The organism is Shewanella yunxiaonensis, from assembly GCF_018223345.1.
GTDB lineage: Bacteria > Pseudomonadota > Gammaproteobacteria > Enterobacterales > Shewanellaceae > Shewanella > Shewanella yunxiaonensis.
The window spans coordinates 3,023,014-3,080,684 of the sequence record NZ_CP073587.1; the positions used below are offsets into that span (position 1 = coordinate 3,023,014).

The 57,671-nt window shown below is 50.2% G+C and carries 51 protein-coding genes (2 of these 51 only partly in view); 24 read left to right on the forward strand and 27 right to left on the reverse strand.

The genetic code is table 11. The features are described 5' to 3' along the window. Positions 1-3,775, reverse strand: the 5' portion of a protein-coding gene (locus KDN34_RS13855) for an ATP-binding protein (protein WP_212594305.1). Its footprint begins 782 nt before the window's first position; only the first 3,775 of its 4,557 coding nucleotides appear in the window; its start codon is at positions 3,773-3,775; the stop codon falls past the left edge of the window. Between the two features lie 125 nt (positions 3,776-3,900). Between KDN34_RS13855 and KDN34_RS13860 the strand changes: the two genes are divergently transcribed. The 11 genes from KDN34_RS13860 to KDN34_RS13910 all read left to right on the forward strand — a co-directional run bounded on the left by KDN34_RS13860 (position 3,901) and on the right by KDN34_RS13910 (position 15,068). Beyond that, positions 3,901-4,812: a LysR family transcriptional regulator gene (locus KDN34_RS13860; RefSeq protein WP_212594306.1), complete on the forward strand. Its 912-nt coding sequence runs from the start codon at positions 3,901-3,903 to the stop codon at positions 4,810-4,812. 117 nt (positions 4,813-4,929) lie between these two features. After that, a complete protein-coding gene (locus KDN34_RS13865) occupies positions 4,930-6,078 on the forward strand; it encodes a pyroglutamyl-peptidase I family protein (RefSeq protein ID WP_212594307.1) in 1,149 nt (382 codons plus the stop codon). Positions 6,079-6,132: 54 nt separating this feature from the next. Beyond that, entirely contained in the window at positions 6,133-6,675 is a 543-nt protein-coding gene (locus KDN34_RS13870) for a SprT family zinc-dependent metalloprotease (protein ID WP_212594308.1), read from the forward strand. A gap of 138 nt (positions 6,676-6,813) precedes the next feature. Then, positions 6,814-7,527, forward strand: coding sequence for an endonuclease (locus tag KDN34_RS13875; protein ID WP_212596668.1), 714 nt, complete (start codon positions 6,814-6,816; stop codon positions 7,525-7,527). An 18-nt stretch (positions 7,528-7,545) separates the two neighbouring features. After that, entirely contained in the window at positions 7,546-8,277 is a 732-nt protein-coding gene (rsmE, locus tag KDN34_RS13880; protein ID WP_212594309.1) for a 16S rRNA (uracil(1498)-N(3))-methyltransferase, read from the forward strand. A 22-nt stretch (positions 8,278-8,299) separates the two neighbouring features. Further along, positions 8,300-9,247 carry a glutathione synthase gene (gene gshB, locus KDN34_RS13885; protein ID WP_212594310.1) on the forward strand — a complete coding sequence of 316 codons (948 nt, stop codon included), beginning with the start codon at positions 8,300-8,302 and terminating at the stop codon, positions 9,245-9,247. A 15-nt stretch (positions 9,248-9,262) separates the two neighbouring features. Then, positions 9,263-10,612, forward strand: coding sequence for an alkaline phosphatase (locus KDN34_RS13890; RefSeq protein ID WP_212596669.1), 1,350 nt, complete (start codon positions 9,263-9,265; stop codon positions 10,610-10,612). Positions 10,613-10,724: 112 nt separating this feature from the next. Beyond that, on the forward strand, positions 10,725-11,747 hold the full coding sequence (locus KDN34_RS13895; protein WP_212594311.1) for a class I SAM-dependent methyltransferase: 1,023 nt from the start codon (positions 10,725-10,727) through the stop codon (positions 11,745-11,747). A gap of 146 nt (positions 11,748-11,893) precedes the next feature. Further along, complete coding sequence (locus KDN34_RS13900) at positions 11,894-13,564, forward strand: DUF342 domain-containing protein (protein ID WP_212594312.1); 1,671 nt, start codon at positions 11,894-11,896, stop codon at positions 13,562-13,564. Next, entirely contained in the window at positions 13,542-13,916 is a 375-nt protein-coding gene (locus KDN34_RS13905) for a DUF4144 family protein (protein ID WP_212594313.1), read from the forward strand. Before KDN34_RS13900 ends, KDN34_RS13905 begins: the two co-directional genes overlap by 23 nt. Before the next feature lie 66 nt (positions 13,917-13,982). Continuing rightward, on the forward strand, positions 13,983-15,068 hold the full coding sequence (locus KDN34_RS13910) for a site-2 protease family protein (protein WP_212594314.1): 1,086 nt from the start codon (positions 13,983-13,985) through the stop codon (positions 15,066-15,068). A 47-nt stretch (positions 15,069-15,115) separates the two neighbouring features. Here KDN34_RS13910 and KDN34_RS13915 read toward each other — a convergent pair whose 3' ends face one another. After that, positions 15,116-15,961, reverse strand: coding sequence for a pirin family protein (locus KDN34_RS13915; protein WP_212594315.1), 846 nt, complete (start codon positions 15,959-15,961; stop codon positions 15,116-15,118). A gap of 664 nt (positions 15,962-16,625) precedes the next feature. Here KDN34_RS13915 and KDN34_RS13920 point away from each other — a divergent pair. After that, entirely contained in the window at positions 16,626-18,029 is a 1,404-nt protein-coding gene (locus KDN34_RS13920) for an anion permease (protein WP_212594316.1), read from the forward strand. Positions 18,030-18,093: 64 nt separating this feature from the next. Next, positions 18,094-19,602: a fumarate hydratase gene (locus tag KDN34_RS13925; protein ID WP_212594317.1), complete on the forward strand. Its 1,509-nt coding sequence runs from the start codon at positions 18,094-18,096 to the stop codon at positions 19,600-19,602. A gap of 204 nt (positions 19,603-19,806) precedes the next feature. Here KDN34_RS13925 and KDN34_RS13930 read toward each other — a convergent pair whose 3' ends face one another. The 12 genes from KDN34_RS13930 to KDN34_RS13985 all read right to left on the reverse strand — a co-directional run bounded on the left by KDN34_RS13930 (position 19,807) and on the right by KDN34_RS13985 (position 33,241). Then, the gene (locus KDN34_RS13930; protein ID WP_212594318.1) at positions 19,807-20,157 is read right to left on the reverse strand and encodes a GlpM family protein; all 351 of its coding nucleotides are present in this window, start codon (positions 20,155-20,157) and stop codon (positions 19,807-19,809) included. Between the two features lie 448 nt (positions 20,158-20,605). Continuing rightward, the gene (locus KDN34_RS13935; protein ID WP_212594319.1) at positions 20,606-21,013 is read right to left on the reverse strand and encodes a hypothetical protein; all 408 of its coding nucleotides are present in this window, start codon (positions 21,011-21,013) and stop codon (positions 20,606-20,608) included. 257 nt (positions 21,014-21,270) lie between these two features. Beyond that, positions 21,271-23,733: a cation-translocating P-type ATPase gene (locus tag KDN34_RS13940; protein WP_212594320.1), complete on the reverse strand. Its 2,463-nt coding sequence runs from the start codon at positions 23,731-23,733 to the stop codon at positions 21,271-21,273. A 305-nt stretch (positions 23,734-24,038) separates the two neighbouring features. After that, positions 24,039-24,737, reverse strand: a complete 699-nt coding sequence (locus KDN34_RS13945; protein ID WP_228730350.1) for a response regulator — start codon at positions 24,735-24,737, stop codon at positions 24,039-24,041. Further along, entirely contained in the window at positions 24,706-26,370 is a 1,665-nt protein-coding gene (locus KDN34_RS13950; protein WP_212594321.1) for an ATP-binding protein, read from the reverse strand. Before KDN34_RS13950 ends, KDN34_RS13945 begins: the two co-directional genes overlap by 32 nt. A 150-nt stretch (positions 26,371-26,520) precedes the next feature. Further along, a complete protein-coding gene (gene frdD, locus KDN34_RS13955; protein ID WP_212594322.1) occupies positions 26,521-26,886 on the reverse strand; it encodes a fumarate reductase subunit FrdD in 366 nt (121 codons plus the stop codon). Positions 26,887-26,899: 13 nt separating this feature from the next. Next, positions 26,900-27,283: a fumarate reductase subunit FrdC gene (gene frdC, locus KDN34_RS13960; RefSeq protein ID WP_212594323.1), complete on the reverse strand. Its 384-nt coding sequence runs from the start codon at positions 27,281-27,283 to the stop codon at positions 26,900-26,902. Between the two features lies 1 nt (position 27,284). Continuing rightward, positions 27,285-28,019: a succinate dehydrogenase/fumarate reductase iron-sulfur subunit gene (locus KDN34_RS13965; protein WP_212594324.1), complete on the reverse strand. Its 735-nt coding sequence runs from the start codon at positions 28,017-28,019 to the stop codon at positions 27,285-27,287. Beyond that, positions 28,019-29,794 (reverse strand): fumarate reductase (quinol) flavoprotein subunit, encoded by a 1,776-nt coding sequence (gene frdA, locus KDN34_RS13970; protein ID WP_212594325.1) that lies wholly within the window; start codon positions 29,792-29,794, stop codon positions 28,019-28,021. Before frdA ends, KDN34_RS13965 begins: the two co-directional genes overlap by 1 nt. Before the next feature lie 483 nt (positions 29,795-30,277). Beyond that, complete coding sequence (locus KDN34_RS13975) at positions 30,278-30,724, reverse strand: EF-hand domain-containing protein (protein WP_212594326.1); 447 nt, start codon at positions 30,722-30,724, stop codon at positions 30,278-30,280. A gap of 166 nt (positions 30,725-30,890) precedes the next feature. Then, positions 30,891-32,081 carry a class I SAM-dependent methyltransferase gene (locus KDN34_RS13980; protein ID WP_212596671.1) on the reverse strand — a complete coding sequence of 397 codons (1,191 nt, stop codon included), beginning with the start codon at positions 32,079-32,081 and terminating at the stop codon, positions 30,891-30,893. A 122-nt stretch (positions 32,082-32,203) separates the two neighbouring features. Next, positions 32,204-33,241 carry an endonuclease/exonuclease/phosphatase family protein gene (locus tag KDN34_RS13985; RefSeq protein ID WP_212594327.1) on the reverse strand — a complete coding sequence of 346 codons (1,038 nt, stop codon included), beginning with the start codon at positions 33,239-33,241 and terminating at the stop codon, positions 32,204-32,206. A gap of 213 nt (positions 33,242-33,454) precedes the next feature. Between KDN34_RS13985 and KDN34_RS13990 the strand changes: the two genes are divergently transcribed. Next, positions 33,455-33,877 carry a CBS domain-containing protein gene (locus KDN34_RS13990; RefSeq protein WP_212594328.1) on the forward strand — a complete coding sequence of 141 codons (423 nt, stop codon included), beginning with the start codon at positions 33,455-33,457 and terminating at the stop codon, positions 33,875-33,877. Positions 33,878-33,945: 68 nt separating this feature from the next. Here KDN34_RS13990 and KDN34_RS13995 read toward each other — a convergent pair whose 3' ends face one another. From KDN34_RS13995 to KDN34_RS14025, 7 genes are all read right to left on the reverse strand, one after another. After that, on the reverse strand, positions 33,946-34,230 hold the full coding sequence (locus KDN34_RS13995; RefSeq protein WP_212594329.1) for a heavy-metal-associated domain-containing protein: 285 nt from the start codon (positions 34,228-34,230) through the stop codon (positions 33,946-33,948). Beyond that, entirely contained in the window at positions 34,227-34,607 is a 381-nt protein-coding gene (locus KDN34_RS14000) for a mercuric transporter MerT family protein (RefSeq protein ID WP_212594330.1), read from the reverse strand. Before KDN34_RS14000 ends, KDN34_RS13995 begins: the two co-directional genes overlap by 4 nt. Beyond that, positions 34,579-35,718, reverse strand: coding sequence for a transglutaminase-like domain-containing protein (locus KDN34_RS14005; RefSeq protein ID WP_212594331.1), 1,140 nt, complete (start codon positions 35,716-35,718; stop codon positions 34,579-34,581). Before KDN34_RS14005 ends, KDN34_RS14000 begins: the two co-directional genes overlap by 29 nt. Before the next feature lie 274 nt (positions 35,719-35,992). Next, positions 35,993-37,213, reverse strand: coding sequence for a phosphoenolpyruvate carboxylase (locus KDN34_RS14010; RefSeq protein ID WP_212594332.1), 1,221 nt, complete (start codon positions 37,211-37,213; stop codon positions 35,993-35,995). After that, a complete protein-coding gene (locus KDN34_RS14015; protein WP_212594333.1) occupies positions 37,210-37,848 on the reverse strand; it encodes a hypothetical protein in 639 nt (212 codons plus the stop codon). The genes KDN34_RS14010 and KDN34_RS14015 overlap by 4 nt, the downstream gene beginning before the upstream one ends. Beyond that, positions 37,849-41,520 carry an ATP-binding protein gene (locus KDN34_RS14020; RefSeq protein WP_212594334.1) on the reverse strand — a complete coding sequence of 1,224 codons (3,672 nt, stop codon included), beginning with the start codon at positions 41,518-41,520 and terminating at the stop codon, positions 37,849-37,851. A 155-nt stretch (positions 41,521-41,675) separates the two neighbouring features. After that, complete coding sequence (locus KDN34_RS14025) at positions 41,676-41,873, reverse strand: YheV family putative zinc ribbon protein (RefSeq protein ID WP_212594335.1); 198 nt, start codon at positions 41,871-41,873, stop codon at positions 41,676-41,678. Between the two features lie 145 nt (positions 41,874-42,018). On the opposite strand from KDN34_RS14025, the gene KDN34_RS14030 reads away from it, so the two are divergent. The 5 genes from KDN34_RS14030 to KDN34_RS14050 all read left to right on the forward strand — a co-directional run bounded on the left by KDN34_RS14030 (position 42,019) and on the right by KDN34_RS14050 (position 46,668). Then, the gene (locus KDN34_RS14030) at positions 42,019-43,923 is read left to right on the forward strand and encodes an ABC transporter ATP-binding protein (protein ID WP_212594336.1); all 1,905 of its coding nucleotides are present in this window, start codon (positions 42,019-42,021) and stop codon (positions 43,921-43,923) included. 38 nt (positions 43,924-43,961) lie between these two features. Then, positions 43,962-44,444 (forward strand): DUF2390 domain-containing protein, encoded by a 483-nt coding sequence (locus KDN34_RS14035; protein ID WP_212594337.1) that lies wholly within the window; start codon positions 43,962-43,964, stop codon positions 44,442-44,444. A gap of 13 nt (positions 44,445-44,457) precedes the next feature. Beyond that, positions 44,458-45,435 carry a hydrolase gene (locus KDN34_RS14040; protein WP_212594338.1) on the forward strand — a complete coding sequence of 326 codons (978 nt, stop codon included), beginning with the start codon at positions 44,458-44,460 and terminating at the stop codon, positions 45,433-45,435. After that, complete coding sequence (locus KDN34_RS14045) at positions 45,419-45,676, forward strand: YheU family protein (RefSeq protein ID WP_212594339.1); 258 nt, start codon at positions 45,419-45,421, stop codon at positions 45,674-45,676. Before KDN34_RS14040 ends, KDN34_RS14045 begins: the two co-directional genes overlap by 17 nt. Before the next feature lie 104 nt (positions 45,677-45,780). Next, positions 45,781-46,668, forward strand: a complete 888-nt coding sequence (locus KDN34_RS14050) for a phosphoribulokinase (RefSeq protein ID WP_212594340.1) — start codon at positions 45,781-45,783, stop codon at positions 46,666-46,668. Positions 46,669-46,892: 224 nt separating this feature from the next. Here KDN34_RS14050 and KDN34_RS14055 read toward each other — a convergent pair whose 3' ends face one another. Then, entirely contained in the window at positions 46,893-47,672 is a 780-nt protein-coding gene (locus tag KDN34_RS14055) for a tetratricopeptide repeat protein (protein WP_228730351.1), read from the reverse strand. Between the two features lie 369 nt (positions 47,673-48,041). On the opposite strand from KDN34_RS14055, the gene crp reads away from it, so the two are divergent. The 4 genes from crp (at position 48,042) to KDN34_RS14075 (ending at position 51,099) form a co-directional block, all read left to right on the forward strand. Further along, on the forward strand, positions 48,042-48,677 hold the full coding sequence (gene crp, locus KDN34_RS14060) for a cAMP-activated global transcriptional regulator CRP (RefSeq protein ID WP_133039871.1): 636 nt from the start codon (positions 48,042-48,044) through the stop codon (positions 48,675-48,677). Between the two features lie 85 nt (positions 48,678-48,762). Beyond that, positions 48,763-49,107 carry a PepSY domain-containing protein gene (locus KDN34_RS14065; protein WP_212594342.1) on the forward strand — a complete coding sequence of 115 codons (345 nt, stop codon included), beginning with the start codon at positions 48,763-48,765 and terminating at the stop codon, positions 49,105-49,107. After that, complete coding sequence (locus KDN34_RS14070) at positions 49,088-49,765, forward strand: response regulator transcription factor (protein ID WP_212594343.1); 678 nt, start codon at positions 49,088-49,090, stop codon at positions 49,763-49,765. The genes KDN34_RS14065 and KDN34_RS14070 overlap by 20 nt, the downstream gene beginning before the upstream one ends. Next, complete coding sequence (locus tag KDN34_RS14075; protein ID WP_212594344.1) at positions 49,762-51,099, forward strand: ATP-binding protein; 1,338 nt, start codon at positions 49,762-49,764, stop codon at positions 51,097-51,099. The genes KDN34_RS14070 and KDN34_RS14075 overlap by 4 nt, the downstream gene beginning before the upstream one ends. A 14-nt stretch (positions 51,100-51,113) precedes the next feature. Here KDN34_RS14075 and KDN34_RS14080 read toward each other — a convergent pair whose 3' ends face one another. Genes KDN34_RS14080 through KDN34_RS14090 form a run of 3 tightly spaced genes read right to left on the reverse strand, consistent with a single transcriptional unit; the run spans position 51,114 to position 55,307 of the window. Then, on the reverse strand, positions 51,114-52,649 hold the full coding sequence (locus tag KDN34_RS14080; protein WP_212594345.1) for a DHA2 family efflux MFS transporter permease subunit: 1,536 nt from the start codon (positions 52,647-52,649) through the stop codon (positions 51,114-51,116). 5 nt (positions 52,650-52,654) lie between these two features. Beyond that, on the reverse strand, positions 52,655-53,848 hold the full coding sequence (locus tag KDN34_RS14085; RefSeq protein ID WP_212594346.1) for an HlyD family secretion protein: 1,194 nt from the start codon (positions 53,846-53,848) through the stop codon (positions 52,655-52,657). 10 nt (positions 53,849-53,858) lie between these two features. Beyond that, positions 53,859-55,307 carry an efflux transporter outer membrane subunit gene (locus KDN34_RS14090; protein WP_275484225.1) on the reverse strand — a complete coding sequence of 483 codons (1,449 nt, stop codon included), beginning with the start codon at positions 55,305-55,307 and terminating at the stop codon, positions 53,859-53,861. A gap of 101 nt (positions 55,308-55,408) precedes the next feature. On the opposite strand from KDN34_RS14090, the gene KDN34_RS14095 reads away from it, so the two are divergent. Next, positions 55,409-56,011 carry a TetR/AcrR family transcriptional regulator gene (locus KDN34_RS14095; protein WP_212594348.1) on the forward strand — a complete coding sequence of 201 codons (603 nt, stop codon included), beginning with the start codon at positions 55,409-55,411 and terminating at the stop codon, positions 56,009-56,011. A 51-nt stretch (positions 56,012-56,062) separates the two neighbouring features. On the opposite strand, the gene KDN34_RS14100 is transcribed toward KDN34_RS14095, so the two are convergent. Then, the gene (locus KDN34_RS14100) at positions 56,063-56,869 is read right to left on the reverse strand and encodes a DUF1338 domain-containing protein (RefSeq protein ID WP_212594349.1); all 807 of its coding nucleotides are present in this window, start codon (positions 56,867-56,869) and stop codon (positions 56,063-56,065) included. A 90-nt stretch (positions 56,870-56,959) separates the two neighbouring features. Further along, positions 56,960-57,671: the 3' end of a succinylglutamate-semialdehyde dehydrogenase gene (gene astD, locus KDN34_RS14105; RefSeq protein WP_212594350.1), read on the reverse strand. It continues 749 nt past the right edge of the window; only the last 712 of its 1,461 coding nucleotides appear in the window; the start codon falls outside the window, past its right edge; it ends in the stop codon at positions 56,960-56,962.

The window sequence follows — 57,671 nt, forward strand, 5'->3', positions numbered from 1 at the left end:
CAATATCAAATTGCGCACTAACGATATCGATACCAGAGGTCACTTCAGTAACTGGATGCTCTACCTGTAAACGGGTATTCATTTCCATGAAATACACTTCGTTCGCGTCCAGGTTGTAGATGTACTCTACGGTACCCGCGCCGGTGTAATCAGTGGCATTACCTAAAGCCTCAGTGTACTTCATCACTTTTTGCTTCAGTTCATCAGGCAACATGGTAGAACCAGATTCTTCAATCACCTTCTGGTTGTTGCGCTGAACTGAGCAGTCACGAATACCCAACACTTTGGTGTTGCCAAACTTATCACGTAGCAACTGCACTTCAATATGACGCAGAGAAGTAACGTATTTTTCCAGATACAGGTCGCCGTTACCGAAAGCTGCTGCTGCCTCAGTAGACGTTTTCTGGAACAGGCCAATCATGTCCTCTGGACGCCGCACAACCTGAATACCTTTACCACCACCGCCTTGTACCGCTTTCAACAGCACAGGGTAACCGATTTCGTTGGCAACGTTCACCGCCTGCTCAGCATTGGTCAGAATACCGTGAGACCCTGGTACTACCGGCACATTTTGTGACTGAGAGGTCTTAATAGCGTTGGACTTATTACCCATGGTGGTCATGGAGTTAACACTAGGACCAACGAAGTTGACGCCGTTGTTCACACACAACGCCGCAAATTGTGGACTTTCTGAGAGGAACCCGATACCCGGGTGCAACGCATCCACTTTCTCGTAATCAGCAACGCGCAACACTGAGTAGGCGTTGAGATATGATTCATCCGAAGTGTTACCGCCAAGACAAACCAACTTATCGTTTGCAGTCAGCATCTCTGCAGGCACCGCTGTCATATCCGGATCGGAAGCCACCAGCACCACATTGATGTTGTTGTCATGTGCCTTACGGATCAATTTCACAGCGGTACAACCACGAGCATGGATCAAGACCTTATTGATCGGCTTCATCAGCGCACGTGGATCATCCTGCACAATTTCATCGGCAGTGGTTTCATGCGAAGTAGCTACCAATGAAGACAATGCACCAGAAATCACGTCTTCAATGCTTTCTGTTGGCATCGGCATCAAAGGATCAATGCTCTGCAGTTGCTCATCCAGCGTATTACTAAATGGATTAAGCACCAGACCATTCATCGCACCCGGCACTTTAGACAAATAGTTTGACAGTGTTGAAGTCGACGGCAGATAAGCCGGAACCACCATCTGCCCAGCAAACGGCATATTGGTACCAGACATGTAATAGGTCTGTACCAATGGATGAGTCACGAACGATGCCTGAGCACCACCGGTACAGTCACCGAAGCCAAACATCAACACCGGCAGTTCGTTATCACGGATGAAACGGGTCAGACGGTCGTTAACCACAGCCATCGAGAACAGCGCTGAAGCACCTTCTTTAGTCTGCATACCACCTGAACTGATAAAACAAATCACCGGCATATGGCGTTTGGCACATTCAATCAGCAACGCAGAGAATTTCTCAGCGCTGGCCATATCAAAAGCCCCGGCCTGGAACGCGGTATTAGATACGGCTACCCCGACCCGGATTTTCTTGCCATTGTGATTGAAATTGGCCATGCCGGTAATCAATCCGCAAGGACGAATACCTTTATCCAGCGCATCTTCAATGGAAAGACGGAAACCAGGGAAGTTCAATGAATTGGCAGTCATCTTATCGCCATTCAGCTCATCAAACTTGGAGAAGAACTGGTCAATAATATTGCCCCAGGTCATCTTGCCGGCTTTCTTTTCCTCACGCAGCACTTTCTGGATCAACAGATCCTGATAGCCCATGGTGAGACGGTTCCAGAAATCTTTGCGGCGACCAATACGTACCGGGTTAATTGCACCAGTGTACTGGGTATTGTCTTCTTCACTGTCGAAATATTCCGGCAGCAGACGTTCAAAGAAGTACGTCAGGATCACGAACAGACTGTTGTTAAGTTGCGGGAAACCCACACTCTTCCACTGTTCGGTTTTGGTCAGCAATTCTGCACGGTTGGCCTGAGACATAAAGTACTTCAGCCACTTATAGAATTTGCTCTTATCGTTGGCGGTATCTTGAGTCGAGATTGCACGGTCAATCGACTTGTGCAGCAAACCATCGACTGAAGAACGGGACAAACTCTTGTTCATCATCGCTTCTTTTGCGATAGAGGCCAGATTACCAACCACATTATCGTAAAGCGCGTTGAAGATCAGAATGTTGTAACACTGCCAGATAAAGTCTTCACGCAACTCTTCATTGACCACAACATCCAGCAATGTCAGCTGATTCAATTCTGGCCACGGCGTTTGGGTGACTTCGCCGGGCAGGGTTTCCAAATAATGGATCAAGCCTTTGAAGTTGTTGGCAGCGTTACTCTTCCAACGGTGATACAGGCTCCAGCCAATGTTGAACAACAGCGCTTTACGAGCCTTTTTGTAGTTTTCTTTCGGCTCACCCAAAATCAAGCGGGTCAGCATATTACGTTCAGTTGCAACTTCGTCGCGCTTGGCAATAAAGTTGTTCCAGAGTTTCGCCAGTTCTTCGTCATAAACCAGCTTGTCAGGATTGGATAACCAAGACTGGAACACCTTTTCCTGCTCTTTCTGGATACGTGCGCGCAGATCACCTTCCGGAACACTGACCTTAGACAGACGGCCATACTGCTCCATTGAAATGGAGTGGATACGGCTGCGAGCAGTCAGGTAACGCAAATAGCGATAGGCACTGCCAAACAAGTTAAGATGCATCGTCGGGCTGCTCGCCAGTGACATATGCACTGCATCTTCAAGAGCCTGCAGATTTTTGGAAGGATAAAGAAAACGATTAAGACTGCGCTTGTAATGCTCACGCAGATCTTCAGATTCTTTCACGAAAGCAACCGCCGCTCGTTCTACCGCTTCAATACCACTGATAATGGCGCGGCGGAGATTGTGCTGGCGTTCATCGCGATCAGATGGTGAGAAATCAATAATACCGTCAATACATCCCCCGGTATAAAGCTCTTCCGGAGAAACACCGACTGACTTAGCGCATTCCTGCCATGAAAGGTTGTATTTACGTGCAATACTCTGCAGCCCCTGAGGCTGAATAGTATTAAAGATACCGTCACGTACCGACAGCAGGATGTTAGCTGCGGCTAGAGGAATCGCACCACCGGAATATCCCGCGCCGATAACGATACCGACTGTTGGCACGTCCACGTTAGCGCTTTCAGCGATGGCACGAGAGATGGAATGCGCTTGGTTGTGACTGTTAGCGACTTCACCGGCATCGGCCCCTGGGGTATCGATAAAGTAAACGATTGGCAATGACAGTTCGGCAAAGTGGCGAATTGCTTCACAACACATTAAATGGTGCTCAGGCATCCAGGCACCATTAGAGGTCGTGCGTTCTTGAGCAATAAATCCGACACGACGGTTACGACCACCGAAGTTCAATTCAACTTCAGCAGAATAAAAAGGGCCGTTGTGTTTTTCGACGATCATCTTGCCTTTCAGATCGGCGATAATGCGTTTGGCTCCAGGACGATTTTTGTCCAAGGTTGGTTGGATGACTTTGGCAACATAGCCGTCCACATCCAACAGCGCCAACGATTTAAGATTGCTTTGGATGTCTTCGTCATCCAACAGTCCGTTGATTTCATCAGACAGACTTTTTTTACTATGCTCGGGAAATAGAGAGAAGTCCTTGGCCAGGTGTTCTGCATGAAGAAACAATGGATCTGGCGTTAGAGCTTGAGTCGAGTTTTCGGGCTGCTTATTGGTGGTCATCAAAAAGATCCTCTGCTAAGCCTCTAAATTATACGTACAGCCAATAAATATAACTTTGTTATCTACTTCATTGCCATTAAACTGCCTTAGACGCTTTGTTCCATTTTTGAGACAGTCGGAAAAATATGACAGATTTGAATGGGATGCTACTATTTGCTGCAGTGGTCAGAGCAGAAGGATTCTCTCAAGCAGCAAGAGATACTGGCCTGCCTAAATCCACTATTAGCCGTAAAATTGCCCAGCTGGAACAAGAGCTTGGCGTACGACTACTGCAGCGTAATACCCGTTCTATCAGTCTAACGCAGGTTGGCGCATTATTTTACCAACATTGTCAGACGATTTGTAACGAAGTAGAAGCTGCCCAAGCCACGGTTGAAAACACCCATAACGATGTTTCTGGTCTGTTACGGATTGCGATTCCGGTTTCTTTTAGCCAGGAAGTGATTGCGAACCTGTGTAGTGGCTTTATGCGGCTTTACCCTGCAGTGGAACTGGATGTGCAATTTACTGATGCCGATGTTGGACTGGTGGGTGAAGGCTACGATATCGCGATTAAATATGGACCGTTGCAATCATCCGATTTAGTGGCAAGGCTGCTGTTTGAGCGCCAACCTATTTTGGTCGCAAGCCCGGGTTACCTGAAAGCACATGGCACACCTGCAACACCGAAAGATCTGGCACAACACGATGGCATTTTAATGGGAACCTTGCGTTCTGCCCCTATCTGGCCATTAGGCAAAGGGAGTCGTAAATCCATGGCCAGCTTTCGGCGTAAAGCGCGGGTTAACAGCGCCACCATGGTAAAGCAACTAGCGCTTGATGACTTCGGTATCGCCATGGTGTCTCATGCGGTGTGTAAGAATGAGTTAGCGCGTGGAGCTCTTGTTCCAATCCTGCAGGAGTGGCCCATTGAACCTTTTAAGGTCTATGGTGTGTACTCCAGTCGCCGTCAGCTGGCGACTAACATCAGCGTGTTTCTGGATTTCTTTACCAAACGGTTTAACAGTCAAGAGTCACTACAATCGTTAATGATGTAACTCATTATTCAAATTGGAAAATTCCGATGTTTTGTTGGCGCAGCCCCCTGACTGGTGCATACTTAACCGCAATGATTGGATCACTGACTTATAACAATATCGTTCAAAGGAAATGCCATGTTGAAGCCCAGCCACATCGCCGGTCTGCTCACCGCGTTATTGTTGTCCTTACCAGCGGTAGCCGGTGTTGAAGAGGACCGAATCCCTAAAGCCGAACAAGCCATGCCAGAGGTCGTGAGCCGTTATCATGCTTTCGTGAATGACCTGGCAGATAAGTATCATCAGCAAAAAGATGAACTGAAAGTCACGCAGATGGTTGCGCATCAAGGACAACGTCTATGGCAACAAGCGGTGAGAGATGTCACTGCTGGACATTATGATGATCGCTCCTTGTACTGGAGCAGACTGAAGATGCGTTCGTTACTCACCAAAGATCGTCCCGCCTTCAACATTGCTGGTTGGCAGAAAGATATTTTGGTAAAGGCGGTCGAAAAATCCTCTCGAGGATTCAGTGACATCAACTTTGCCGATGACGTTCAGATAAAAATCCTGTTGACCGGATTTGACCCCTTTTTCCTTGACCGCCATATTGAACAAAGCAATCCATCAGGTATGGTTGCATTAGCACTGGATGGTTATCGGTTTAAGGTGAATGGCAAACAAGTACAGGTAGAAACTGTCATGATCCCGGTACGTTTTGCTGATTTTGATGAAGGTATCATCGAATCTTTGCTGACGCCGGTATATCGCGACCATCAAGTCGATATGGTGGTGACCGTCAGCATGGGCCGCAGCGATTTTGATATTGAACGATTCCCCGGCCGTAATCGCTCGGCCAAAGCACCAGACAACCGCAACGTAATGACCGGTGCCGATAAAGAACATCCGCTGGCACCTAAATTAGACGGTAAAACCTTAAACGGGCCAGATTTTGTGGAGTTTTCCTTACCTGTCACCGCGATTCAATCGGTTAGCGGCGACTGGAAAATCAATGACAATCGCACTGTAACTACTCTGCAACGCGGCACGTTTGAAGCTGGCAGTCTGGCAGAATTGCAGAACAGCACTGCGGTTGAAGGTTCAGGCGGTGGCTATCTTTCTAACGAAATTTCCTACCGTGCAATTCTGCTTCGAGATCAGTTAGGTAGCAATATTCCGACCGGACATATTCACACACCGCGCGTTGCTGGCTATGATGCCGCAACTGAACAAAAAATTGTTGCGCAGTTTAAAGCAATGCTGGAAGCTGCCGCAGCAACACTGTAATTGATCTGCGGGGCTAAGGCCCCGCTATATCCTGATAACTTTTACACGCGGAATATGTGGCATTCTTTTTTTAATCACGCAACACCCAAGGTGTCATCACCCACCGTTTCCACCTTAACATCGCTTGAACAACAACTGCTACAAACGGTTGAAGCCCGTTACCAACAAGCAGAACAGCAGCTCAAACAGCATTTCCCACGCCCAGAAATTACCTTTAAATTGCGAGGGAAAGCGGCGGGAACGGCCCATCTGCAACTGAATAAATTGCGCTTTAACCCGGTATTACTTAAGGAAAATGCTGACGCTTTCCTGAGCGAAGTGGTACCCCATGAAATCTGCCATCTGCTGTGTCACCAACTGTATGGACGAGTTCGTCCCCATGGCAAAGAATGGCGGCAACTGATGCAAACCCTCTATCAACTACCAGGTAATGCTACCCACAGTTTTGATACTCGTTCGGTCACATCTAAAGGGAAGGCTTACCGTTGTGCTTGCGGAGAAGTTGAACTCAGCATTCGCCGCCACAATAAAGTGCTGCGGGGTCAGGTGCAATACTGTTGTCGCAGTTGCGGTCAATGGTTACAACCCACCGAATGACACGGCAGTATTTGATAATAAAACAAGCTTCTTTTAGTATCAGCGGCACTATTACAAGCCAGTGGCTGCGACGAGTACCCCTGGCATAAGTTGTATTTTCAGGGGAACAAATTGAGTTCTTTACGCCTCAGGCAACTGATGGCGTCGGTGTTGCTATTGCTTTGGTGGCAACCAGCACTGGCGCAACGCGCAGAAAATTTTCGCGAAGCCAAACAGCAGGCAACCAAACTTTATCAAGGCCTCGCCGTCAACAATACTTTTTACTGTGGATGTCGTATCGACAGCAGCCAGAAGCGCTGGCAACCGGACTGGCACTCCTGTGGTTTTCAACCACGCAAACAACCGGCTCGAGCGTCTCGCATTGAATGGGAGCATATTGTTCCGGCATGGGAATTTGGTCACCAGTTGCAATGCTGGCAACAGGGGGGTCGCAAATACTGCGAAAACACCAGCCAACGCTTTAACCTGATGGAGTCCGATCTGCACAATCTGGTACCGGCGATTGGCGAAGTCAACGGCGATCGCTCTAATTACCGTTTCAGTCAGTGGAATGCACAAGCAGGCCAATATGGTCAGTGCGGGATGGTGGTCGATTTTAAAGGCAAGAAGGTCCAGCCGCCTGAACGTGCCCGCGGCGCTATTGCCCGAGCCTATCTGTATATGCACGACACCTATCAGTTACCGTTAGCATCGGCGCAACAAAAGCTGTTTAACGTGTGGAATCGCAGTTACCCGGTGAGTAACAATGAATGCCAGCGTGATGAAGCCATTGCAAAAGTTCAGGGAAATCACAACATCTATGTCCAATCAGTCTGTTTACGCCGAGGAAATTCCGGCAAAATAGCCCAGTAACCCCAGCAGGAAATCGTTATGAGAGTCCCGAGAATTTACCACAGCGGTGCTATTTCCCCCGGTCATGCTTTACCGCTGGAAGAGGAAGCGGCAGCCCATATCGGTCGCGTATTACGGATGAATCCCGGCGAAGAGGTCTGCCTATTTAATGGCGACGGTATGGATTACCCAGCCCGGATCCAGCAAGCTGATAAAAAGTCGGTCATTGTGGATGTACTATCACAGCAGGCTAATTCATCGGAATCGCCCTTGGATCTGCATCTTGGTCAGGTGATTTCCCGCGGGGATCGTATGGATTTTACCTTGCAGAAATCGGTTGAATTAGGCGTCAATACCATCACCCCATTGTTTTCAGCGCGTTGCGGCGTCAAACTAAATGGCGAAAGGTTGGACAAGAAAATCCAGCAATGGCAGAAAATTGTAATCAGTGCCTGTGAACAGTGTGGCCGCAGTGTCATTCCGCAAGTCCGCCCGGCAATGGAATTGTTGGACTGGTGTGCAGAGAAAGATGGCGCACTGAAACTGAACCTGCATCCGCGGGCCAGTCACGGTATTAATAAACTGCCCTTAACCAACCATAAAATCAGATTGTTGATCGGTCCCGAAGGTGGCTTATCTGATCAAGAGATAAGCATGACTGAACAACACAACTTTACCGAAGTGCTACTGGGGCCCAGAGTGCTGCGTACAGAAACAGCAGCACTGACAGCTATCACCGCACTGCAACTGCACTTCGGTGATTTGGGTTAATCCCGCTTTAAAGGAAAGTAACATGATCAAGCTTGGCATCCTGATGGACCCTATCAAGGACATCAATATCAAGAAAGACACCAGTTTCGCTATGCTTCTGGCAGCACAGAAGCGCGGCTATCAGTTGTATTACATGGAAATGCAGGATCTCGCGATGGAATCCGGGATACCGGTTGCCAGTATGCGCACCGTAGAAGTACGTCAGGATCCCCACAACTGGTACACATTAGGCGACCGTCAGGAACTGCCGTTAAGTGAGCTCGATGTCATTCTGATGCGCAAGGACCCGCCATTTGATACCGAATATATCTATGCCACTTATATGTTGGAACGGGCTGAAGAAGCCGGCGTACTGATCGTTAACAAACCACAAAGCTTGCGGGATGCCAACGAAAAGCTGTTTACGGCTTGGTTCAGTGAATTCACCCCCATCACGCTGGTGACCCGTGACGCAAAACGCATCCGCGAGTTTCATCGCCAACACAGCGATATCATTCTCAAACCGCTGGATGGCATGGGTGGCACGTCCATTTTCCGCGTCAAACAAGATGACCCAAACGTCGGAGTGATCATCGAAACCCTCACGCACTATGGCCACAATTACGCGATGGCGCAGGTGTATATTCCGGAAATTACCAAAGGTGACAAGCGCATTCTGGTGATTGATGGTGAACCGGTGCCGTTCTGTCTTGCTCGAATTCCACAAAAAGGGGAAACCCGCGGCAATCTGGCCGCAGGCGGTGCGGGGGTTGCTCAGCCATTGTCAGATAGTGATTGGAAAATTGCCAAAGCCATTGGTCCGGAACTTAAGAAACGCGGCCTGATTTTCGTCGGTCTGGATGTGATTGGCGATAAGCTCACCGAAATCAACGTCACCAGCCCAACTTGTGTCAGAGAAATTGAAGCGGCATTTGATGTAGATATCACCGGCATGTTAATGGATGCCATTGAACGGCGTGTCAGCCACTAACAGCAAGGATCTATGATGAAGTTTAAGCAACTGTCAGTGTTGGCGCTGGCACTGTTATTACCCTTTGCCACGATGGCCGAGGATATGCTGGCACCGAGCCAGACGCCTTCACGACCGAAAAATATGATCATCATGATTGGTGATGGTATGGGCCCGTCCTACACTACGGCCTATCGTTACTTCAAAGATAATCCAGATACCGAAGAAGTAGAGCAGACTGTATTCGACAGATTGCTGGTCGGTATGGCAAGCACCTATCCCGCCAGAGTCAGTGGTTATGTGACTGATTCTGCTGCTGCGGCTACCGCACTGGCAACAGGTAGTAAGTCATATAATGGGGCGATTTCCGTTGATCTGCAGAAGCAGCCACTGGAAACCATTATGGAGAAAGCGAAGAAGCGCGGTCTCAGTACTGGTGTGGCGGTTACCTGCCAGGTGAACCATGCCACCCCGGCGGCCTTTCTTACCCACAATGAAAGTCGAAAGAACTACGATGAAATTGCCAGCAGTTATATCAATACTGATGCGGATGTGATCCTTGGGGGGGGACAGAAATACTTTACCCCGGCCATGCTGGATGCCTTTAAAACCAAGGGATATCAGGTGTTAAATGATTTCAATCAATTAGCCACTGTTACCCAACCTAAAGTGCTTGGCCTGTTTGCGGACGTGCAACTCCCATGGGTAGTGGATGAACCTGATGCCCATCGTCTCACCGCCATGACCAATAAAGCACTGGAGCTGATGTCACAAAACACGCAAGGCTTTGTGTTGATGATTGAAGGCAGTCAAATTGACTGGGCTGGTCACGATAATGATATCGTTGCGGCTATGGGCGAAATGGACGAATTTGCGCATGCGGTTGAAGCGGTTGAGCAATTTGTCCGAAACCATCCTGATACCCTGATGGTGGTAACTGCCGACCATAACACTGGCGGTCTGTCTATCGGGCGCGATGGGAAATATGCGTGGGATCCTGAGGTGATTCAGGCGGTAAAAGCCAGTCCTGAGACTCTCGCTGCCACCGCAATCGCCAACGATAACTGGCAACAGCCACTGGCTGACGGTTTGGGCTTCGCCTTAACTGATGACCTGCAAGCGCGCTTTGATCATGCCCGCATGCAAGGAAAAGATGTGCTGGCACAAGCACTCAAACATGAGATTGATCTGCGTTCAAATACCGGTTGGACTACCGGTGGTCATACTGGCGTGGATGTGCAGGTGTTTGCGTCTGGCCCAGGCGCCGAGCTGTTCATCGGCAATCAGGATAATACCGATATCGCCAATAAGCTCGCCAGCCTGTTGCCAAAACCCAAAAAATCGACTGCGGCGACAGTGCCGGCCGCGACCCCCGGCAATGGCTAACTGATTTTCCCCCGAAAAGAGCAGCTGCATGGCTGCTCTTTTACACTCACATTCCCTTAGCTCTCCGCCTTTGGCTATAATAGCTGCCTTTAAATTCTATTGGACACGACCAGTGCTCAGTTCACCGTCACAATTATTGCTACGCAACAGCGATTATCTGCAAGGCAACGTACTGTTGCTTAACCATGAGAACGATCTGTGCGCAGTCGAGTTACTCACACATTGTGATGCGGTCACAGCGCTGGCGCTGGACTACAACCATTATCTCGCACTGCAGGCGGGAAGCCTTGCTGGCGTTGTCGGGCATTTTGGCCATCAACTGCCCAAGCCACAGCAATTTGATACGGTTGTTATCTACTATCCCAAAGCGAAAGCACTGATGGCATATCTGCTGGTATTGGCCGCGCAGTATTTGGGTAATGGCGGACAACTGCTGGTGATTGGTGAAAATAAAGGCGGTATCCGCTCGCTTGAAAAACAGACGACATCGTGGTTTGCGCCAGCGGTTAAACGGGATAACGCCCGCCATTGTCTGTTGTATTCTGCAGAGCGTAACAGCACAGTGGCAACCGTCGACCTTAACCAGTTCACCAGCCGTTATACGCTTTCAACAACCAATGGTGAGCTGACCATCTGCAACGTCGCCGGGGTATTCAGCGAAAAGCAGTTAGACCAAGGCACAGAATTATTGCTGCAACATCTGCCGCCGTTGCATGGCCGCGTGCTCGACTTTGGTTGTGGCGCCGGAGTCATTGCCAGCGTTTTGTTACAACTCAACCCGCAGTTACAGTTGGAATGCGTCGATATCAACGCGATGGCGTTGCTGTCATGTCAGCAAACGCTTGACGCCAACGGTTTCAGCGGCAAAGTTTACCCTTCGGATGGACTGGCCCAAGTCAGCGGCGAATTTGACGCCATTATTTCCAATCCGCCGTTTCACGATGGTCTTAACAGTACCACGGATATCGCCACAACTTTTGTCGCCGACAGCTTCCAGCATCTGCAAGCCGGAGGTTTGTGGCAAATCGTTGCCAACCGTCACCTGCCCTATGCTGACACCATTGCGGAATACTTTGGCGAGGTTAAGGTGATTGCAGAAAACAACAAATACAAGGTTTACCGCAACCGGCGTTGAGCAAAAAGTCGTCAGATTGAGACCTCATCGACAGAATTCCAGTCACGTTAGCGGTTTGTTATCAAAAGGGTTCGTCAACCGAAAAACTATTGTTATACTCGGTTCGGATCACCTAAAACTATAACGAACTTACCCCGGATAACATCATGCTGGCGCCAGATCTGCTCCACGTAAGCAGCGACAGTCAGTTCGCTGAATTAAAGATTATTCCTCAAACGCATGGTCCTATCACCGAGGACGCATTGCGACAAGTCCTCAAACTGCCTGAATTCTCTGCCATGATGCCGCTTGAACAGGCGATAAAAATCGCCGTGAAAGACGTCAACAATCTATCGGGAAAAGAAGAAGGTAACCACGAACTGCTGTTTCGCGTAGCAGAACGTCGCGATGGTCAAATATCGATTGAAGTCGCCAAAGATAAAATGCAGGCGATGATGACCATCGTTGCACCGTGGGGAGGCAAAGCCATCACGCTGCCCGATGTATTACAGCAGCTTAAGCAGCAAAATGTTGCGATGGGACTGTCTAAGCAAAAGATTGAAGTGTTACTGCATACCGCTGCGACCTTAAAACCCGGGGAAAGTACCAGTGGGGTTATCGCGGTCGGTAAACCCGTCGTCAACGGCACCCATGCCAAACTCGAACGTAAAGTCCCGCTGGCCAGAGAACGATTACTACAGCCGCAGGAACGGGAAGATGGCACGGTAGATATGCGCAATCTGGGCTCCGTTGTTATGGTGCGGCCCAAAGATCTGCTCATGGTAAAAACGCCCGCCACAGCGGGCATTAACGGCTACAACGTCAATGGCGAGGTGATCCCAGCGAAAGCCGGTAAAGACCTGGAGCTAAAAGCTGGCAATGGTACTGAAATCTCTGCCGATAATCCGAATGTGTTATTAGCCACTAACGCTGGTCAGCCAGTAGAAATCCGCGATGGTATGCAGGTTGACGATGTACTGCAGATCAAAAACGTCGATGTCAGCTATGGTAACGTCGATTTTAAAGGCAGTGTGCTGATCAGCGGTGATGTCTGTGAAGGTATGCAGGTGCGCAGTTCTGGTGACATTACCGTGATGGGTTTTGTCGAATCGGCCAGGTTAGAAGCTGACGGGGATATCACCGTCAGCAAAGGGGTACTTGGCCGCCAGCTGGGGGGTAATGAACTCTCGACCCACTTGCATGCTAAAGGCCAGATTACCGCCCAGTTTGTGCAATATTCTCATCTGGAAAGCCTGGGTGATGTGTTGGTAACCAAGCAGCTGTTGCACAGTCACACCATCACCGATGCCAAGCTTATCGTCAGCGACAGCAGTGGCCGTCGCGGCGATCTCGTCGGTGGTTGGGTAAAGGCAGAACAAGGTATTCAAGCCGTCACCATTGGCGCAACGGCCGATACTAAAACTGAACTCTATTGCGCCATGAAACTTGATGACGTGAAACATCGGCTGAAAGAGTTAGACGACAGTATCCGCCAGTTAGTAGTTGCCAAGCTGGATATGGAATCTCGCCTGCGTAAGCTGCCCCCCAAAGCGGAATGGCAGAATGACTCCGTGATGGTAGAGCAAGTTAAAATGATGCTGGATCAGAAGCACAGCATTGAAGCCGAGCTGACTCAGGAAGAAACTGAGGCTGAGTTGCTGCGTAGCGACAGCGATAGTTACTATCATCGAAACCACATAGAGGTGAAGCGTCGCATGTACGCCAATGTAGAAATTCATGTGGGTAATGCACAGCAGAAAACCCAGCGGGAATATGGTCCTTGCGTCGTTGAAAATGAAGGCGCCGAAATCAATTTTGACTACAACAATCATGGTTGATACCAGTACAGTCGCGGCGCAAATGCCGCGCTGGCCAGCACTAGTGCAACAAAGTGGCGCAGATGAACTGCTATATATCGACAGCCAGCAAGACTGGCAGCAACTATGGCAAAGTGCAGCTTATCTGCTGAATCCTGGAGACAGATTAATCGATAGTGATGGTCTCACTTGGATACTGATGCCAACCGTGACCCAGCCACTGAATATCCTCACCCCTGCCAGCAACATTTCCCTCGACCAATTACAGAAGTTAGTGCAACGTCACGCATTAGTTGAAGGCAACTGTTGTATCAGTAAATTACAGCTCACCTCGATCACTGATGCGATGCAATTCGTCAAATCTCTGACATAGGCTCTTTAGTTCTCTTCGCTCAATGGGCATAATCGCCCTCAACTTACTCGCACGACGGAACGTCACGTGGAATTACTGAATATTGAATGTCTTGGCAAGCCGCTGCGCCTTGAAGGTTCACTGGCTGGCTGGCAACAACTTTACTGGGATAATCAATTAGTCTCACAAAAGGCGGCAGGCACTGACAATGAAGGGTTAAAAGTGCATGTGTTTCAATTAACCCAAACCGGTCAGATTCAGCCACTGGAAATCCGTCTGGAAGCCGATGTCCGCTGGCAACCGTTTATGCTGGACTACCGGTTGTTGATTGATGATAACGTCAGTCTTGAGGGACGCCGCACCGCCAAGGATATGGAACATCAGGCCCCGCCACAACAGGCGACCGCCAGTAAACCCGGCACCTTGGGTCTGCTATCGCTAGCATTTAAACTATTTAAAAGTGCCAAGGTAATTAAAGTGGTGTTGGCCGGAGCCAGTGTCGCGGCCTATTCCTGGTTGTTTTCGTTCCAGTTTGCGTTGGCCCTGGTGTTCTGCCTGATGTTTCACGAATATGGTCATATCCGCGCCATGAAGCATTTTGGTATGAAAACCAAGGGGATCTATCTCATCCCATTCATGGGCGGCTTGGCCTTGACCGACGATAAAATTAATACGCGTTGGCAGGATGTGGTGATTTCGTTAATGGGGCCATTTTTCGGCTTATTGTTGTCATTGCTGGCGCTGGTGACTTATCACGTCACCCATAATCCATTTTTTGCGGCGCTGGCAGGGTTCAATGCATTGCTGAACCTGTTTAACCTGCTCCCGGTATTGCCATTGGATGGTGGCCATACCATCAAAAGCATCAGCTTTTCACAAAACCGTTTTATTGGACTGATCGTCTGCTGTGCCGGCATGGTACTGGGGATCTATCTCAGTTACCGCCTCGGGTTAACCCTGTTGGGTTTCCTGCTGGCAATTGGTGGACTGGAAATCATTATGGAATGGAAGCAACGACTCAATAGCCATCTGATCCCGCTGGATCGCTACGGTCAGGTAGTTGCGACCAGCTGGTATCTGCTCACTGTCGTGGCATTAGTTGGCGTGATCTGGCATCTGGCAGGCAGTGGTGACACTATGCTAAGTCTGCCGTTACACATACTGCAAAGCTAATCAGTCAGAAAAGACCGGCAATTGCCGGTCTTTTCTATCGCGGTTGCTTAAACTATCTCACCAAACTGACCACTTTGGTAATCGTTAATCGCCTGCATAATCTCCGCTTGGGTATTCATCACAAACGGCCCCATCTGCACCACCTTTTCGCCGATAGGATTTCCCGCCAGAAGCAGCATTCCGCAGTCTGCAGTACCCGCCTGTAACTGCAGTGGATACTGCGGATCCAGCAACAACATACTGCCAGCGTTAATGTGGCTGCCACTGGGTAACAGCAACTGTCCCTGATACAGATACAAAGCCACCAGTTTATACTGCGATAACTCGATTTGAGATTGCTTACCTGCAGGTAAGGTCATATCGGCAATGGCCGCATCGGCGGCCAGTCCCATCAGTGGGGCATCCGCGGCCTCATTACCAAACTGCCAATGTCCGGCCAGCAAGTATAGCTGCCCATGACCATCACTCAATGTGGGATGGTCACTGGTGCCAGAATCCTGATACTGTGGATGACGCATCTTGTCTTTGGCAGGCATATTGAGCCATATCTGGAAGCCATGCAGACCATTGTCTGCATCGGCCAACGGCATCTCCGAATGGATCACACCACGGCCGGTACTCATCCATTGCACTTTACCAGCGCGGATCGCCCGCACATTACCCAGTTGATCCCGGTGCTCAAATCCTCCTTTACGGATATAGGTAAACGTTTCCATCCCCCGATGCGGATGTGGCGGAAAGCCACCGATGTAATCTTTGGCATCATCTGAACGGATCTCGTCCAGCATCAAATAGGGATCCAGCGCCAGTCGCTGAAAATCGGCGATGCGCATGATATTCACACCATCGCCATCACGGGTAGGCATTGCACGCAGCTGTTGAATGACTTTCATGGTACGACTCCTGATAACTGTTGTTAGGTATCAGCTTAGCGGCTTAGCAATAGAACGAAAAGCGACAATTAATGCTCAAATTGTTCGATAAAATTGAATTATCTGACCCCTTGGCATTCAAAGCCCCGGTGGAGAAAGCGCGGGCAAATTCTGTAACATCGATTCAACGCTTACTCAGCATGTCGCAATAGATTCACATACAATTAATTTAAATAGATAATATAAATCACAGGGTATAATTCTGTATGGTGATCTCAAATATTCAGTTAACTGGATCATTGTCACAATTTAATAATTCACTTATATTGGAGAAGATTAATATTAATTAAAGATTTTTATAAATATAAAAATTGGTTGGATAGCGAATATCGATATCATCATATAAGCGCTATCGACAAACTTTATCAATAAATTCAACAGATAATTAAAATATCGTTTAATATAATAGAGTTACAATCAAATACTTTATCTTTCATAAGCAATTATAAGTTACAAAACTACGAAAAAAGCAAAAAGCAAACAAAGTTACATATGAATTTCCCTCCCCAATTTTAATTACTGATTCAGTTAATGTTACTTCGCAGCTCAGGTTGTCATACCTGGTAAAAGTTAATTAAACCAAGTTAAACGCAATTATTTCTATTAATTAAAATTGGTGCTTACCATGAATAAAAAAATCATCTCATGGCTGGTAATCCTGGCAGTTGCTGTCGGCATTTGGCTGACTCCTGCACCTGCTAGTGTTGATCCCAAAGCCTGGCATCTGCTGGCGATCTTCGTTGCTACTGTACTGGGTCTGATCCTAGAGCCTATCCCAATGGGTGCAGTGGCAATCTGTGGCATCACCGCAACCGCCGTCACCGGAACCTTGTCCATCAAAGAAGCGATGACTGGCTTCTCTAACACGACTATTTGGCTGATTGTAATGGCGTTCTTTATTTCAAGAGCGTTCATTAAGAGCGGACTTGGGGCCCGCATCGGCTATATCTTTATGCGCCTGATGGGGAAACGAACCTTGACCCTGTCCTATGGTCTGCTGATGACAGATTTTATTCTGGCACCTGCCATTCCATCTAATACCGCACGTACCGGTGGTATCGTATTCCCACTGGCAAACTCTGTCGCAGATGCTTACGGTTCAAAAGCCGAAGAGGGTACCTCTGGTAAACTGGGTAGCTTCCTGATGACTACCGTGTTCCATGGCACCACCATTACTGGTGCGATGTTCCTGACAGGCATGGCGGCTAACCCATTGGCAGCAAAACTCGCAGCCGATATGGGTATTGACATCAGCTGGGGTCAGTGGGCGTTAGCAGCCATCGTTCCCGGTCTTGTTGGTCTGATCCTGATGCCACTGTTCGCGTATATGCTGAACAAACCATCGATCACCGCAACGCCACAAGCGCCACAGATCGCCGCCAAAGCGCTGGCCGATATGGGCAAAATGAAAACTTCTGAGTGGGTCACACTGGGAACTTTCATCGCGTTGATTGGACTGTGGATCGCCGGCCCATCATTTGGCCTGCATGGTACCACTGCCGCCATGATCGGTTTAGCACTGCTGGTAAATGCCAACGTATTAACCTGGGATGACGTACTGAAAGAAAAAGGTGCGTGGAACACTCTGACTTGGTTCTCAGCGCTGGTAATGATGGCCACCTTCCTCAATAAACTGGGGCTAATCAAATGGTTTGGTGGCAGCATTGCCGCTCACCTGACAGGTCTGGATTGGCCGGTAGCACTGCTGGCTCTGGCACTGATTTACTACTACATCCACTATGCTTTCGCTTCATCTACTGCACATGTTGCCGCACTGTATTCAGTATTCCTGGCAGTCGCAGTGCAGATGGGTGCGCCTGGTCTGATGGCTGCCATCATCTTCGGGGTAATCTCCAACCTGATGGGCGGCGTCACTCACTACGGTACTGGCCCTGCCCCGATTCTGTTCGGTGCTGGTCACGTGTCTCTGCCGAAATGGTGGGGTCTGGGCTTCATCATGGGACTGCTGCAACTGGTCATCTGGGCCGTTGTTGGTGGTATCTGGTGGAAAGTAATCGGTCTTTATTAATCACAAGCGGGCGTTACTAAAGAGCTAACGCCCGTATTTCATTGATAACAGCAAAGGGAACGCCATGACTATTATCAAAAAAGCGGACTTCATCGATAGTATCGAAGACGCACTGCAATATATCTCTTACTACCATCCGCTGGATTTCGTCAAAGCTATGGAGAAAGCCTACTACGCGGAAAAGAGCCAGGCTGCTAAAGATGCAATTGCGCAGATCCTGATCAACTCCCGTATGGCGGCCGAAGGCCATCGTCCAATCTGTCAGGATACCGGTATTGTGACCTGTTTCGTGAAGATCGGTATGAATGTCCAGTGGGACAGCGATATGACCGTCCAGGAGATGGTCGATGAAGGCACCAAACGTGCTTATAACAGCACCGTTAACCCACTGCGTCAGTCTGTCGTTGCTGATCCAGCAGGAGCCCGTAAAAACACCAAAACTAACGCACCAGCGGTAGTGCATGTGGAAATGGTTGCGGGCGATAAAGTTGACATCATGATCGCTGCCAAAGGCGGTGGTTCCGAAAACAAAACTAAGATGGTGATGCTGAACCCATCTGATGATATCGCGGCGTGGGTAGAAAAAACCGTACCGCTGATGGGTGCCGGCTGGTGTCCTCCAGGTATGCTGGGTATTGGTATCGGTGGTACTGCCGAAAAAGCAGCACTGATGGCCAAAGAAGCCCTGATGGAACCGGTTGATATTCAGGAACTGCAGGCGAAAGGTGCAGAAACTGCTGAAGAAAAACTGCGTCTGGATATCTTCGATCGCGTGAACAAACTCGGTATCGGTGCTCAGGGTCTGGGCGGTGTTACTACCGTCGTCGACGTGAAAATCAAGACTGCACCAACTCACGCCGCTTCCAAGCCCGTGTGCATCATTCCTAACTGTGCCGCCACTCGTCACGTGCATTTCACCCTGGACGGCAACGGCCCTGCCACACTGACCCCGCCAAAACTGGAAGACTGGCCAGAAGTGACTTGGGAAGTGGGTAACAACGTACGCCGTGTTAACGTTAACGAACTGAAAAAAGAAGATGTTGCTGAATGGAAAGCCGGTGAAACCGTGCTGCTGTCAGGCAAAATCCTCACTGGTCGTGATGCTGCTCATAAACGTATTCAGGACATGCTGGCAAAAGGTGAATCTTTCCCGGTAGATTTCCAGAATCGCTTTATTTACTACGTTGGCCCGGTTGATGCCGTTGGTGATGAAGTGGTTGGCCCAGCTGGCCCAACAACCTCCACCCGCATGGACAAGTTCTCTGACATGATGCTGGAACAGGCTGGCCTGATGGGCATGATCGGTAAAGCTGAACGTGGTCCAGCAACTGTAGCGTCTATCAAGAAAAACAAAGCCGTATATCTGATGGCCGTCGGTGGTGCTGCATATCTAGTAGCGAAAGCTATCAAAGCTGCACGTACCGTCGCTTTTGCTGACCTGGGTATGGAAGCTATCTACGAATTTGATGTCGAAGATATGCCAGTCACCGTAGCCGTGGACAGTGAAGGTAACAACGTCCATCAAACCGGTCCAGAAATCTGGAAAATCAAAATTGCTGAAATGAATGCCTAATAAGGTCTTCATCCGCCGTAATTTTTTGTGTTCCTTGTAATCGGCGATTAGCAATAAAGATGGCTTGTAATGGAATTCAAGCCATCTTTTTTATCGTTAATGCCGACGCATAGACATTAGTGCAACCCGCCAGTTGCCACCGCCTTTTCCTCGCCGCCAAAGCGGCATCCGCTATCCCGACCTTACTGACAAAAATCACAGTCATTAGCTCAGCGCGGGATAAAACCTTGTCCAGAAAATCAATAAGATAAAGGCAAAAATTAGCCAAACTAGCGTTGCCAACGACAGTGTTCCGGTCAAACTGAATTTATAACTGAATTGGTATACCGCGACCAAATAAGCGGCATACGGGATCAATGAATACAGGCCGAATAACGCGGTGACTCTCAGATCGGCCATGGTTCTTGCCGAACCCACAATGTAGTGCGCAATCAAGGCAAAGGTCGGAAACAGCGGCACCAATCCTGAAATAAAAAAGTTTTTGCTTTTTGAAAGCAAGGCGATCAGCAATACCGCCAACGCGCCAAGTAAACATTTAAAAAACAACGCAATCATCGTGATAGATCCCTACTTAGGCGTGAATGCTAACCACATTAGTTTAAGGTAGTGTTGTGGCTTAACCTGTGCCGAGTTACCCACGCAAAATGTTCGCCAGATAAAAAGTATAAAGTTAACAGCATCAATAGCTTGCGTCATCATATAACAACTGAGCCGGTGAGGTTATCGCGCAATCGATTAAACATCAGCCAATAAATAGCTGACAAACAAAGTGTTACTCGTCTACCGTAATGCCACGATTGACTACGCCCTTGCAACAGTGTGATTGTCAGATATTGAGATTTCCTCGGATAGTCCTTAGCTGAACCCAAGCGGCAGCTGATAGCATTTGGCAAAGTAACTTATGCTATGGGCTTAATAAACGAGCGGCTTCAGCTAGCGATAGATGTTGCTCCTCAGGCGCTTGTGGTCAGGCGTCTGAGGAGACAGTTACTGCATATTTGAGTTAATGGGAAAAGTGTTGCTTTACCTTAGCGACCACTTGCGGGGCGGTCATCTTGTCAGCAGTCTCCATCGCGACCTCAGCGGCAGATTTCTGCCCTTTTTTCTGCAGGTAGGTTTTAAATTCACCTTTCGCTTCGCCGGGTCCCATGACAAATACTGAATCGACCTCCTGGATTGCTTTGCATACCTCATCGTAGTAATGGCTTAAATGCTGTTGGTATTTACGTTCCATTTTGTCTTCCGCGATAACATCCTGAGGACCATAAGGTGTGGCTGAACGAGACCCGCGAACACCTCTAAGATGCATATCGAGATTTGATTCGATCGTTTGTGTGGACACATCGTCATTAGCAAGAAATACAATAAGTGCTTGTTTGTGATCTATCCATAACCCTGCTTTATTAGTCATCAGAAGTTACCTCTCACAATAGCGTTAGAGACACACTGCGACGCCAGTGGACGCCTGACATCATCTGCCGTTGAGGGTGTGCCTCTTGGAAATGTTGTTACCGCTTTTATCACCATGCCGGCAGCCAAACTGACGTTTTTTTGTACATCGCTGAACTACTTTTTAAGTATAGATAGCCGCGAGAAGAGATGAAAAATTGCGCTGTCACTTCACACTAAAACCACTGTCTTGCAGCTGACAACTTGGCCGTTACTACCTTAACTAGGCGTTTTTAACTCTTTGATAAATGGCAAAAGTGCCGCCATTAACCCACCGGCTAATGCAATTAACCAATCATCCAGATGTAATGGCGACAAATGTAACAGCGCAGCAAGTGGAGGTAACTGGATGAGTAACACACTGCTAAGCATATTCAGCAGCACAATCACCTTCGCGGTAACTGTACGCAATCGACTCAGCGCTATCGTGATCCCCGTACTGGCGCTGGTTAATACCACCAATGCCATGGCTCTGGCATGCGCCACATCCTGCAATACGCCGAAGCTGCGAATATAGGCAAATGTAATGAGTAGCGTAACCAGCATGCCGCTGATAACAATGAGCAGCCATTGGCGCCAGGAGAAAAATTGTGCCGGAGCATCGGGTCGCGTTTGGCGTAAATCTGCCGTGACCGCACTATTTTGAAATACCAACAACGCCGTCGGATGAATCAGCATCTCCAGCCACACGATATGAATGGGTAAGTACAACATTGGATAGTCAAGGAACGGGATAAGTGCAGCGGTGACTACCAACGGAATATGGATCAATAACAAGTACTCAAAACTGAGTCGCAAATTGCTGAAAAGCTGGCGCCCCTCAGCAATCGCCTGCACGATACTGCGAAAGTTGTCATCCAGCAAAATAATGGCGGCGGCCTCGTGGGCGCTGCGTGTACCACGCGCGCCCATAGCGATGCCGATATCTGCAGACTGGATTGCCGGTACATCATTGATGCCATCCCCCGTTACCGCCACGATCTCCCCCCGCTGTTTGAGGCTGCGCACCAACGCAAGCTTTTGTGCCGGAATAGCTCGCGCAATAACATCAACGGCATCAAGCGCTGTCGTGTCACCTTGCGCTAACTGAGTTGCCAGCGTCTCACCCTCCATCACTCGAGGGTACCCCTGATGCAGACCGATTTCCTTGGCAATGGCCGTGGCAGTAATCGGGTGATCGCCGGTTACCATAATCACGCGAATGCCAGCCCGCTGGCAGGTATCTACCGCCGACCTTACCCCTTCACGTAATGGGTCTTCAAAAGCCAGTAATCCGGCAATACGAAACTGCTGTTCCGGTTCGACATCGAACTCGGTTGCAGCATCGAGCTCTCGCCAGGCGCAGGCAATCACTTTATGACCGGCACTTGCCAGCTGGTCTACCTGCTGCTGCCAATAATGCAATTCGTCATCGGCAAGCTGACATTGCGCGAGAATCGTCTCTGGTGCTCCTTTAACCGCAACCAGGTGTTGCTGCGATTCCAGCACTACCGCAGTCTCACGTTTACGGTCTTCGGTAAACGGAAAAGTATTGAGGATGGTGTGAGGAACAGCTGTTGCAATGGCAAGGATGGCTTGATCCATTGGATCACCGGTATCCGGGCGCGATGCATAGGCCGCAATCGTCAGCAGCCGCTGCCCATCTACACCAGTTGCAGTCAACTGATGGGTCAACTGCAACCGCCCCTCGGTCAAGGTTCCGGTTTTGTCAGTACAGATGCAGGAAACCCGGCCAATATTCTCCACAACCACCGCACGTTTCACCAGTGCCTGACGCTGCGCCAGGCGATAGACCCCAACCCCAAGAAAGAAGGTCAGTACCACCGGAAACTCTTCTGGTAACGCGGCCACAGCCAGAGTCAGGCCACTCAACAATGCGTCGATAATGTCATGCCCCTGATACAGTCGAGTGATAGCGAGAAGCACGCAGATAATGCTGGCGATAATCAACAGTCGCTTAACTAACCTGGACACCGCCTGCTGCAGTGGCGTAAGCGTATGGCTTCCGTGGATGACTGACTGGATAATCTCGCCATAAACCGTCGTTTTCCCGGTGCGGGTCACCATCATTCGGGCACTGCCGGTCAGCGTATTGGTGCCAGCAAACCCCCAATGCTGTTCCGCGATCCGTGCGGAGGGTTGCAACTGCAACGAAGTTTCCAACGCCTGTTTACGAATGGGAAAAGCCTCTCCGGTGAGGGTTGATTCATCCACCTGAAAAGCCTGCACTGAGACAAATACGCCATCAGCAGGAATGGTGTCGCCCGGGGCCAACAGCACAATATCGCCAGGCACCAGTTCAATGGTATTGAGAGACTGTTCCTTGCCGTTGCGCAGCACTCGTGCTTGTGATGCCAGACGCCGACCGAGACTCTCCGTTGACGCCTGCGTGCGGCGATGCAGGTAGGCATCCATTCCTAGAAATGGAATAAGAGCCATTAACAGAATCACCGCTTCGGTATATTGCTGAGTGAATGCAAACAGGATACTGGTCACCAGTAAGAACCACAGCATCGGATCTTTCAGGGTATCCATAATCAATGCGCGCCAACTGCCTTGATGGCGCTCGGCAATCAGATTCCGGCCATAGCGGGCCTGTCGCTGTGAGACTTCAGCGTCGTTTAAACCTTGAGCGGAGTGCTCCAGGTCGTGAATACGATCGCTTGATAACGTACGTGGCATGGCAGCAATAGTGACACCCAAAACCAATCTGAATTCGCATCGATATATGCCTGATAAAGTATAACGTAACAGCGTAAGGCGGTTGCATTATCCGCTGCTACCACCACGGAGTTTGGCACCAGACGAATGTCGCGATGTTGGGCAGTATTAGCGGAAGTTTGTCAGCATTGAGGCTTAAATTACAGAACAGTGTATGGCAAGCGCGCGGCTTGCCTAACCGGATAGCCCCCCATTCACGGCGGTTAATGCGGGGCAACAAAAACCCCGCAGTAATGCGGGGCTCTATGCGTTATTTTAACAGATGATTAATCCAGCAGATTAATATCGGTCAGTTGATACAGTCGCCGCGGGCGACCGCCGGTCTTGTAATTGAGGACCATTTTCACCACGCCTTCCGATTCCAGATATTCCAGATAACGGCGCACAGTGATACGGCTGACATTCATACGCTCGCTCATATCGTCCACCGAAAAATCGGTCAGCTTTTCATCTTTGAGGATCTTTTTCAGCGTATCGAGGGTGGTCGCATCAATGCCTTTGGGTGTGCGCCGCACAGGTGTCGGACTACGCTTACCCAGGATCTGATCAATTGCCCCCTGATCTACCGTTTCATGGGTTGCCAGTTTTTGCCGGTATAATTTGTAGTCATCCAGCGCCTGCCGTACCCGTGACATCCGCAGCGGTTTTACCAGATAATCACTGATCCCCAGTTGTACGGCCTGTTCCACCGTGGTGGCATCACGTTCAGCAGTGGTCATGATAAAATAACAGTTGGCACCATCGTGACGCAGCTTCTGGATCACATCAATACCGTTACCATCGGGCAAAGTGATATCCACAAATACCAATTGTGGCTTGTACAATTCGTAATGCATCAGCGCGTCGGCATAGGTTTCGCTTACAGCTACCACCTCAAAGTCCGAGTGCTGGTTAATGGTCGATTCCAGGGCGTAACTAGCCCTAGGATCATCCTCAATAATCATGGTAGTGACTTTCTGATTCATAGCGCTTGATTTCGCTCTTATCTAGATAGATGGAGAATAGAGTGGTGTTATCTTCAGTGCGTTCCCAGTCAATACTGCCCCGGAACTGTTTCACCAATTCATTGACCAGATACAGCCCCACTCCCGTCTGTTCCTGCTCTTTTTTGCTGGTAACACCATAATCGAGAATATTATCAGCGAGTTCCGATGCGATGCCGGCACCAGTATCCTGTACTTCTAGAATAACATGTTGGCTGCGATCGCTGACATAAACATGTACCAATGGGGTGACATTTTGCCGATTATTCCAGGCGGCCAGAATCGCATTATCAATCAGATTACCCAGTATGGTTGCCAACTTTTCTGACACTAACTTACTGTAATCTTGCAGGATATTATCCTCGTCGAGTTCATATTTAATGCCCATCTCTGCGGCTTTGTTGTATTTGGCAAGCAGCAGCGATGCCACCAGACTGTTCTGAATGGAGCGCACCAAATTGCCAATAATATGCTGATGGCCTTTGCTCTCGCGATCAATAAACTCTATGGCCTCATCATAATGTTTAAGTTGCAACATACCAGATAATACATTGAGTTTATTCGAATATTCATGTGTTTTACTACGCAAAAGTTCGGCATAGTTTTTGTAATAAATCAGCTCTTTGCGGAGATCGTTGAGCTCCATGTCGGCCAGGAAAAAGATCACATAGCCGTGCTGTTCCTGAGCCGCTTGTAGTGGATAGATACACACCCGGTAATCCAGTTTGCCCAGACGTAAATTGCCGGAATAAGCCTGTCCATGACCCGCGCGGGCAATTTTGTCTAACGCCGAAGAGAAACGCGATAGCGGCTGACCGATATAATCCTGTTTTCCCATGCCGCCCATGGCCAGAATTTTGGTAGCCATGTCATTGATAGCCGTAATCAAAAACGCATTATCGACCGAAACAATCGGATCGCGGATAGCGTTGAAAATGCGGTCATGTTCCATCAAACGATTGACCACTAATTCCGGTTCCAGATCCTGCATGGTGCGTTTCAATTTAGACAGCACCACAATGATCAACACTACCGTGACCACCAGCACCAGCAACACTAATAGCAGCAGATGGGCATGACGCTCGATAAACAGATGACTGACTTCACCTTTAAGAATGCCGACACATACGGCACCAATCACTTCGCCGTTCACTTTTACCGGTGCAAAACTGCGAATCGCCATTCCTAGCGAACCAACGGCGTAGGTACTGTGTTTAATCCCTTGTTTGAGCACTGGCTGGATATCATCACCGACAAATTTTTTGCCGACTTTTTCAGCCACCGGATGACTCAGGCGAATCGCGTCCTTGTTAACCACCACGATAAAGGACACTTCCGTTTCTGCCCGCAGATTTTCAATATAGGAACGAATCGAAACACCCGACTCACGGTTAGCACGTTCTACCGCCTCGATCACCACCGGGTCCCGCGCCAGAATGCTCGCCATTTCCAAACCGCGCTGCTGTAAACTCTCGTCATGAGTCGACTTCAACAGCTGGAACACCATGATGGCCATGATGGTGATGATCCACGCCATCGCCAGCAACATACTGGTGATGAAGTGCTTCTTGAAATTCATCGGTTTGCGAACATGAAAACGCGGGATTACAGCCATAAATCATCCTGTTGGGTCTGAAACTAGCCGTATAGCAGCTATCGGTGTAAGCATAATTGATGTGCCAGGTTTTATAAACAAACAAGGGTGCCGCGGTGGCGAAATGTATCATCTCGCCGCCTTGGCACCCTCATCAGCTTGGGAAAGTAATTACGCTAGCATTAACACCCAAACTACCGCCAAAAGAGTTACCAGGGCAGCCACGACATAACAGGCATATTTACCTACTGCACCGACATGAACTTGCAAATCATGCAAGCCATGATGTACACGGTGCATTGCATGCCACATAGGCAATGACAATGTCAGTACCGTAAAAATCGCGCCAACAGGAGAACTCACAAAGCTGACTAAACTGTCATAACTCAGGTCGACAATACCCAGGCCATGCAGTGGCAACAAAATGCCCATCAGCAATACCGTTACTGGGGTCAGGATCGCAAACCAAGTACCACCAGCGCCAAACAGGCCCCACCAGATCGGTTCATCAGAACGTTTAGGAGCATAATTCATCATAATCTTGTTCCTCTTATACCAGAGCCAGAATGGCTGCAGAAACCACCAGCACCAACACCCATTGCACCGCAACGACAGTACCATCGGAGACTTTCTTGTCGCCCACTTTGATGGGCATGACCTTTGGCATCATGCTGAAGAAAGTCTTGGCATGATATAAAGCCCCCAACATTGCCAGCACGTTGATCACCAACATTACCGGGTTAGCACAGAATGCAATCCAGGCGTCAAAAGCTTCACGGCCTGATACCAGCGCATACAAGCCATAAGTCAGGCTCAGCGTAAAGATAATCAGAGGCACAATGGTCAGTTCACGCACCATATACCAGCTGAAAAAGTTATTTTCGGCAAACCAGGTGCGATGGATCGGCCGGACATAAGGTTTACGGTTTTGCATGTTAAGCCTCCTGTGGTCTCAGCATGGCAATCAGGAAGTCCTTAGAGGACTCTACCTTGCTCTGGTTTACGGCTGCGGCCGGGTCAACGTGTTTTGGACAAACTTCGGAACAATAGCCCACAAAGGTACAACCCCAGGCACCGTCTTTACCGTTTATCAGCTTCATACGCTCAGCTTTACCGTGGTCACGGCTGTCCAGGTTATAACGGCGAGCCAGCGTCAAGGCAGCAGGGCCGATAAACTCTGGGTTCAGACCAAATTGAGGACAAGCGGCATAACACAGGCCACAGTTGATACAACCCGCAAACTGCTTGTACTTAGCCATCTGCGCAGGTGTTTGCAGGTTAGGGCCGTCTTCTGGCTTACGATCATTGCCAATAATGTAAGGCTTAATCGCTTCCAGACGTTCGAGGAACGGGGATTTATCAACCACCAGATCTTTCTCGATAGCAAAGTTTGCCAGTGGTTCCAACGTCAAACCTTCTGGATAATCACGCAGGAAGGTCTTACAGGCCAGTTTCGGCACATTGTTGACCATCACACCGCAAGAACCACAGATCGCCATGCGGCAAGACCAGCGGTAAGACAAGGATTTATCCAGATTGTCTTTGATGTAAGCCAGCGCATCCTGTACGGAAGTGGTATCGTTGGCCGGTACCTTGAAGGTTTCCAGGTATGGCTCTTCATCTTTCGCTGGATCGTAGCGAAGGACGTTAACTGTCTGCAGCTTATCCATTACGCTTTCTCCTGTTGTTTAGCGGCATCACCATACAGGCGTGCTTTAGGTTGAGACTTGGTGATTTTCACATCGCCATATTTAATGGCGGGCACTTTGCTGTCCTGGTAGAACGCCAGTGAATGTTTCAGGAAATCCTGGTCATTACGTTCAGTGCAACCGGCGTCGAGACGCTGATGCGCACCGCGAGATTCACGACGTTGAATAGCGGAATGGGCCATCGCCGTTGCGACATCCAGACCAAAGCCAACTTCAATGGCGTACAGCAGATCGGTGTTGAACACCTTGCTCTTGTCTGTCACCTGAATGCACTTATAGCGTTCATGCAGCTCGGCCAGCTTGTCGACGGTGGCTTGCATACCGGCTTCATCGCGGTAGATACCACAGCCCGCTTCCATGCTCTTACACATTTCAGTGCGGATATCTGACCAGTTTTCAGTACCTTTCTGCTCGAGCAAGGCGTTAACACGCGCTTCAGCCGCTTCAGCCTGTTGTTCAATGGCATGGAAATCCCAGCCCTGGAACTCGGCGGCGCGCTGTGCGGCAGTTTCACCCGCCAGACGACCAAAGACCACCAGCTCAGCCAGTGAGTTAGAACCCAGACGGTTCGCACCGTGCAGACCCACGGAGGAACACTCCCCTACGGCAAACAGACCTTTGATGCTAGTTTCAGTTTTGCCATCAGTTTCCAGACCGCCCATGGTGTAGTGCGCAGTAGGACGAATTGGGATAGGTTCTTTAACCGGGTCAACGTTCACATAGGCCTTGGCCAGTTCACAGATGAAGGGCAGACGTTCTTTGAGGTAATCAGCGCCCAGATGACGCAGATCCAGGTGGACTACATCACCCAGCGGATGCTTGATGGTGTTGCCTTTCTGCTGTTCATGCCAGAACGCCTGAGAAACCTTGTCACGAGGACCCAGTTCCATATATTTGTTTTTCGGATGACCGACAGGTGTTTCCGGGCCGAGGCCGTAATCCTGCAAGTAACGGTAGCCATTCTTGTTGACCATGATACCGCCTTCACCGCGGCAACCTTCGGTCATCAGAATACCGGTGCCTGGCAGACCTGTCGGGTGGTATTGCACAAACTCCATATCCCGCAGCGCTACGCCGTGACGATAAGCAATGGCCATACCGTCACCAGTCACGATGCCGCCGTTGGTATTGAAGTGATAAACACGACCCGCACCACCGGTTGCCAGGATCACAGATTTCGCTTTGAAGCACACCAGTTCGCCTTCGGCGATAGACAGGGCGATGACCCCTTGCACTTCATTGTTAACAACGACCAGATCCAGCACGAAGTATTCGTCATAACGGACGATACTCTGGTACTTCATAGAGGTCTGGAACAGGGTGTGCAGCATATGGAAACCGGTTTTATCGGCAGCGAACCAGGTACGCTCGATTTTCATCCCACCGAAACGGCGAACGTTTACTTCACCGTTAGGTTTACGGCTCCATGGGCAGCCCCACAGTTCCAATTGGGTCATTTCGCGGGTAGCATTTTCGACGAAATACTCCACCACGTCCTGTTCACACAACCAGTCGCCACCAGACACTGTGTCATTGAAGTGGTTATCAAGACTGTCTTCTTCTTTGATAACTGCGGCAGAACCGCCTTCAGCTGCGACAGTGTGAGAACGCATTGGGTAAACTTTAGATATCAGTGCGATATTCAGTTCAGGGTTGGCTTCTGCCGCGGCAATTGCTGCACGAAGACCGGCACCACCCGCTCCGACAACCGCCACATCAGTGGTTATAGTTTTCAAAATCACCCCTCCAGCAGGAATTAAAAATCTGTGCGTCAAAGCGGCTGTTCAATTAGCCGTATTGCCGATGTTTATTCAGGTAGTTCCCAGTTAAATTGCTGTCCTGATTAAATTCGAGGTGAGTATAACAACGGCTAAAAATAGGAAAGTGGGGGTAGATTCAATCGAAACTAAGAAGCACTTTTGTAACTTATAGAACCTTTAACAACATATTTAATATCTATAAATAACAGCCACTTAATAGTATTCGTTTAGTTTTTCATGCGCTTATAAAATGGTATGTGACCTTTATCAAATAATTCCAGATGAGTAATTTTCACGGTTCGGCGCGATGACATTTTTAATTAAGCGCTAGCGCTGTTAGTTTCAGGTAAACATTAATTAAAATTTAAAAAAAAACGGCGCTAATCAGCGCCGCAAAATTCACGAGGAATATCTCAGGTATATCAAATAACTCGGGTTTACAAATAAACAGGGGTAACGCTAATCGCGTCTTGGCGGAGGCATCCGCAACTCATCTTCCGTAAGAGTACCGCTACTGTCCTTATCCAGTTTGTCAAACATCTGCGACAAAAACGGGTCATTAGCCGCTTCGCTTTTGGAAATCACGCCATCACCATTTGTGTCAAGACTGGCAAATGAGGGTGGTTGTCCATGACCACCTTGCCCATGAGCGCCACTATGACCATCCTGCCCCGGCATTTTCACTTCATCTTGACTCAAGGTACCACTGCCATCTTTATCCAGCTCATCAAAACGCTGAGATAGAAATGGGTCACTGCTGACTTCGTCACGACTTAACACGCCATCGCCGTTGCTATCCAGCTCGGAGAATGATTTGGGTTGCGATGGCTGACCTGACGGCATTTCAGCTTGCGCTGAAGCGACCAATCCCAAAGTACCCGCCAGCACCAGATAATGAATTTTCATGTATGATTCTCATGTTTGAAAAACTGGAAACATCATACCTTGCCACCACGTCAGCCACTGTCAGCTTGTTAAAATCCCAGTAAAACTGCCCGTGAGTCTTGTTGAGCTTGTGAATGAAAAGAAAAAAGGCAGCTACATAGCTGCCTCTACTTTACTGTGTGGGGGGTTACCAAACGGTTGCGACCAGGCCCTTAAGATAAAAACCTTCCGGGAAAGCAGCGGCAATCGGGTGGTCGCCCGCCTGACTCAGACGTTCAATAAACTGGGCCTCACGTTTAGCGTCTAGCGCGGCGTCTGCCACAATTTTCTGGAAGAGATCGGCAGGCATCAGACCTGAACAAGAGAATGTCAGCAAAGTGCCGCCGGGGACCAGCAGCTGCATTGCCAACATATTAATATCTTTATAGCCTCGGCAGGCGCCAGGCAGTTGTGCTTTATTGTCAGCAAATTTGGGCGGATCCAGCACGATCACATCAAACTTCCGACCTTCATCCCGGTATTGTCGCAACAGCTTGAACACATCCGCTTCGGTATACGTTACCTGGCTGTCATCAAGCTCATTGAGCGCCATATTGGCTTTTGCCGTTTCCAGTGCCAGAGCCGAGACATCGACGTTTTCGATCGTAGCAGCACCACCTTTAGCAGCATAAACCCCGAAGGTGCCGGTATAGCAGAAACAGTTGAGCACCGACTTACCTTTGACATAACGCGCTGCCACTGCACGGTTATCCCGTTGGTCCAGATAAAATCCGGTTTTATGGCCGGTAATGACATCGACCGCAATCTTGACACCATTCTCTTCGATAATGACCGGCATCATTGGCAAGGTGCCATGCAGTAATCCAGTGGTGGGCGCTAATCCCTCTTTTTTACGGGAATCCACATCAGAGCGCTCATAGATAGCGCAGTCAGGATAGAGTTCCGCCAGCACAGAGACCAGGGTCTCACGCCAGTAATCAGCACCAGCAGATAACAGCTGACACACCAAAACATTGGCATAACGATCTATGGTAATGCCTGGCAAGCCATCAGATTCCGCCGCAATCAAGCGATAGCCGGTCAGTCCATGGCTAGCGATCAATGCATCACGGCCCAGCTGTGCACGCTGGATCCGCCGTAGGAAAAACGCACGGTCGATCTCTTCATCCCGATCAAAGCTCCAGATACGCACCTGGATCTGTGATTCCGGCGACCAGGCACCGCGGCCGAGCCAACGGCCATCATGCGCCACCACGTCAACGGTAGCCCCCATTAGCGGCTTGCCTTTGATGTTGTGAATACCACTGGAGAAAATCCAGGGATGATGGCGATCAAGCGATTTCTCGCGTCCCGGTTTAAGTTTGATCCTGTCCACTATGCGTTGCCCTTTGGCTGTGAATACAATGCGGCACGGCTATTGATAAGGGTTATATCAATGCGGCCGCCAGATGGCGCGCATCATACCTTAATTCGGCAAATTCCGGCAGAGGCTGACAGTGATTAAGGTTGACGCAAGCTGACGGTGGCAGCCACTGGAGTGTGATCGCTCGCCATAACATCCTGCTGATAATCAGGCCGGATTAAATGATCGTCATACACCCGGTATTCGGAGACCTGTCCCAAGCTATGTTGGCTAGCCCCGTTGAATTCCTGACTTAGCAGAAGATGATCCACTGCACTGCCACTGGCACCATGGAAATGGCTCACCGGTCGCGCTTGCGTCAACTGCTGGTATTGCTGCCATAGCGCCCAAGCGTCGTATAAACGATAACGACCAATACGTTGTTGCAATTGTAACTCGTCCAACCCAGACAACCCCGCGGCGCGTAAATCGGTGGCAAACAATCGACTGCTATCGGTCATCAAGGCACGCATTTCGCTACTATCGATGGTGGCATTAAAATCCCCCATCAGCACCATGGCATGACCACTGTCTCTGCGCCGCTGCAACATGGCCTGATACAGCAGCGCTGCCTCAGTCCCGCGTTTGACAATGGATGCCCAGCGCCCCAGCGCACTTCCCGCCAGCAATGCTGGTACCCCTTCGAGATGGCTGTCTTGCGCCGTCAACAATGCCCGAGGCGATTTAAAATGCACTACGTAAATATCAGTTGTACCAATGCCAGGAAGCAGAGTGGTAGCTCGCAGAAAACTGCGGCTAGGGACAAATTCGTCGGTGATTCCCAGTGCAGCAATCAACTGCCGATCGATATCTACCTGACTCACGTCTGTCAGCGGGAAAGCACTCGCCAGTGCCACCACACTTTGATGGGCCACGTAACCGGTGACTTGTGGTTCAGCAACGGTCACAAAATAGGGTAAATCACACTCGGCACACAGTGACTGCAACGCCGTTGGACTGAAGACTTCCTGCATCCCCAGCAACTGAGGGCGGGCCGACCGCAGCCAGCGCCGTGTCCAGTCGCATTTCTGGTGCCACTGTGACTGGCTGTAAATATTGTCAAATTGGTGATAAGCCAGTGGTGGCGCAGCAAAATTATAAAGATTGAGGGTCGCGATAGTAAAATCATCAGACATAGTGCAACAGCCGGAAAAAAGTCTCTCAGTGGATCTTATGCTGTCAGACCTATTTGTCCAGTCAGCCCACAGCCCACCGAATAAGTTCAGCCGGGGTATTGTCGGAAATTTTTTTATAAAAGCGCTTATTATTCATTTCGCGGTGTCTCTGACATATGATTAAAGCTCCAGCAACACGCGACGCTGCGCAGTCTCTGCGATAAGGAAACCGCTATGAAAGTACAGGACATAATGACCGCCGATGTGGTGTGTATCCGTGATGGGGCCTCTATTAAAGATGCTCACCAGTTAATGCAAAGCCGCGGTGTACGCCACTTGCCGGTGATTTCAGAAGTTGATGGCACCTTAGTGGGGTTGCTGACTCACAAAAAGATGGTGGCCACCGTCATCGGCTTACTTAATCGGTATGGTTCCGGAGCATTGGAACGGCGCGAACGCTATACCCCGTTGGCGGAGTTGATGGAAACCGACTTTACCCCATTGACCAGTACCACCCCACTGACGGAAGTGGTGGATTACTTCGTGGGTAACAAACTGGGCTGTTTGCCGGTCATCGACAGCAACCGCAAAGTGCTGGGGATTATCACCTCGTCCGATTTTGTGAAATTGTGCGCCCAGCTACTGAAACACGCCTAGCCACATCACTGCAAGTACCCCATAAAAAAGGCGATGCCTTCACATCGCCTCGTTAAAATTGTTACTGGCTAAGACCGCTTTTCAACTTTATTGATAACACCTTTATAGCCAGTTTTATCAATCGCTTGCAGCAATTTATTGGTATCAAACCCTTCAGGCACAAGCACTACCGCCTGGCGGGTTTTCAGTGATGACTTGGCTTTAATCACGCCGTCAGTTTGCCGCAGCACTTTATTGACCACGGTGACACACAACGGACAGGTCATGGCGTCTACGTCAATGACAACTGTTTCGTTCGCCGCCCAAACCGCAGGGCTGGCAAGCAACAAGAACATCAGCATCAAGCGTTTCATTCAAACCTCTCCAGAATCCAAGGCAATACATAGGGATACAGCTGAAAGGCCAGTACCAGAGGCACGGCAATCCAATACAGGATCAACATTTTGGTACGGCTAAAAGTGCCAGTACACAAAGGTCGGCGCGAAAAATACAAACGCCAGAACCCCATCGCAATCAGTGCCGTAGACAATAACAGCATTGGATAATGCAGCCAGGTCAACTGTTCTGCACCTGACAGACTGGCAGCAGAAACACCAAACACCAAATAGAGTAACGGGCCAATACAGCAAAGACTCGAAGCGACTGCGGCAACTACCGCAGTCACTAGCGTTGCAACAAAACCACGTGCGCTAGTTTGCGTCTCAGCGCTGCTCTGTTGACTTGTAATCATAAGCAAATACTTTCGGATCGTAGAAATTCACCGGATCGCCATCGACTTCAGCATAGGGATAAGCGAAATCGTTAAGCGGTGTCTGTTCTGCCACGGGATACAGATCAAAATCACGCCCATAGTTAAAGGCGATCCAGTTCATTTCCCAGTTACCAAAAAGATAGTCATTGACCGCCTGTGAGGCTGGGTCCTGCTTATCCTTTTTCTCGACCAGGCGCATCTTAGTGACATCACCTGGATCGGCAGGCAACCAGCCAAAGCCCGCCAGATAGAACATCGCCCGGCAATGCTGACCACCGCTGATGTTAGCCACACCATGTTCATCGGCGCTACCAAAGGCTTTATGGGAATATTTGCCCATTTTAATTGCCTGGCCGACACGGATACCAAACACTTCTTTCGCTGGAATTCCCGCAGCGCGAGCCAAAGCAACAAACACTGAACTGATATCAGTACATTTGCCCCCCAGATCGCCAGATTTGAGAATCGTTGCCACATCACCAGTACCACAACCGATGACATCCGGATTACGGAACATGTGGTCGGTAACCCACTGATAAATCTTATGGGCTTTGTGCAATGGATTGGTTTCGTTCGCCACAATGTTATCTGCGGTTTGTTTCACCAGACCATCTACCGGAATGTGGGGGGTTGACAACAGGAAAGGTTTTACCTCTGCCGGATACTGGATCACTTCCGGTACGCGATAATTGTCCAGCTCACCATTTTTACGGGGTTCCCAGTCCTGAGTTTCAATCACAAATTCCAGTTTCAGTGTCAACTGACCGTTGGCATTGGGCCAGGTGGCAAACAGCGTTTTAGCGCCATAAGCGTTACCCGTAGTGATGTAGGCGTCTTGATAGTTGCCTTCAAATTGGAGACTGCACACATGCTGGAAGGTCATATCCGCGGGTAATGGGATCCACAGTTTCACGACACCTGCAGAACCTTGCGGGGCTTTCACATCATAATTCTGAGTCACGGTAAAACGGCGACGGCCTTCAGTTGCAGTAATCGCGGGTTTAGCCTCTACTGAGGTTGCCAGCAGCGGACTGACAATACCTGCAGCTGATAACAGGGCAGCATTCTTTAAAAAATCTCGTCTTTGCATTATTGAGTTCCTTTATACATCACATCAAGAAGCTACCGCCAAGCTGTGCGACCGCAGAGCACTGCGCCTTCATTACGTCGCAACCAAGCAAACTAGAGCCTTCTAACATTGGGTGATTCATAAAACAGCATTTAGGGTGCATACGATACACCGCTAATTTGTCACATCAAGAGCGAAATATTAGCGCTTGGTTAATAATCGCGATCGTCAGTGGTGTTCAGCTCAGCCGAGCTGATTACCACGATATTTTAACCTTGTCAGTGCTGAACGACTGTCAGCGCAATCCCACTTCTACATCCCGGATAATAAAATTACCGGAATAAACTGGATGAGCTTCGCCCAGGGGTTCTAGGTCAAAAAACTGCTTATGCTCGTCACTCAGGCCTTCAAAACCGCCAATCACCTGGAACAGCCAGCTTTCAGCATCCCAGGGTAATTGATGCGACTGCAAATATTGCAATGCCGATTGGTTACGACCGGAATCGATCACGGCACAGAAATATTCGTCAACGGCCTGTTTCAGTGGATTATCAGGAATATCAAAGGCTTCAGCGGCAACCACAGCCACTGGCTGTGCTTCTTGCACTGAATGTTGCGGCAAAGCGTCGCGGCTGATCGCTTTGATGGTGGCTACCAACTCCAGCAACTGCGGTTCATGTTGCGCGTTATGCACATCCACCGCCGCCGGTGCCAACAACGACTGTGCCTGATTAAACAGCGGTGAGATCTGTTTGTGGGCCACATGGTCGGCCACTTCATAATCCGGATGCAGATCGGTATATAGCAACCAGCCCTTGAGCAGACGGGTACGCCCCTGAATTTTACGAAAACGTCCCAATAGCTCCAGCAACCGCCCTTGCACCACACTGAGTTCCTGGGCACAGGAGCTGAGGGTTTCCTGTAAGCTGGTGACCAGCAAACGCCGCAATTCACGGATATCCCCGGCCAGCTCACCCAGTTCACGGAACTCAAACATCTCCAGCCCGTTCAGCAACTCGGTCACCTGGCTCTGGGCCAGTTCGTTCTCACGGATTTTGGCGCTGATCGAGCCGACATAGCCAAATTCGTTATTGATGCGACCCCATAGCACCCGGATGGAGTAACGCAGACTTTCGGTAAAGCTGTATACCTGTTCAGACAAATCCGCCAGATAGGCTTCGGCAGCGCTGTAATCGACACTGGCACGCGCCTCACGATAGTGACTCGCCAGCGTTTTAATCGTCGCCAGTGCCGAGCCAACGTTAGCGTTGATTTGGCGGTTACGTTCATCTTTCAGCCCATCTTCCAGCAATGCGCGCACGTTGCGCGACAAGCGCAGCTGTTCGCCGGGTTCCGGACGCCATAAGATGCCACTTTCTGTGAGCTTTTTAACGGCTGCCGGTTCCAGCTTCTCTTCGTCGATGCTGCCACCCAGATAGGTGTCCATCACCAGTTCGGCATGGCGACCGAGCAAGCGCAGTAACTTGACGCCAGCCTGATGCAGATTGCTGCTCATAGCAGGTCCCTCTGACTGGCGGTTTCTGCCTGCGCCTCCAGGCTCAGGCTCTCAGTTTCATCAATAAAACGGATCACTTCATACAAGTAATCCAGTTTGCCGGTGGCGAGATAAATCTGCTTTTCCGGGTTCGGTCGCAACAGATAGCCCAGTTCCACCAGCCGTTTGAATACCAGTTTAATCTGCCCGTCAACACTGTTGGAGCTGGAACCAAATAAACGATATTGGCTGAGTTTAGCCAGTTGTTCACGAAACGCCGGCGTATCTTCAATCCGGGTCTGTAACTCAGTTAACCGCACCGGGGCACCTTCTGTCAGTGGCGCATCCTGGCCGCTGGCTTCCTGCACCAGCACCAGCCATTCCACTAAGGGGATCAACGACTGGCAGATCTCACGAAACTGCGCCGAAATAATTTTGCGTTCATTGTCGCCAAGATTAACGTAGCCACAAAAGAACACCTCGCCGTCAGCGGCCTGAGCCACGGTGCGGTTAATCTGATTCAGATAGGCTTCTACTCGGTCACGGGTGGCCGGATTTTTTAAGGCACGCCAGCCGTCTTCAAAGCTGGTACGGCAGATAAATTCGCCCCGCAGCAGGCGCTCAATCAGTTCACCATTGGCTATGATTTCGCTCATTTACACCGCCTCCTTCGCCAGACGTTCACTGAGTTTTTGGGCAATCGGGTCCAGCTTCGGTTTCACCAGCTGTAAGCGCTTGGTCTGCTTATTAATGATGTAACGGTTAACGAACAGGTTGAGCACTTCCGATTCCGGATTCGGGAATGCGCCCAGCACACAGATATTGTTGTTTTCACAGGCATCGAAAATCTTCTTCACGTTGCTGTGATGCAAAGTGCCCAGTTCATCAATCGGCCAGTGGATAGTGACATCCGCCTTACCACGCAACAAACGGGTAAACGCCAGCAGGAATTTACACAGAATTAGATATGCCATGCCGTGACTGGAAGATTCGTTGAGCTGGCGATCGGTGCGAATAATCAGGTCGGAGTTACCTTCTTTCAGGCGCAATTCAATCTCCAGCAACTTGGCAATGCCACCAGTCAGTGCGGAGCGGCCGATGATATCCAGCGCCCGGCGCATACTGTCGGTGTAGTGTTCATCGGGTAACTTGCTAAAACCATCGGCTTTCCAGGCACGGAACGCTTTGACGAAGGTTTCCAGTTCCGGCCAGAATTCCAGCTCGCTGATACGGGAGCGGATCTTCACCGCCGAATCAGAAACCCCTTCCAGGAACAGCTCCTCACCCACTTCACGGGTAATACGCGCACTCTGCGAGGCAATACGGCGGTCGATATCGGCCAGCACATCGTAAAATGCGGTGAGATCCACACCGAAAATACGCCCCTGTTCCCGTAAGGCGGTGACCGATTGCGGCACCATCACGTTCAGCAGTTGCTCCAGTGCGGGCACCAGCTTGTGGTAATCCAACAGCCGGATCCCTTTGTCAGTAACATAGCTGGAATCTTCACGGGCCCGTTCCCAGGTTTCAGCCAGACTAGAGCCGGACTTGGCGGCAATCACTTGATCGAAATGATCCACATACTGCTTTACCGAACCCAACAGATAATCGCGTTTCAGTAATAACTCTTCGCCCTGACGCAGACGCTCGCTGATGCTGCCCGGCGTTTCTTCATTATTTTTGGGCAGCTTCAGTTCACTCAGCTTACGCAGCAGGCCACGCAATTTACTGAGATTTTCCGAGGCTTCCACCTGTGCGGCATTGGACTGACGCAGACTAGTTTCCAACTGCTGTCGTTGTTGTTTCACTTCGCTGGCGCGGCTTTTCAGCTGCTGATCTAGCGTTGATACGGCCTGTTTGACTTTCGCCAATTCGCTCACCAGCTTAGGCTTACGTTGTAACCAGGTATGTTGATACCAGTCTTCGTAGCGCAACACCTCGCTACGGCGCTGTTCAGCACTGGCAATCTGACCGTCCAGTTCGCGCATCTGCCGTTTTAGCGCCACGATTTCATCTTCATTGATGCCGCGGGATTTCAGTTCATTGCGATACCAGCTGTCGCACGCTTGCTGTTCCTGTTTGGCACGTTCACGGCGCTGTAAAATACTGTCGCGGATCGTCTGTAACTGCTGCTCAATCGCACCGGTGACATCCTGCCAGTACACCTGATTTTCCATGCGCGCTTCCAGCGCCAGCGATTTTTGTTCATCAACCCACTCAAGGTGCTGGTTGTGCAGTTGTTTCATCTCATAGTCGAGCTGCGTCAGCCGTTTACCGGCTTCGGCTTTACGCGCTGCCAGCGCCTGATTGATGGCGGTTTGGGCATTACGCCGCTCCTCCATCAAACGCCGCAAATCTTCCCGCAAATTCTTGTAGCTAGTGCGCGCCATGGTCAGCTCACGACCGAGACTATCCAGCGCACTGTTGGCGGCGACTAATTGCTCTTCTGCGGCTTGCTTCAGTGCCTCGGCATGTTGCAGCGCATCTTCGGCCTGCGCCAGTCGCGCCCGCAGTTCCGGCTCACTGGCGGCATAAGCCGGAAGATCCAGTGCTGGCAAATCCAGCGTTAACCCATAAAAGTTGTCGCTTTCGCCCAGATAGCCGGGGTGCAGATCGCTGCGATGCAGCAGTTCCGGATTCACTACTTTGCCCAGATGTTGCTCCCAACCGGGCAACTCACGCCGCAGGAACTCCAGCAAGGTATGTGACTGTGGGAACAGCATTTGCCGGATCTCATCCAGTTCACCTTGGCGCTCATTGACCCGCAGTGAGGCCAGTCGCAACGCTTCTGTCGCCTGCTCACGCTGCGCTTTAAGTTTGCGCTCTTCACTACTGAGGCGTTCGACCTTAACGTTAGCCGCTTCCTGTTCGGTATCGGCGCGTTCAATACGTTCATCAAACACCGCCAGCGCCAGCTTTTCCGCTTCGGTATAGCTGACGTTATTCACCAACAGTTGCTGCTCAGCTGCCGCTAACTTCAGTTGGTATTGCTGTTCCTGAAACTTGGCTTTGCCCGCATCAATGCGTTCGCGCCATTCATTGTCGAGTTTAGTGGTGTCGTCACTGGCAAGTTGTTTTTGCTTATCTAGCTGTTCCCGCTGTTCATCCTGTTGCTGATGCAGTTTTTCCAGCTCGCGGTTGAGCTGCTCACCAATTTTGCTGCGCCGGGCGTTATAAGCAGCTTCAACATCCTGATGTTTTTCGGTCAGCAGTTTGTGACGTTCGCTCAGACTTTCCAGATCGGCACGCCATAACGGCAGTTGTTCCAGATGCGCCTTGGCCTGTTCGATGTCGGCATCCAAGTAGGCATTTTGCTGGTTTTCAATACTGTCGAGTTCATCTTCCAGCTTGTTGGCATCGCCTTTGGCGGCCGACAACTCCTGGTTGATCTCATCGCGCTGCTCTTTCCACTGGTCATCTAAGGTTTTCAGGCGGAAATTACACTCCTGCGATAAGGTGTGTTGCTGCTCTTGCCGCTGACTTTCCAGCACTTCGTCGTGACGATAACCCAGTGACAGGCTAGCTAAGCGCAATTCCGCAGCCTGCAGTTCATTGAACTCCTGGTCCAGCTTGTCGAATTCGGGGCGGATTTTTTCAAAACCGGCAATCAGCTGGCTTTCACGGATCCAGGCTTCAACCCGTTGCGGATTAATGCTGGAGGTTGGTGGATTCACCCCGTCTTCTTCCAGAATGGCCGCAATCATTGACTTGACGGTTTCCATCTTGCCCTCTTTCGAGTGCACCGCCTTGGCCAGTTTTTCTATGTGACGTAATGAATGGTCGGCCTCGCACAGCGAAAACTGCCGCGCATAATTACGCAGTTCACTGCGGTTGCTGCCGGTATTCAGCAAGCTGCGATCATTCTGGATAATGGCGCGATATTCACGGGTGTTGAGCAGATTGGTGCATTCGACAGCAAGGCGTTTCATCTCGCGGCCGAGTTCCGCCATGGTGTAGCAGATAATGGTGTCGCCATTCTGTGACTTGATGTAATCCGCTAATTCAAAACCTTTGCCGATAAAGCGGTAGTTAACCCCTTTACCATCACCAGCCGAAGCCAGCACAGCCTGATATAGCAAACCATCGGCTTTCTGATATTCATAAATGATGTAGCTTGACTCGCGCGGCAGATACCAGCGCTCGAAGCTGTCGCGGGTCGACGGCACCACTCGACTAGGATATTCGCCGTAAAACACCGGCACTAACCGCTGCAAGGTGGTTTTACCGGAGGCGTTCGTACCGCAGATATTGGTATGGCCATCGAGACGCAGTTCCACTACGCCCGGCAGGTGGGTATCGATCAACAGAATTCGGATCAGGCTTGGCATATTTGTCCTTGTTATACAGAGAGAACGGTGGCGCGAGGCAATACCGTTCACGCAGGCAGCTTCTGGCCGCTTTATCTTAGCTCGTCAGTGAGGCCCCTAAAGTAAAGGAAAGCCCTGATGTTGGCAACGCCAGGGCGGTAGCCGCGTGACCGAGGTTATTCTGGCTTAAACAGACCGATGACCTGGCCTTGTGCCTTATCGGCCACTTTGGCTTCCGTTTGCTGTTCATGGTAACCGCATTCGATACATTCGACAGTTTCCACGCCGTTATCCTTATAGAGGACGATGCTATCAAGCGCCTGACATTTAGGGCAACGGGCGCCGGCAACAAAACGTTTTCTGGATTTGCTCATTTTCTATTCAACTGCAGATAACATAATGGCTATTTTGCCACATTCTGTGGTGTCAACGTAAGAATGGCGCATCAGTGCTATAGCGGAAGTCGCAGCTTGTGGGCTATGATCGGCGTTTTCACTTTTATCACTATTGCGTTAACCCATGATCACCATATCCCACGCGCAACTCATCCGCGGCAGTAAGGTACTGCTGGATGATGCTTCCGTCACCCTTTACCCCGGCCACAAAGTGGGGTTGGTCGGCGCCAACGGCACCGGCAAGTCCTCATTATTGGCACTGATCATGGGCAAACTGCACCTCGATAAAGGCGATATCAGCGTACCGGCTCAATGGCGCATCGCTACCGTTGCCCAAGAAACTCCGGCGCTCGACATGGCGGCTCTGGAATATGTACTGGATGGTGACCGCGAATTTCGCGAGCTGGAAAGTCAGTTAAAACTGGCAGAACAGCGCAATGATGGCAATGCTATCGCCGACCTGCACGGCAAGCTCGATGCGATTGGCGCCTACAGCATTCGCGCCCGTGCGGGCAGTTTGCTGGCGGGACTGGGGTTTGGCGAATCACAGCAAAGCCAGCCAGTGAAGAGTTTTTCCGGTGGCTGGCGCATGCGCCTCAACCTGGCGCAGGCACTGCTGTGCCGCTCAGAATTGTTGCTGTTGGACGAACCCACCAACCACCTAGATCTGGACACCATGTTCTGGCTGGAAGGCTGGCTTAAGAGCTATCAGGGCACGCTGGTGCTGATCAGCCATGACCGTGATTTCGTCGATGCGATCGTGGAAGAGATCATCCATGTTGAAAATCAGAAGCTGAATTTCTACCGTGGCAACTACACCGCATTTGAAGCCATACGTGCCGAACGCATGGCGCAGCAACAAGTCGCCTATGAAAAACAGCAGCGCGAACGCTCACATATGCAGTCTTACGTTGACCGTTTCCGTTACAAGGCCAGCAAGGCGCGGCAAGCACAAAGCCGCCTCAAGGCACTGGAAAAGATGACCGAGTTGTTGCCAGCGGCAGTGGATAATCCGTTCCAGATGGAGTTCCGCCCACCTTCGGCACTGCCCAACCCGTTGGTGATGATGGAAAACGTGGCCGTCGGCTATGGCGATACCACGATCCTCAATTCGGTGCATCTCAATCTGGTCCCAGGTGCCCGAATCGGTTTACTGGGACGCAATGGTGCCGGTAAATCGACCTTCATTAAACTGCTTGCCGGACAACTTGAACCGCAACGCGGTAAATATCAACCGAATCCCGGCCTCAATATCGGTTACTTTGCACAGCATCAGGTGGAATATCTGCGCCTGGACGATACCCCATTGCAACACCTGCAACGGCTGGCACCGGAGCAACGCGAACAGGAACTGCGAGATTTTCTCGGCGGCTTCGGTTTTCAGGGGGATATGGCACTATCACCGGTGCGGCCATTCTCTGGTGGTGAGAAAGCACGGTTGGTATTGGCGTTACTGGTATGGCAACGCCCTAACCTGTTGCTGTTAGACGAACCCACCAACCACCTGGATCTGGAGATGCGCCACGCGCTGACGGTTGCTTTACAGGATTTTGAAGGTGCGATGGTTATCGTTTCTCACGACCGGCATCTACTGCGCCTGACCTGTGATGATTATTATTTAGTGGATAGCGGTAAAGTCGAGCACTTTGCCGGTGATCTGGAAGATTATCATCAATGGCTACTGGATGCGGCGAAAGCGGCAAAACCACAGCCGCAAACTGATGGCAAACCGCAACAGGATAAGAAGCAGCAGAAACGCCAGGAAGCAGAGTTACGACAAAAGCTGTCGCCGCTGAAAAAGCAACAAGGCAAGCTCGAAGATGAACAGCAAAAGGTGACTGAACGTCTGGCGGAGCTGGAAAACCTGCTGGCAGATACCGAATTATATGCAGAACAGCATAAGGCCCGACTGACTGAGGTCTTGGCCGAGCGCACCACCCTCAACCAGAAACTGGAACAAAGTGAATTGAGCTGGCTCGAGTTACAGGAACAGATCGATAGTATTGAACTAGCGGCAACCTCTGCGTGAGCCGCCACAGGGAATGTTGAGGCGGAGCAAGGAGCATCATGTCAACACCCGATATTTTGACGCCATCTTGGTGGCGGGCGTGTGAACAGTATTATCCGGCCATTGAAGCCACCGCAATACAACTGCAGGATCAGCACGGCATTATCATCAACCTGTTATTGTTAGCGCTGGCGCTAGACAAACAACAATTACAGCTGCCATCTGACTGTTGGCAACCACTGCAGCAGCAGGTTTTAGCGTGGCAAAGTCGGATGCTTTCGCCTTATCGGCAACTGCGCAAGTTGGCAAAAGACTTCATTGAGCAAGACGAGTATCAACAGATGTTGCGCGTTGAGCTACTGCTGGAACGCAAGAGTCAGCAGTTGATATCGTTGACATTACGCCACATTCCCCTGCAACCAACTAACAACACCCCCACTAATCGGCGAGACTATTTAGCACAGTTTCAGCTTGAGCTTAGTGCTTATCCCGCACTCACTCACATCACTGACAGCTGTGATACACTAGCGGTGATGCCGTAACTGCCGAGTCACTATGCAACCGTTATTTTCGCCACCGTGGTGGAGCCGGAATCCACATATTCAAACCATATTGCCGGTGCTGACAAAAGTGCCGCAGCTGCCGTTGCAGCGAGAACGGCTAGAGCTGGATGACGGTGATTTTATCGATCTGGACTGGTGGGCCGCTCCCGAAGTTGGTCACCCCGTGCTGGTGTTAATTCATGGTTTGGAAGGCAGCGCCAGTTCGCACTACGCCCGGCGAATGGTACAGCAGTGCGCCCAGCGAGGATTAGCGGTGGTGGTGCATCATCATCGCGGCTGTTCCGGCGAACCCAACCGGTTGCCACGCAGTTACCACAGTGGTGATACTGCCGACATCGACCATACGTTTCGCCTGCTCAGACACCGTTATCCGCAATCACCACTGCTGGCAGTAGGTTACAGTCTCGGTGGCAATGTGTTAGCCAAATATCAGGGAGAACAGGGGAGCAACAGTCTGCTAAGTCGGGCAGCAGTCGTGTCTGCGCCTTTGGAACTGGCGGGGTGTTCCCGCAAACTGGAACAGGGTTTTTCCAGAGTCTATCAGCGCTATCTGTTGCAACAGCTGCAGCAAAAGATGCTGGCGAAAATCGCCCATAGCCCAGTCCCCGCATTACCGGATGCCAAGACCATAAAGCAGCTCAACACTTTCTATCAATTCGATGACCGACTCACCGGCCCGATGCATGGCTTTAGCGGTGCTGCTGAGTATTATGCACGCGCCAGCGCCCTGCCCCTGCTACACAAAATCGGGCGGCCAACGCTGTTTATACATGCGGCAGATGATCCGTTTATGAGTCAGTCGGTGATCCCTAATACCAGCAGCTTACCGGCGTGTGTACAATACGAGCTGTATCATCACGGTGGTCATGTGGGATTTATCGAAGGTGGAACGCCTTGGCGCCCTAAATTCTTTCTGGAACGGCGAGTACTGCAATATCTGTTGGAGAAGGATAATGTTGATCCCCTATGAGTCCTTGTTACGCCTGCCCACCAGCACTGTGGATAATCTGATCCGTGAATATCTGCTGTCACAAGTGGAAGATGGGAGTTTCAATGAGCTCAACGACAAGGCGATCCAAGCCGCCACAGAAAAATGTCGTCAGGCGCTTAAAAAAGGCGAATTAATAGTGGAATATAGTGAGGATGATGAATCTGTTGCTATCCGTTCCAGGGAACAGATTATTCAGCGGACACCTCTCAGTGAAGATTGACCAGACCGGCTCAGTGCCGTATAAGTAACTGCCTGCCTGTTACACTGTCATAACATTTAATGAAGTCGTTCAGGCAGCGACAGCTTCAGACACAGGTAGCAATCATGTCAGCAAAACATCCCATTATCGCAGTGACCGGCTCCTCTGGTGCAGGAACCACCACCACGACCACCGCTTTTAGTCATATCTTCCGGCAGTTGGGGATCAATGCCGCCATGGTAGAGGGCGATAGCTTTCACCACTACACGCGTGCCGAAATGGAAGTGATGATCCGCAAAGCCAAAGCGGAAAATCGCAATATCAGCTACTTCGGTCCGGAAGCCAACGACTTTGACCGCCTGGAAAAATGTTTCTCTGATTACTCCGCCACCGGCCAGGGAGAAACCCGTTCCTACCTGCATACCTTTGATGAAGCAGTACCGTACAATCAGATGCCGGGGACCTTTACTCAATGGCAGCCGCTACCTGATAACACTGACATGCTTTATTACGAAGGGTTGCATGGCGCGGTGGTAACGCCGGAAAATAATGTGGCACAACATGTCGATCTGCTGATCGGCATGGTACCGATTGTCAACCTGGAATGGATTCAGAAGATTATCCGCGACACCAGTGAGCGCGGCCACACCAAAGAAAAAGTGATGAACTCCATTGTGCGGTCGATGGAAGACTATATTAACCATATGACGCCACAGTTTTCGCGCACCCACATCAACTTCCAGCGCGTGCCGACGGTAGATACCTCCAACCCCTTTAGTGCCAAAGATATTCCCAGCCTGGATGAAAGCTTTGTGGTGATCCGCTTTCGCGGCATGGATAAGGTGGATTTTCCCTACTACCTCAGAATGATCCAGGGTTCATTTATGTCACGGGTCAATACACTGGTCGTACCGGGTGGCAAGATGTCATTAGCGATGGAACTGATCCTGACACCATTGATCAAGGAACTGATGGACCGCCGCATCGCCACCTTGGAACAAGAGCTGGAATAACCGCTATCTTCGCGATTTGATTAAGTTTGCTTTAAGCCCCTGTCGCTATATTAGCGGCCATCGGGATTTCAGCTGAAGTTCTGATCGCCGACACTCAGATGGGAATTGATTCCCCTCTACAATCTGTTTGTTTCTATCTGGATATGTCGGCAACCCGATCCAATTGTGTGGATGACTCTTTTTTCTCTCTCATACTTTGCCCATTGTGGGCTTTTTTTTTGCGTTTAATCTAATGGCAAAATTTCACGATACGGTTTGTGCTGCAAGTAGTCCCGCAGCCGGGATTTAAACTCATCCTCTTTATCGCGGATCTTCCCTTTATCTGCCTGTAACGCTGCAATAGCTTGCCGCTGTGCCTTGACCGCTTCATTAAAATTCCCCAATTCCGCATAGGCTGCGGCAAGGTTATCCAAATTAGTGGGATCCTGTTCATTCGTTTTCAGCAGATCAGTCGCCAACTGCACGGCCTTTTCACCATCACGAAATTGCTTTTCCGGACAGGTAGCTAAAATCCAGGCGGCATTACCCATCGAGACATTATCACCGGCTGCAGTGAAATATTTTACCGCTTTACCGCAGTGACGACTGACACCATCCCCCCCCGCAGCATAGATAAATCCCAGACGAAATTGTGCCCAGCGATCCTTGTCTGCAAGTTTCAAATACCAATGTTCTGCCAGTGACAGATCGCGTTTGATCAATTTACCTTCAAATGCCAGATCGGCTAGTGTCTTCTGCGCATTGGCACTGCCGTTATCCGCAGATTTTTTCAGCCATGAGACCCCGAGAACTTTATCGGCGTTAACAAAACGCCCAGAGACATACATCAGCCCTAAAAGGTACTGCGCTTCAGCGGACCCTTCCTCGGCACTGAGTTGCACATAAGCCACTTTACTGGCAATAAGTTCCTGCTGTGGTTGCGGAACTGCAAATGCCCAAGTATCAGCCGGCACGATCATCGCCAAGCCGGAAAATAGGGTGATTAAAACGCGTGGATATCTCACGACCGTATCCTGCATAGATAAAACTAAGCTCAAAGTTAGCCAGAATTGCCCCGCAAAGTCGAGCAATAAGCAGTAATTACTGATGAAAAGATAAACCGGATATCATCGATATATTAGCGTTCGGTCAAATCCTTAAGGAAGTTGTGATTTGCACTGCAAGACTGGGATACGGAGAAAGAGTAAACACAGGTATTTATTGACTTATATCACTAAAGTATCAGAATGTTGTAATTATTAAGCAGTTATTAATTTTTGCAGCGCAAACGGATTCAGCGCCAAGTAGTGATCGAAGGATTTTTTGGGTCAATTGACTCAAGATCCTTATTTAGCATACTCTAACTTTACACTAAACAATTGAGGAACAAAGGCATGGCTCTGATTGGTAAGCCAAAACCGGATCCAACATTGGAATGGTTTTTATCCCACTGTCACATTCATAAATATCCAGCCAAGAGCACGTTGATCCACGCCGGTGAAGGTTCTGATACCCTCTATTACATCGTGAAGGGTTCCGTCGCAGTTTTGATTAAAGACGACGAAGGCAAAGAGATGATCTTGTCTTATCTGAACCAGGGCGACTTTATCGGAGAGCTGGGGTTGTTCGAAGAGCAGGCAGAACGTACTGCTTGGGTTCGTGCGAAACAGGCATGTGAGATTGCTGAGATTTCCTATAAGAAATTTAAGCAGTTGATTCAGGTTAATCCAGAAATCCTGATGAAACTTGCAGCGCAGATGGCCCATCGTCTGCAGAATACCAGCCAGAAAGTGGGGAATTTAGCATTTTTGGACGTGGCGGGCCGTATTGCCCAGACATTGTTGCATCTTGCCAAGCAGCCAGATGCGATGACCCACCCAGATGGTATGCAGATCAAGATTACTCGTCAGGAAATCGGTCAGATTGTTGGCTGTTCCCGTGAAACTGTGGGTCGTATTCTGAAAATGTTAGAAGAGCAGAATTTGATCCAGGCACACGGTAAAACTATTGTGGTATACGGTACCCGTTAATTACTGATTCAGCTTGATTTAATCCTGATTTATTAAAGTGGCCAAGGTGTAAATTTTGGTCACTTTTTTGTTTTCAGGAGTGTTGATGAGTCGGCTGAGTCAACTGTGCTGGGCAGGTCTAATGCCTGTGATTGCCCACGCAAATGTGGCCAATTTACATCTCCAAGCAGATCACAATATTGCCAAGGCTTTGGTCAAATCCGGCGAAATTCTCTCCCTCGACACCACGCTGTCAAACATTAAACCGTTCTGTTATGGCCAATTGGTTGATGCGCATCTCTACCAGCGAGATGGCAAATGGCGTTATGATTTACTTATAAAAAATGACCAGGATACTTTGCTGCAACTGGATCTGAATGCCAGTACCAGCGAACATGATGGTCAACCATTACCAGAAGAGTGCCATCCTTATGAAACTGCTCCTCGTTGAAGACAATGATCTGTTGGTAACAGAGCTGCTGAAACAGCTGAAATTGGCTGGCTATGTCACCGATGTTGCTGCCAAGGCGCTGGATGCCGATTATCTGATCAAAGAAAGTCCTTATGACTGTGTCATTCTCGACATTGGATTGCCCGACGGCAATGGTTTGGAACTGCTGCAACGCTGGCGCCAACGCGGCATCACCACCCCGGTGATTATGCTCACCGCCCGTAGCCAGTGGCATGAAAAGGTTGAAGGTTTTAATGCGGGTGCCGACGATTATCTTGGCAAACCCTTCCATACCCAAGAGTTGTTAGCGCGGTTGCAAGCCGTGATTCACCGGACACATGGGCATGCGACCACGCCGAGCAAGCAGTTAAGTTTTGGCGGTGTAGTCCTTGATGAGACTGAACAGACGGTAACGGTTAACGATCACTGTTTTGAATTAACTGCCATGGAATTTCGCTTGCTGCGGATCTTTTTAATGTCACCCAAAAAGCTGCTCTCAAAAGCACAATTGAGTGACAAGCTGTATCAATTTGACGATGAGAAAGAGAGTAACGTCGTCGAAGTTTATGTGACGCATCTGCGTAAAAAACTTGGAAAAAATGCCATTGAAACCCGCCGTGGACAGGGCTATATCTTTCACGGTAGCCAGCAGTCATGATATCGATAAAAACCAAGCTGAGCTTGTGGCTGACAGTACTGGTACTGCTCAGCTCTTTGGTCGGGCTTGGTTTTATCGAGACGATGTTACGACAGGCGTTTCATGATTCCATTATTGATCGACTGCACGAAGACCTGGAACAGATAGTACTTGCCAGCCACATTAGCAATGATGACATTCTAATCGACAGTAGTCAGTTGTCAGGCTTCTACAATCCAGCCTACTCTGGCCGTTACTATCAGCTCAATATCGGCGACATCGAAGTGCGCTCTCGCTCATTGTGGGACAAGCACCTCGACATCACGCCGCTGGCACCGGGTGAAACCCGCGTCTGGCAATCGAAAGGGCCACAGCATCACGATATTCAGCTGTTCTCTAAAGGATTACCACCAATTTCTCCCGGCGATAACAACCCCACATTAACCGTCGCTCAGGATCTGAGTATTGGCCGTAAGGTCTTCACCGAAGTTTACGGTGCCAAACTGACCGTAAATGTCACCATGTTGCTGGTGATGCTGCTGGGGATCTTTATCATTCTGCGCCAATCCTTTAAACCAGTGAATAAAGTCAAACATGCTCTGTCACGTTTGCGCGAAGGCCATAGCTCGTCACTGTCGCTGGAAAGCGTACCAGCTGAGATCAAACCGCTGGCGGAGACTTATAACGAACTGCTGGAATACACCAGTAATCAGATCCAGCGCAGTCGCAATAACCTTGGCAATCTCAGTCATGGATTAAAAACACCATTAGCGGTGATGCGCCAGCAAGTAGAAGTTCTGGGACTGAAAGATCCAGAAACCGCTGCCGCATTGGAGCAGCAGTTGGATCAGATCCATAAAATGATCGAACGCAAGTTGGCAGCCGCCCGCATCACCGGCGATATGTTACCGGCGGCACAAATGGTGATCCCCAGAGATCTGGAAAGCCTGTGTCTGACCATGAACAAGGTACATCACCAGAAGCAGGTGGATCATAAATTTGATATCAGCGAACAAGTACCACGCCTGCCAATCCATCGCGAAGACGGTATGGAGTTGTTTGGCAACCTTTTGGACAACGCCTACAAGTGGGCCGCAGAAATGGTATTGGTACGTATCTGGCTGCAACAAGGCGAAATCCAGATAAGTATTGAAGATGATGGTCCCGGGGTCCCTGATGATGAGTTGGATAATCTCACTCACCGCGGCAAACGTCTTGATGAAGATGTAGCCGGCCATGGCTTAGGACTGTCGATAGTCAAGGATATCTGCGAACAATATCAGTTGCAGATATCCTTTGAACGCAGCCCTTCATTAGGTGGGCTGAAAGTGCTGATCCAAATGCCTAAGCATTAGGCAGCACCGCCTACCTAATGTGTGCCACCCCCACCGATTGAACGTACTGGCCGCGGTGCCAGCCAAATAGCAAAGGCTCCCACAGTGAATATGACCGCGACCCAGAGGAAGATTTGATTGGTGGCTACCATGGAGCTTTGCTGTTGCAACAACCAGTTAAGCGAGCCAAGACTCTGCTCCTGCGTCATTCCGCTGGCCTGCATTGCGTGCGCAGCTACTCCGGCTTTATCCGTCAGACCCGACAGTTCTGAATGCACATAAGTGGTCTCATTCTCCCATGAAGTATTAACCATCGACGTGGCCACCGCCCCGGAGAGCGTTCGAATAAAATTCATCAGTCCGGCGGCAGAGTCCATCTCCTGCATCTTGACGCACCCCAGGGCAATGGCGGTCAATGGCACAAAGAACAGCGGCATACCAATCCCTTGGAAAAACATCGGCATACTGATCTGCCAGAAGGTCATATCCATGTTGTTAAAGGCGCGCAGATACGTCCACAATCCCAGCCACATCACGCCAACAAAGACAAACGGCCGCGGGTCAAATTTGCTGGAAGCACTGGCTATCAGCGGTGCCAAGAACACCGCGATAATCCCCATCATTGCCGTAGAATAGCCGGAGATGGTGGCGGTGTAGCCCATATAGATCTGTAACCAGAGCGGCGTTACCACGGTTATCGCAAAAAACGCCCCAAACGCCAGACTTAGTGTCAGCATACTGGCGGCAAAACCGCGATGGCGAAACACCTTGAGATCCACCACCGGATTGCGTTCTGTCAGTTCCCAAATCAAAAAGGCAATAAAGCCAATCACCGCGATTATCCCCAGGATCACAATGCGACTGGAAGCAAACCAATCATGATCCTTGCCTTCATCGAGCATGATTTGCAAAGAGGCCACCCACACGACCAGTAACCCCAGACCGACTTTGTCGATAGCGGCCTTTTTGGTCTTGGTTTCAAAACCTTTAATCAATTGCCAACAACAAATGCCGGCAACAATCGCAAATGGCACTTTGAAGTAAAAAATATACGGCCAGGAGAACTGGTCACATAACACGCCGCCAAGGATCGGTCCCATGATGGGCGCCACCAAGGTGGTCATACTCCAGATGCCAATCGCGGCATGGCTTTTATCTTTGGGAAAGATACGGATCATCAAGGTTTGCGACAACGGCATCAATGGTCCACCGGATAATCCCAAAAACACGCGGAAGGTCACCAACATACTCATGCTGCTGGCAAGCCCGCACAACAGCGAAAACACGCCAAACATGATCAGACAGGTAACAAACACCTTAACTGAACCAAAACGGGATGCCAGCCAGCCGGTCAGTGGGACCGAAATCGCCTCCGCTACCGCATAAGAGGTAATGACATACGTGCCCTGACTGGTAGATGTGCCCAGACTGCCGGCAATGCTGGAAACGGATACGTTTGCGATAGTCGTGTCCAGAATGGCCAGAAAATTAGCCATGGCCAGACAGATCACGCCGCCGACCAACGCCCCCCCAGAGAGGGGCTGTGGCTCTGCAGTTACTGTTTGACTCATCAGCGTTAACCCCGACCATTAATCGGTAACTGCCGATCCGCTACCGCAGTAATCGCATTGATATTGGGTTGCGCCGCAGTATTGATCGTCACTTCCATCGACAATCCGACCTGTAACGGATGTGCCGCTAACTCGCTAGGATCAAGACCAATACGCACGGGTAAGCGCTGTACCACTTTAATCCAGTTACCAGTGGCATTTTGCGCCGGGATAGCAGAAAAAGCGGAGCCTGTACCGCCGGATAAACCGGTGACAACCCCATGGTAAATTACTTTATCACCATAGATATCTGCGGTGACTTCTACCGGTTGACCAATCTTCACCTGGCGTAATTCGACTTCTTTGAAATTCGCGTCTACATGCATATTTTGTACGGGAACCACAGTCATCAGTGGTGTTCCGATTTGCACGCGTTCCCCAATCTGCACCTGGCGTTTGGCAATCACCCCAGCAACGGGGGCACGAATAACCGTACGTCGCAAATCCACTTCTGCCTGCTGTAACTGCGCCTTGGCTTGCAGCACCTGCGGATTAGTATCTACTGTGGTATCGATGATCAACGCAGCATTGGCTTTCTTGTTACCAATTGACGATAAGCGATTGGCAACTGCCTGTGCTTCGGCAGCTTTGGCGGCATTGAGATTAGCCTCTGCCTGCGCAAAAGCAGTTTTAGCGTTGGTGAGTTCCTCTCCCGACACCGCACCAGATGTCACCAGATTTTCACGGCGCTGTAATTCCAGTTGCGCACGGGCATAATCCGCTTTGGACACCACTAACTCAGCCTTAGCACGTTGTTCATCCGCCTCCCGGGCTTTCACCAACGCCTGCAACCCTTCGTCATTAGCGACATAGCTGCTCACTTGACGTTTTGCCAACGCGTAATTCGCTTTGGCACGGTCATATGCCAGCCGGGCGTCTGTGTCATCCAGTACCACTAACACATCACCCTTTTGCACCATTTCGGTGTCCAGCACTTTTACTTCTGCCACAATACCGCTAACCGCAGGCGTCACAGCCGCAATTTCCGTCGCGGTATAGGCGTTGTCAGTTGAAACATAATGTGACGCCACAAAATACCAGTAGCTACCGCCGATGACAGCCGCAAAAATCATCGCAACAGCCAAGCCCACAAAACCCTTTTTACGCGACGCTGATGCCCGGGCAGCATCAAAAGGCTGCTCTGTCTTAGTTAAAGTCATGAATTAATTCTCAAGATTGAATTGACTGATAGCCACCACCCAACGCATGGATCAGCGCCAGGTCCAGCGAAAATGCCCGAGATTGCAGATTAACCAGCGCGCGCTGGCTACTCAGTAATCTGTCCTCTGCTGACAACACTTCCAGATAGGTGGCTAAACCACCTTTGTAGCGGTCGCTGGCGATTTGATGTGCTGTGGCTGCCGCGGCCACTGCTTCACGAGTTTTGCCAATCTGGGCGCGTAACGCCTGACTGCTAGTCAACACATCCGCCACATCATGTAAGGCATCCGCCAAAGTCTGCTGATATGAGGCCACTGCCTGGTGGTAATTTGCCTCTGCTGAAGTCAGTTGCCCCTCTAAACGCCCGCCACTGAAAATGGGCAGATACAGTGCCGGTCCAACGCTGCCAGCATCATTGCCAGCATCAAACAACTTATTGATGCCAAACGCCTGCAAACCGATAAAGGCCGACAGATTGATATCGGGATAAAACTGCGCTTTGGCAACCCCGACCCGATTTGCTGCCGCTTCAGCGCGCCAACGCGCGGCGGTAATGTCTGGCCGATGTCCGAGCAAGCCGACACCCGCATGAGCTGGCAGGCCAAAGGTTTGAGTCAGATGGATGGTTGGCCGAGAAATGCTTAAGGCTCTGTCCGGCCCTTGGCCCAGCAACGCGGCGATGGCATATTTCTGTAGTGACACAGATTCCCGGATCGACAACAACTCCGCTTCCGAACTGGCGGCAACGGCCTGTGCCTGACTGACTGCCCCCTGATTTTCCAGGCCATTGTCAAAGCGTTGCTTTAGCAGCGCAACGGTTTGTCGGCGCACACTCATGGCGGCGGCCGCGGTATCTTCATTGAGGTATAGCCGGGCAAGTTCCGCATAAGCATTGGCTACTGAGGTGGTCAGTATTAAGCGCGCAGCAGCCGTTTCCGCTGCTGTCGCGGCGAGATCGGAGGTTGCTGCCGCGACCATGCTTTTGTTCCGATCCCAGAAATCGATGTCATAGCTGAAATTCAGCCCAATGGTACCGTAATCATTCCAGCCCTGAGGTGGTGAAGATGCTTGATAGCGGTAGCTGACTTTCGTTTCCGACAGCGATGCTGCGGCACTCACCTGTGGTCTCTCGCTAGCGCCCATCTGCTGCAACATACCTTGGGCACTTGCCAGTCTTGCCTTTGCCAGCGCCAGCGACGGAGCTGTCGCTAATGCTTCCTGCATCAACTGATCAAGCTGTGGATCTTGATAAGCCTGCCACCAACTGTCTTTAGGCCAATCGCGTAACGACTGCTGGCCCAAGGTGTTACCGAATGCGAGTTTTGCCGACTGCGCCATCTTGGCAACTTGCTGCGATGCATCATGAACGGCGCAGCCGCCCAATGACAGCAAGACTGCTGTGGCCAAAAAAGATGTCTTGATCGTGACCACAGTCAGATTGTGTTGCCTGGGTTTCACTTTAATCTCCATAACAATACCGTACGGTACAGTTATACTCTTGACATCCCACGATAGTCAAGCGAAACTCGTGGGCGCAAACAGAGCAGCGTGGAGTCAAAATGCGGGTTAAGACTGAGGAGAAACGGCAGGCGATTATTGATATCGCGAAGGAGGCTTTTTTCAGTCAGGGATTTGAACAGACCTCAATGTCTTACATTTCACAACAACTGGGCGGATCTAAAGCCACACTCTATAACTACTTCAATTCTAAAGAAGAAATCTTTCATGCGGTGATGGAATCGTCAGCAACTGAACAGATTGCTGACGCGTTTCAATCGCTCAGTCAGACCAAAGATATGCGCACCATGATGCTGGAATTTGGGCACAACTATCTCAATTCGATCCTGACCCCTGAAATTATGGCGATTGATCGCATGGTGCGAGCTGAAGTGGGTCGCAGTGATCTGGGTAAGCAGTTTTATGCACAAGGGCCACAACGGGGCTGGCTCAACGTCAGTGAGTTTTTGGCAAAACGTATGGATAAAGCGGAAATACGTCGGGCCGAACCCTGGCTAGCCGCCATGCAGTTTAAAGCGTTACTGGAAGCTGAAATCCTGATGCCCTATTCGTTAGGGGCTGTCGACAAGCCCGACAATGCAACATTGACGCAGCTGGTTGCAACCGCAGTCGACAGTTTTCTGCAACTATACAAGGTTGATTAACCTCGTGGTGGCAGACAAAAAGGCCTTCCTCATGGAAGGCCTTGGCACGTTTTAAGACTCACTTTTGGCGTTAGTGCTTTCAAAAATTTTATCCGCCGATGCGGCCACAAAGCCGGTGTACAATTTGCCATCCGCTTTTGGATAACGCCGCGCAAATTCATAGAAGCAGCTGGGAATTTCCACGGTACGATCGCCAAACGCCACCGGGATGCGGTCTGCCATCGTCGAGGATTGTTCCAATAATACCGCCGCCGAGCCTTTAATCTCGCCACCGGCACTATTGAGGACAAAACCGGCAGCCTTTAACGCCTCATTGACCGCCTCCAGCGTCGAGAATCCGGCCAAATGATTCACCGATACGGTAAAATGATTGGCGCGATAGCCAAAAGCCGCCACCCACGCCGCATATTCACTTTCTTCCAGTAACCGTGAATAGGTGGCGTAGTCCATCGCCCAATGGCGACCTGAATAGAGAAAATCATCGGCGCTGGTCGCCTCATCCGGGATCTGTGCCACCAATTGAGCCACCGTCTGTTGTAACCAGGGGCTAAATTCTTCAACTAACAGTTCAGAGATAAACACTTTCGGTTGTGTTTCATCGGGATGTTCAAAGTGCTTGGCACGCAACTTTTTCTGTTCAAATCGATAGTCACCACACGCTTGATAACCTAGCTCAATGAAATGTGCGGCGAGCACCTCCAGTCCCACTTTCGGCAGATTGAAAGTTCGCAGTGCTATATGATCGTTGATGATCGCATTACCTTGTCCCAGCAGTTGATGCACCTTAGCTGCTGAGGGTGTCATGGAGATGTAATCCTGCCACATGGCAGCAAACAGGCTGTCGACGTCCTGATGCATATATCCTCCTGAGGTTAACCAACCGCCGCTACACAGCTCCCCACGACGGCATATAAAGAAGGGAAGCAGCAAATGGCTTCCCTAGCAAATTTACAGCGTCAATCCTGGGCTGAGTGTTGCGGGTAAGCTGAGCGTATCCGCTTCCATTGACGCTACCGGGTAAGCACAATAGTCCGCGGCGTAAAACGCACTGGGGCGATGGTTGCCCGAAGCGCCTATACCGCCAAAGGGGGCTGAACCTGCCGCCCCGGTGATCTGCTTGTTCCAGTTAACGATGCCTGCACGGCTACGGGCAAAGAAATAGTCAAAATCAGCCCGACTGTCAGCCAGCAGCCCCGCAGACAGACCATAACGGGTGCTATTTGCCATTACGATAGCCTCATCAAACTGCTGATAACGGATCAATTGCAATAGTGGGCCAAAGTATTCTTCGTCTGGCAGTTCTGCTACCGAGGTAACATCCATCAGCCCTGGAGACACCAGCCCGGTGCCGACCTGTAACTGCTGCATCACTACCAACGACTGCCCCCCCAATTGCTGCAAATGCTGCTGTGCGGCCAACATGCCTAGTGCCGCTGTTTCCGACACCATCGCGCCCATAAAGGGTTGTGGCTCTGCATTCCACGGACCGACTTTTATCGCTTTCACCGCCTTAATCAGCATATCGATTAACGCGTCACCCTGAGCCCCCTGCTGCACAAACAATCGTCTGGCACAGGTACAGCGTTGACCAGATGAAATATAAGCCGACTGGATGATCTCGTGCACGGCCGCTTTGATATCGGCAACATCTTTGACGATC

What these genes read in the sequence shown, in the direction of transcription:
- KDN34_RS13860 (WP_212594306.1), top strand. Translation starts at nt 3,901, where the DNA reads ATGACAGATTTGAATGGGATGCTACTATTTGCTGCAGTGGTCAGAGCA.
- KDN34_RS13865 (WP_212594307.1), top strand. Translation starts at nt 4,930, where the DNA reads ATGTTGAAGCCCAGCCACATCGCCGGTCTGCTCACCGCGTTATTGTTG.
- KDN34_RS13870 (WP_212594308.1), top strand. Translation starts at nt 6,133, where the DNA reads ATGTGGCATTCTTTTTTTAATCACGCAACACCCAAGGTGTCATCACCC.
- KDN34_RS13875 (WP_212596668.1), top strand. Translation starts at nt 6,814, where the DNA reads ATGGCGTCGGTGTTGCTATTGCTTTGGTGGCAACCAGCACTGGCGCAA.
- rsmE (WP_212594309.1), top strand. Translation starts at nt 7,546, where the DNA reads ATGAGAGTCCCGAGAATTTACCACAGCGGTGCTATTTCCCCCGGTCAT.
- gshB (WP_212594310.1), top strand. Translation starts at nt 8,300, where the DNA reads ATGATCAAGCTTGGCATCCTGATGGACCCTATCAAGGACATCAATATC.
- KDN34_RS13890 (WP_212596669.1), top strand. Translation starts at nt 9,263, where the DNA reads ATGAAGTTTAAGCAACTGTCAGTGTTGGCGCTGGCACTGTTATTACCC.
- KDN34_RS13900 (WP_212594312.1), top strand. Translation starts at nt 11,894, where the DNA reads ATGCTGGCGCCAGATCTGCTCCACGTAAGCAGCGACAGTCAGTTCGCT.
- KDN34_RS13915 (WP_212594315.1), bottom strand. Translation starts at nt 15,961, where the DNA reads ATGAAAGTCATTCAACAGCTGCGTGCAATGCCTACCCGTGATGGCGAT.
- KDN34_RS13920 (WP_212594316.1), top strand. Translation starts at nt 16,626, where the DNA reads ATGAATAAAAAAATCATCTCATGGCTGGTAATCCTGGCAGTTGCTGTC.
- KDN34_RS13925 (WP_212594317.1), top strand. Translation starts at nt 18,094, where the DNA reads ATGACTATTATCAAAAAAGCGGACTTCATCGATAGTATCGAAGACGCA.
- KDN34_RS13930 (WP_212594318.1), bottom strand. Translation starts at nt 20,157, where the DNA reads ATGATTGCGTTGTTTTTTAAATGTTTACTTGGCGCGTTGGCGGTATTG.
- KDN34_RS13935 (WP_212594319.1), bottom strand. Translation starts at nt 21,013, where the DNA reads ATGACTAATAAAGCAGGGTTATGGATAGATCACAAACAAGCACTTATT.
- KDN34_RS13940 (WP_212594320.1), bottom strand. Translation starts at nt 23,733, where the DNA reads ATGCCACGTACGTTATCAAGCGATCGTATTCACGACCTGGAGCACTCC.
- KDN34_RS13945 (WP_228730350.1), bottom strand. Translation starts at nt 24,737, where the DNA reads ATGAATCAGAAAGTCACTACCATGATTATTGAGGATGATCCTAGGGCT.
- KDN34_RS13950 (WP_212594321.1), bottom strand. Translation starts at nt 26,370, where the DNA reads ATGGCTGTAATCCCGCGTTTTCATGTTCGCAAACCGATGAATTTCAAG.
- frdD (WP_212594322.1), bottom strand. Translation starts at nt 26,886, where the DNA reads ATGATGAATTATGCTCCTAAACGTTCTGATGAACCGATCTGGTGGGGC.
- frdC (WP_212594323.1), bottom strand. Translation starts at nt 27,283, where the DNA reads ATGCAAAACCGTAAACCTTATGTCCGGCCGATCCATCGCACCTGGTTT.
- KDN34_RS13965 (WP_212594324.1), bottom strand. Translation starts at nt 28,019, where the DNA reads ATGGATAAGCTGCAGACAGTTAACGTCCTTCGCTACGATCCAGCGAAA.
- KDN34_RS13975 (WP_212594326.1), bottom strand. Translation starts at nt 30,724, where the DNA reads ATGAAAATTCATTATCTGGTGCTGGCGGGTACTTTGGGATTGGTCGCT.
- KDN34_RS13985 (WP_212594327.1), bottom strand. Translation starts at nt 33,241, where the DNA reads ATGTCTGATGATTTTACTATCGCGACCCTCAATCTTTATAATTTTGCT.
- KDN34_RS13990 (WP_212594328.1), top strand. Translation starts at nt 33,455, where the DNA reads ATGAAAGTACAGGACATAATGACCGCCGATGTGGTGTGTATCCGTGAT.
- KDN34_RS13995 (WP_212594329.1), bottom strand. Translation starts at nt 34,230, where the DNA reads ATGAAACGCTTGATGCTGATGTTCTTGTTGCTTGCCAGCCCTGCGGTT.
- KDN34_RS14000 (WP_212594330.1), bottom strand. Translation starts at nt 34,607, where the DNA reads ATGATTACAAGTCAACAGAGCAGCGCTGAGACGCAAACTAGCGCACGT.
- KDN34_RS14005 (WP_212594331.1), bottom strand. Translation starts at nt 35,718, where the DNA reads ATGCAAAGACGAGATTTTTTAAAGAATGCTGCCCTGTTATCAGCTGCA.
- KDN34_RS14010 (WP_212594332.1), bottom strand. Translation starts at nt 37,213, where the DNA reads ATGAGCAGCAATCTGCATCAGGCTGGCGTCAAGTTACTGCGCTTGCTC.
- KDN34_RS14015 (WP_212594333.1), bottom strand. Translation starts at nt 37,848, where the DNA reads ATGAGCGAAATCATAGCCAATGGTGAACTGATTGAGCGCCTGCTGCGG.
- KDN34_RS14020 (WP_212594334.1), bottom strand. Translation starts at nt 41,520, where the DNA reads ATGCCAAGCCTGATCCGAATTCTGTTGATCGATACCCACCTGCCGGGC.
- KDN34_RS14025 (WP_212594335.1), bottom strand. Translation starts at nt 41,873, where the DNA reads ATGAGCAAATCCAGAAAACGTTTTGTTGCCGGCGCCCGTTGCCCTAAA.
- KDN34_RS14030 (WP_212594336.1), top strand. Translation starts at nt 42,019, where the DNA reads ATGATCACCATATCCCACGCGCAACTCATCCGCGGCAGTAAGGTACTG.
- KDN34_RS14035 (WP_212594337.1), top strand. Translation starts at nt 43,962, where the DNA reads ATGTCAACACCCGATATTTTGACGCCATCTTGGTGGCGGGCGTGTGAA.
- KDN34_RS14040 (WP_212594338.1), top strand. Translation starts at nt 44,458, where the DNA reads ATGCAACCGTTATTTTCGCCACCGTGGTGGAGCCGGAATCCACATATT.
- KDN34_RS14045 (WP_212594339.1), top strand. Translation starts at nt 45,419, where the DNA reads ATGTTGATCCCCTATGAGTCCTTGTTACGCCTGCCCACCAGCACTGTG.
- KDN34_RS14050 (WP_212594340.1), top strand. Translation starts at nt 45,781, where the DNA reads ATGTCAGCAAAACATCCCATTATCGCAGTGACCGGCTCCTCTGGTGCA.
- crp (WP_133039871.1), top strand. Translation starts at nt 48,042, where the DNA reads ATGGCTCTGATTGGTAAGCCAAAACCGGATCCAACATTGGAATGGTTT.
- KDN34_RS14065 (WP_212594342.1), top strand. Translation starts at nt 48,763, where the DNA reads ATGAGTCGGCTGAGTCAACTGTGCTGGGCAGGTCTAATGCCTGTGATT.
- KDN34_RS14070 (WP_212594343.1), top strand. Translation starts at nt 49,088, where the DNA reads ATGAAACTGCTCCTCGTTGAAGACAATGATCTGTTGGTAACAGAGCTG.
- KDN34_RS14075 (WP_212594344.1), top strand. Translation starts at nt 49,762, where the DNA reads ATGATATCGATAAAAACCAAGCTGAGCTTGTGGCTGACAGTACTGGTA.
- KDN34_RS14080 (WP_212594345.1), bottom strand. Translation starts at nt 52,649, where the DNA reads ATGAGTCAAACAGTAACTGCAGAGCCACAGCCCCTCTCTGGGGGGGCG.
- KDN34_RS14085 (WP_212594346.1), bottom strand. Translation starts at nt 53,848, where the DNA reads ATGACTTTAACTAAGACAGAGCAGCCTTTTGATGCTGCCCGGGCATCA.
- KDN34_RS14095 (WP_212594348.1), top strand. Translation starts at nt 55,409, where the DNA reads ATGCGGGTTAAGACTGAGGAGAAACGGCAGGCGATTATTGATATCGCG.
- KDN34_RS14100 (WP_212594349.1), bottom strand. Translation starts at nt 56,869, where the DNA reads ATGCATCAGGACGTCGACAGCCTGTTTGCTGCCATGTGGCAGGATTAC.